The sequence below is a fragment of the Pseudomonas aphyarum genome, from assembly GCF_028657055.1.
GTDB lineage: Bacteria > Pseudomonadota > Gammaproteobacteria > Pseudomonadales > Pseudomonadaceae > Aquipseudomonas > Aquipseudomonas aphyarum.
Map to the genome: position 1 here is coordinate 230,687 of NZ_JAMDGS010000005.1, position 55,719 is coordinate 286,405.

General features: G+C 61.0%; 57 protein-coding genes and 1 pseudogene (1 of these 58 running past the window's edge). 25 read left to right on the forward strand and 33 right to left on the reverse strand.

The window, feature by feature from the left end; genetic code table 11:
- Together M5G18_RS07815 and M5G18_RS07820 are read right to left on the reverse strand one after the other, a co-directional pair.
- On the reverse strand, positions 1-27 hold the beginning of the coding sequence (locus M5G18_RS07815) for a ShlB/FhaC/HecB family hemolysin secretion/activation protein (protein WP_273897411.1). 1,680 nt of this gene lie to the left of the window's left edge; only the first 27 of its 1,707 coding nucleotides appear in the window; its start codon is at positions 25-27; its stop codon lies off the left edge, out of view.
- Positions 28-177: 150 nt separating this feature from the next.
- Positions 178-627 carry a winged helix-turn-helix transcriptional regulator gene (locus tag M5G18_RS07820; protein ID WP_273897412.1) on the reverse strand — a complete coding sequence of 150 codons (450 nt, stop codon included), beginning with the start codon at positions 625-627 and terminating at the stop codon, positions 178-180.
- A gap of 181 nt (positions 628-808) precedes the next feature.
- Here M5G18_RS07820 and M5G18_RS07825 point away from each other — a divergent pair, with 181 nt between their 5' ends.
- From M5G18_RS07825 to M5G18_RS07855, 7 genes are all read left to right on the forward strand, one after another.
- Positions 809-1,627 carry an alpha/beta fold hydrolase gene (locus M5G18_RS07825; protein WP_273897413.1) on the forward strand — a complete coding sequence of 273 codons (819 nt, stop codon included), beginning with the start codon at positions 809-811 and terminating at the stop codon, positions 1,625-1,627.
- Between the two features lie 258 nt (positions 1,628-1,885).
- On the forward strand, positions 1,886-3,193 hold the full coding sequence (locus tag M5G18_RS07830; RefSeq protein WP_273897414.1) for a flavin-containing monooxygenase: 1,308 nt from the start codon (positions 1,886-1,888) through the stop codon (positions 3,191-3,193).
- A 58-nt stretch (positions 3,194-3,251) separates the two neighbouring features.
- Complete coding sequence (locus M5G18_RS07835) at positions 3,252-3,668, forward strand: RidA family protein (RefSeq protein WP_007950460.1); 417 nt, start codon at positions 3,252-3,254, stop codon at positions 3,666-3,668.
- Positions 3,669-3,695: 27 nt separating this feature from the next.
- Positions 3,696-4,373, forward strand: a complete 678-nt coding sequence (locus tag M5G18_RS07840) for a DUF1028 domain-containing protein (RefSeq protein ID WP_039766940.1) — start codon at positions 3,696-3,698, stop codon at positions 4,371-4,373.
- Positions 4,370-5,518 (forward strand): acetylornithine deacetylase, encoded by a 1,149-nt coding sequence (gene argE / locus M5G18_RS07845; protein WP_273897415.1) that lies wholly within the window; start codon positions 4,370-4,372, stop codon positions 5,516-5,518. Before M5G18_RS07840 ends, argE begins: the two co-directional genes overlap by 4 nt.
- Positions 5,519-5,806: 288 nt before the next feature.
- Positions 5,807-7,222, forward strand: coding sequence for a purine-cytosine permease family protein (locus M5G18_RS07850; protein ID WP_007950463.1), 1,416 nt, complete (start codon positions 5,807-5,809; stop codon positions 7,220-7,222).
- 99 nt (positions 7,223-7,321) lie between these two features.
- Positions 7,322-7,945 (forward strand): glutathione S-transferase family protein, encoded by a 624-nt coding sequence (locus M5G18_RS07855; RefSeq protein ID WP_273897416.1) that lies wholly within the window; start codon positions 7,322-7,324, stop codon positions 7,943-7,945.
- A 6-nt stretch (positions 7,946-7,951) separates the two neighbouring features.
- On the opposite strand, the gene M5G18_RS07860 is transcribed toward M5G18_RS07855, so the two are convergent.
- A complete protein-coding gene (locus M5G18_RS07860) occupies positions 7,952-8,449 on the reverse strand; it encodes a winged helix-turn-helix transcriptional regulator (RefSeq protein ID WP_273897417.1) in 498 nt (165 codons plus the stop codon).
- Positions 8,450-8,548: 99 nt separating this feature from the next.
- Between M5G18_RS07860 and M5G18_RS07865 the strand changes: the two genes are divergently transcribed.
- The gene (locus tag M5G18_RS07865) at positions 8,549-9,187 is read left to right on the forward strand and encodes a cysteine hydrolase family protein (RefSeq protein WP_273897418.1); all 639 of its coding nucleotides are present in this window, start codon (positions 8,549-8,551) and stop codon (positions 9,185-9,187) included.
- A pseudogene (locus tag M5G18_RS07870) lies at positions 9,184-9,345 on the forward strand (aldehyde dehydrogenase (NADP(+))); the annotation flags it as partial. The gene M5G18_RS07865 and the pseudogene M5G18_RS07870, both read left to right, overlap by 4 nt.
- Before the next feature lie 93 nt (positions 9,346-9,438).
- Here M5G18_RS07870 and M5G18_RS07875 read toward each other — a convergent pair.
- The 4 genes from M5G18_RS07875 to ptrR all read right to left on the reverse strand — a co-directional run bounded on the left by M5G18_RS07875 (position 9,439) and on the right by ptrR (position 12,327).
- Positions 9,439-10,047: a nucleotidyltransferase domain-containing protein gene (locus tag M5G18_RS07875; RefSeq protein ID WP_273897420.1), complete on the reverse strand. Its 609-nt coding sequence runs from the start codon at positions 10,045-10,047 to the stop codon at positions 9,439-9,441.
- Positions 10,048-10,153: 106 nt separating this feature from the next.
- Entirely contained in the window at positions 10,154-10,582 is a 429-nt protein-coding gene (locus M5G18_RS07880; RefSeq protein ID WP_007950468.1) for a TOBE domain-containing protein, read from the reverse strand.
- 112 nt (positions 10,583-10,694) lie between these two features.
- On the reverse strand, positions 10,695-11,357 hold the full coding sequence (locus M5G18_RS07885) for a M24 family metallopeptidase (RefSeq protein WP_273897422.1): 663 nt from the start codon (positions 11,355-11,357) through the stop codon (positions 10,695-10,697).
- Between the two features lie 88 nt (positions 11,358-11,445).
- Positions 11,446-12,327, reverse strand: coding sequence for a putrescine utilization regulator PtrR (gene ptrR / locus M5G18_RS07890; RefSeq protein WP_273897604.1), 882 nt, complete (start codon positions 12,325-12,327; stop codon positions 11,446-11,448).
- Between the two features lie 103 nt (positions 12,328-12,430).
- Here ptrR and M5G18_RS07895 point away from each other — a divergent pair, with 103 nt between their 5' ends.
- A complete protein-coding gene (locus M5G18_RS07895; RefSeq protein ID WP_273897423.1) occupies positions 12,431-13,822 on the forward strand; it encodes an aldehyde dehydrogenase family protein in 1,392 nt (463 codons plus the stop codon).
- A 48-nt stretch (positions 13,823-13,870) separates the two neighbouring features.
- Here M5G18_RS07895 and M5G18_RS07900 read toward each other — a convergent pair whose 3' ends face one another.
- Entirely contained in the window at positions 13,871-15,403 is a 1,533-nt protein-coding gene (locus tag M5G18_RS07900) for an MFS transporter (protein WP_273897425.1), read from the reverse strand.
- 75 nt (positions 15,404-15,478) lie between these two features.
- Positions 15,479-16,309, reverse strand: a complete 831-nt coding sequence (locus tag M5G18_RS07905; protein ID WP_085602985.1) for an oxidoreductase — start codon at positions 16,307-16,309, stop codon at positions 15,479-15,481.
- Between the two features lie 130 nt (positions 16,310-16,439).
- On the opposite strand from M5G18_RS07905, the gene M5G18_RS07910 reads away from it, so the two are divergent.
- On the forward strand, positions 16,440-17,345 hold the full coding sequence (locus M5G18_RS07910; protein WP_273897426.1) for a LysR family transcriptional regulator: 906 nt from the start codon (positions 16,440-16,442) through the stop codon (positions 17,343-17,345).
- 6 nt (positions 17,346-17,351) lie between these two features.
- Here M5G18_RS07910 and M5G18_RS07915 read toward each other — a convergent pair whose 3' ends face one another.
- Both M5G18_RS07915 and ydiJ read right to left on the reverse strand, forming a co-directional pair.
- A complete protein-coding gene (locus tag M5G18_RS07915) occupies positions 17,352-18,521 on the reverse strand; it encodes an acetyltransferase domain-containing protein (protein ID WP_273897605.1) in 1,170 nt (389 codons plus the stop codon).
- 115 nt (positions 18,522-18,636) lie between these two features.
- A complete protein-coding gene (gene ydiJ / locus M5G18_RS07920; protein ID WP_273897606.1) occupies positions 18,637-21,666 on the reverse strand; it encodes a D-2-hydroxyglutarate dehydrogenase YdiJ in 3,030 nt (1,009 codons plus the stop codon).
- Positions 21,667-21,825: 159 nt separating this feature from the next.
- Between ydiJ and M5G18_RS07925 the strand changes: the two genes are divergently transcribed.
- Positions 21,826-22,710 (forward strand): LysR substrate-binding domain-containing protein, encoded by an 885-nt coding sequence (locus M5G18_RS07925; RefSeq protein ID WP_273897427.1) that lies wholly within the window; start codon positions 21,826-21,828, stop codon positions 22,708-22,710.
- A gap of 42 nt (positions 22,711-22,752) precedes the next feature.
- Here the strand turns inward: M5G18_RS07925 and M5G18_RS07930 are convergent, their stop codons facing one another.
- Both M5G18_RS07930 and M5G18_RS07935 read right to left on the reverse strand, forming a co-directional pair.
- Positions 22,753-24,027: a glucarate dehydratase family protein gene (locus M5G18_RS07930; protein WP_273897428.1), complete on the reverse strand. Its 1,275-nt coding sequence runs from the start codon at positions 24,025-24,027 to the stop codon at positions 22,753-22,755.
- A 24-nt stretch (positions 24,028-24,051) separates the two neighbouring features.
- Positions 24,052-25,419, reverse strand: coding sequence for an MFS transporter (locus tag M5G18_RS07935; protein WP_273897429.1), 1,368 nt, complete (start codon positions 25,417-25,419; stop codon positions 24,052-24,054).
- Positions 25,420-25,540: 121 nt separating this feature from the next.
- Between M5G18_RS07935 and M5G18_RS07940 the strand changes: the two genes are divergently transcribed.
- A complete protein-coding gene (locus M5G18_RS07940; protein ID WP_064379392.1) occupies positions 25,541-26,440 on the forward strand; it encodes a LysR family transcriptional regulator in 900 nt (299 codons plus the stop codon).
- A gap of 142 nt (positions 26,441-26,582) precedes the next feature.
- Here the strand turns inward: M5G18_RS07940 and M5G18_RS07945 are convergent, their stop codons facing one another.
- The 6 genes from M5G18_RS07945 to M5G18_RS07970 form a co-directional block, all read right to left on the reverse strand.
- Entirely contained in the window at positions 26,583-27,188 is a 606-nt protein-coding gene (locus M5G18_RS07945; protein WP_273897430.1) for a DUF6338 family protein, read from the reverse strand.
- Between the two features lie 121 nt (positions 27,189-27,309).
- On the reverse strand, positions 27,310-28,923 hold the full coding sequence (locus M5G18_RS07950; RefSeq protein ID WP_273897431.1) for a GMC family oxidoreductase: 1,614 nt from the start codon (positions 28,921-28,923) through the stop codon (positions 27,310-27,312).
- 60 nt (positions 28,924-28,983) lie between these two features.
- Positions 28,984-30,201 (reverse strand): mandelate racemase/muconate lactonizing enzyme family protein, encoded by a 1,218-nt coding sequence (locus tag M5G18_RS07955; protein WP_085602972.1) that lies wholly within the window; start codon positions 30,199-30,201, stop codon positions 28,984-28,986.
- A gap of 1 nt (position 30,202) precedes the next feature.
- Complete coding sequence (locus M5G18_RS07960) at positions 30,203-31,537, reverse strand: MFS transporter (RefSeq protein ID WP_273897432.1); 1,335 nt, start codon at positions 31,535-31,537, stop codon at positions 30,203-30,205.
- A gap of 82 nt (positions 31,538-31,619) precedes the next feature.
- Positions 31,620-33,044 (reverse strand): aldehyde dehydrogenase, encoded by a 1,425-nt coding sequence (gene aldA, locus M5G18_RS07965; protein WP_273897607.1) that lies wholly within the window; start codon positions 33,042-33,044, stop codon positions 31,620-31,622.
- A 107-nt stretch (positions 33,045-33,151) separates the two neighbouring features.
- Positions 33,152-34,084, reverse strand: a complete 933-nt coding sequence (locus M5G18_RS07970; protein WP_007950486.1) for a LysR substrate-binding domain-containing protein — start codon at positions 34,082-34,084, stop codon at positions 33,152-33,154.
- A gap of 185 nt (positions 34,085-34,269) precedes the next feature.
- On the opposite strand from M5G18_RS07970, the gene M5G18_RS07975 reads away from it, so the two are divergent.
- Both M5G18_RS07975 and M5G18_RS07980 read left to right on the forward strand, forming a co-directional pair.
- Entirely contained in the window at positions 34,270-35,448 is a 1,179-nt protein-coding gene (locus M5G18_RS07975) for a hypothetical protein (protein WP_273897433.1), read from the forward strand.
- 139 nt (positions 35,449-35,587) lie between these two features.
- Positions 35,588-36,463 (forward strand): LysR substrate-binding domain-containing protein, encoded by an 876-nt coding sequence (locus M5G18_RS07980; RefSeq protein ID WP_127798441.1) that lies wholly within the window; start codon positions 35,588-35,590, stop codon positions 36,461-36,463.
- Positions 36,464-36,691: 228 nt separating this feature from the next.
- Here the strand turns inward: M5G18_RS07980 and M5G18_RS07985 are convergent, their stop codons facing one another.
- The 5 genes from M5G18_RS07985 to M5G18_RS08005 form a co-directional block, all read right to left on the reverse strand.
- Complete coding sequence (locus tag M5G18_RS07985; RefSeq protein ID WP_273897435.1) at positions 36,692-38,056, reverse strand: MFS transporter; 1,365 nt, start codon at positions 38,054-38,056, stop codon at positions 36,692-36,694.
- Positions 38,057-38,145: 89 nt separating this feature from the next.
- Positions 38,146-39,579 (reverse strand): NAD-dependent succinate-semialdehyde dehydrogenase, encoded by a 1,434-nt coding sequence (locus M5G18_RS07990; RefSeq protein ID WP_273897436.1) that lies wholly within the window; start codon positions 39,577-39,579, stop codon positions 38,146-38,148.
- Positions 39,576-40,610, reverse strand: coding sequence for an aldo/keto reductase (locus M5G18_RS07995; protein WP_273897437.1), 1,035 nt, complete (start codon positions 40,608-40,610; stop codon positions 39,576-39,578). Before M5G18_RS07995 ends, M5G18_RS07990 begins: the two co-directional genes overlap by 4 nt.
- Before the next feature lie 10 nt (positions 40,611-40,620).
- On the reverse strand, positions 40,621-41,133 hold the full coding sequence (fae, locus tag M5G18_RS08000; RefSeq protein ID WP_007950493.1) for a formaldehyde-activating enzyme: 513 nt from the start codon (positions 41,131-41,133) through the stop codon (positions 40,621-40,623).
- Positions 41,134-41,424: 291 nt separating this feature from the next.
- Positions 41,425-42,630 carry an NAD(P)/FAD-dependent oxidoreductase gene (locus M5G18_RS08005; RefSeq protein ID WP_273897438.1) on the reverse strand — a complete coding sequence of 402 codons (1,206 nt, stop codon included), beginning with the start codon at positions 42,628-42,630 and terminating at the stop codon, positions 41,425-41,427.
- 337 nt (positions 42,631-42,967) lie between these two features.
- On the opposite strand from M5G18_RS08005, the gene M5G18_RS08010 reads away from it, so the two are divergent.
- Positions 42,968-43,516 carry an RrF2 family transcriptional regulator gene (locus M5G18_RS08010; RefSeq protein ID WP_007950499.1) on the forward strand — a complete coding sequence of 183 codons (549 nt, stop codon included), beginning with the start codon at positions 42,968-42,970 and terminating at the stop codon, positions 43,514-43,516.
- A 64-nt stretch (positions 43,517-43,580) separates the two neighbouring features.
- Here M5G18_RS08010 and M5G18_RS08015 read toward each other — a convergent pair whose 3' ends face one another.
- Positions 43,581-43,916 carry a hypothetical protein gene (locus tag M5G18_RS08015; protein WP_085602948.1) on the reverse strand — a complete coding sequence of 112 codons (336 nt, stop codon included), beginning with the start codon at positions 43,914-43,916 and terminating at the stop codon, positions 43,581-43,583.
- A 176-nt stretch (positions 43,917-44,092) separates the two neighbouring features.
- Between M5G18_RS08015 and M5G18_RS08020 the strand changes: the two genes are divergently transcribed.
- Positions 44,093-44,332 carry a hypothetical protein gene (locus M5G18_RS08020; RefSeq protein WP_007950501.1) on the forward strand — a complete coding sequence of 80 codons (240 nt, stop codon included), beginning with the start codon at positions 44,093-44,095 and terminating at the stop codon, positions 44,330-44,332.
- A 58-nt stretch (positions 44,333-44,390) separates the two neighbouring features.
- Here the strand turns inward: M5G18_RS08020 and M5G18_RS08025 are convergent, their stop codons facing one another.
- Positions 44,391-44,579 (reverse strand): DUF2188 domain-containing protein, encoded by a 189-nt coding sequence (locus tag M5G18_RS08025; protein ID WP_192561392.1) that lies wholly within the window; start codon positions 44,577-44,579, stop codon positions 44,391-44,393.
- Between the two features lie 197 nt (positions 44,580-44,776).
- On the opposite strand from M5G18_RS08025, the gene M5G18_RS08030 reads away from it, so the two are divergent.
- Positions 44,777-45,139, forward strand: coding sequence for an NUDIX hydrolase (locus M5G18_RS08030; protein WP_273897439.1), 363 nt, complete (start codon positions 44,777-44,779; stop codon positions 45,137-45,139).
- A 3-nt stretch (positions 45,140-45,142) separates the two neighbouring features.
- Here the strand turns inward: M5G18_RS08030 and M5G18_RS08035 are convergent, their stop codons facing one another.
- From M5G18_RS08035 to M5G18_RS08045, 3 genes are all read right to left on the reverse strand, one after another.
- Positions 45,143-45,385, reverse strand: a complete 243-nt coding sequence (locus M5G18_RS08035; RefSeq protein ID WP_007950507.1) for a DUF1652 domain-containing protein — start codon at positions 45,383-45,385, stop codon at positions 45,143-45,145.
- 122 nt (positions 45,386-45,507) lie between these two features.
- Positions 45,508-46,407, reverse strand: coding sequence for a polysaccharide deacetylase family protein (locus M5G18_RS08040; protein ID WP_273897440.1), 900 nt, complete (start codon positions 46,405-46,407; stop codon positions 45,508-45,510).
- A gap of 134 nt (positions 46,408-46,541) precedes the next feature.
- Positions 46,542-47,489: an ABC transporter substrate-binding protein gene (locus M5G18_RS08045; RefSeq protein ID WP_273897441.1), complete on the reverse strand. Its 948-nt coding sequence runs from the start codon at positions 47,487-47,489 to the stop codon at positions 46,542-46,544.
- Between the two features lie 293 nt (positions 47,490-47,782).
- Between M5G18_RS08045 and M5G18_RS08050 the strand changes: the two genes are divergently transcribed.
- From M5G18_RS08050 to M5G18_RS08065, 4 genes are all read left to right on the forward strand, one after another.
- A complete protein-coding gene (locus M5G18_RS08050) occupies positions 47,783-48,769 on the forward strand; it encodes an aliphatic sulfonate ABC transporter substrate-binding protein (RefSeq protein ID WP_273897442.1) in 987 nt (328 codons plus the stop codon).
- Between the two features lie 61 nt (positions 48,770-48,830).
- Complete coding sequence (locus tag M5G18_RS08055) at positions 48,831-49,670, forward strand: ABC transporter permease (RefSeq protein WP_011334671.1); 840 nt, start codon at positions 48,831-48,833, stop codon at positions 49,668-49,670.
- 53 nt (positions 49,671-49,723) lie between these two features.
- Positions 49,724-50,404, forward strand: a complete 681-nt coding sequence (locus M5G18_RS08060; protein ID WP_273897443.1) for an SOS response-associated peptidase — start codon at positions 49,724-49,726, stop codon at positions 50,402-50,404.
- 267 nt (positions 50,405-50,671) lie between these two features.
- A complete protein-coding gene (locus M5G18_RS08065; protein ID WP_192561400.1) occupies positions 50,672-50,944 on the forward strand; it encodes a hypothetical protein in 273 nt (90 codons plus the stop codon).
- A gap of 46 nt (positions 50,945-50,990) precedes the next feature.
- Here M5G18_RS08065 and M5G18_RS08070 read toward each other — a convergent pair whose 3' ends face one another.
- From M5G18_RS08070 to M5G18_RS08080, 3 genes are read right to left on the reverse strand one after another with little or no spacing between them, the layout of a single operon-like run.
- Positions 50,991-51,137 (reverse strand): hypothetical protein, encoded by a 147-nt coding sequence (locus tag M5G18_RS08070; RefSeq protein WP_007950514.1) that lies wholly within the window; start codon positions 51,135-51,137, stop codon positions 50,991-50,993.
- Between the two features lie 40 nt (positions 51,138-51,177).
- The gene (locus M5G18_RS08075; RefSeq protein WP_166742327.1) at positions 51,178-51,489 is read right to left on the reverse strand and encodes an AzlD domain-containing protein; all 312 of its coding nucleotides are present in this window, start codon (positions 51,487-51,489) and stop codon (positions 51,178-51,180) included.
- Positions 51,489-52,187, reverse strand: coding sequence for an AzlC family ABC transporter permease (locus M5G18_RS08080; protein WP_085648391.1), 699 nt, complete (start codon positions 52,185-52,187; stop codon positions 51,489-51,491). Before M5G18_RS08080 ends, M5G18_RS08075 begins: the two co-directional genes overlap by 1 nt.
- A gap of 155 nt (positions 52,188-52,342) precedes the next feature.
- On the opposite strand from M5G18_RS08080, the gene M5G18_RS08085 reads away from it, so the two are divergent.
- Entirely contained in the window at positions 52,343-52,729 is a 387-nt protein-coding gene (locus M5G18_RS08085; RefSeq protein ID WP_039766992.1) for a DUF2784 domain-containing protein, read from the forward strand.
- On the opposite strand, the gene M5G18_RS08090 is transcribed toward M5G18_RS08085, so the two are convergent.
- Positions 52,726-53,247, reverse strand: a complete 522-nt coding sequence (locus M5G18_RS08090; RefSeq protein WP_007950518.1) for a DUF3087 domain-containing protein — start codon at positions 53,245-53,247, stop codon at positions 52,726-52,728. The two genes, M5G18_RS08085 and M5G18_RS08090, sit on opposite strands and share 4 nt — an antisense overlap.
- A gap of 210 nt (positions 53,248-53,457) precedes the next feature.
- On the opposite strand from M5G18_RS08090, the gene ppnN reads away from it, so the two are divergent.
- Positions 53,458-54,831: a nucleotide 5'-monophosphate nucleosidase PpnN gene (ppnN, locus tag M5G18_RS08095; protein ID WP_007950520.1), complete on the forward strand. Its 1,374-nt coding sequence runs from the start codon at positions 53,458-53,460 to the stop codon at positions 54,829-54,831.
- Between the two features lie 61 nt (positions 54,832-54,892).
- Positions 54,893-55,630, forward strand: coding sequence for a response regulator (locus M5G18_RS08100; RefSeq protein WP_039766999.1), 738 nt, complete (start codon positions 54,893-54,895; stop codon positions 55,628-55,630).
- Positions 55,631-55,719: the final 89 nt, after the last annotated feature.

Below are 55,719 nucleotides of genomic sequence, written 5' to 3' on the forward strand. Positions count from 1 at the left end.
CCTCGCCACGAGGGCGGGTGAGGACATGTTCGATCCCTCGAGACGGAAACTGATATCAAAATAATGGCGCGATAGTAATGAGCCACTATTCTGACGTCAATTTTTGTCATTACTAAATATGTATTGCCGACCAGCGGCATCAGTAAAAGTCTTCCGGAATCGGTGAATCACATCACCTCAATGCTCAACCGCCAGTTTTGTCGCCACATCTTCCGGCGCCAGCACCCGGCCATCGACTGCCAGCAACTGAAGCTTCCTGATCGGCTGACGCTTCTGCGCATCCACCATCACCGACCCCGGCTCGCCAGGCTCGAACATGAACTCACCACCCCACTGCGACAACGCAACGATCACGGTTTGCAACGCCCGGCCCTTTTCAGTCAGCACGTATTCCTTATAAGCGCTGCCATCGGACGCCGGCACCAGGCACAAGATGTCGCGTTCCACCAGCCCTTTGAGCCGGGTGCTCAACATGTTCTTGGCGATCTCCAGGCTCTTCTCGAAATCGCTGAAACGACTAATGCCTTCCAGCGCATCGCGGATGATCAGCAACGACCACCAGTCACCGATCAGGTCGAGTGTCCGGGCGATCGGGCAGGCATTGCCCGCAAGGCTTTTGCGCTTCATTTCGGGTGTCTCCGGCAAAACGGCAGGTTCGATGCGGTTGCATCTTACAACTCATGCCGCCAAACCGTTAACGCGTGCGCCACGAAACTTAGCACCTGCGTACAAGTGGCCAATGCCCTTTGTCGCGATAGTGAAGGCTGCCATCACGGCATCCACGCAGGCCCACACCCAAGGAGTTTTCATGAGCACGTTCACGACCCAAGACGGCACCGAGATCTATTTCAAGGACTGGGGCAGCGGCAAGCCCGTGCTGTTCAGTCACGGCTGGCCGCTGGATGCCGACATGTGGGAATACCAGATGGAATACCTGAGCAGCCGCGGCTACCGCACCATTGCCTTCGACCGTCGTGGTTTCGGGCGCTCCGAGCAGCCGTGGACCGGCTACGACTACGACACCTTTGCCGACGACATCGCGCAACTGATCGAGCACCTGGATCTGCGTGACGTGACCCTGGTCGGCTTCTCCATGGGCGGCGGCGATGTCAGCCGCTACATTGCACGCCACGGCAGCGAGCGCGTTGCCGGGCTGGTGTTGCTGGGCGCGGTGACGCCGCTGTTCGGCAAGAAACCGGACTTTGCCGAAGGCGTCGACAAGTCGGTGTTCGACGGGATCAAGGCTGGTCTGCTGAAGGATCGCGCGCAGTTCATCGCTGACTTCAACGCCCCGTTCTACGGCACCAATCAGGGTCAGAAAGTCTCCGATGGCGTGCTGACGCAAACCCTGAACATCGCCCTGCTGGCCTCGCTCAAAGGCACTGTGGATTGCGTTACCGCGTTCTCGGAAACCGACTTCCGCCCGGACATGGCGAAAATCGACGTACCGACGTTGGTGATTCACGGCGATGGCGATCAGATCGTCCCGTTCGAGACCACCGGCAAGCAAGCGGCCGCGCAGATCAAGGGTGCCGAGCTGAAAGTCTACGCAGGCGCGCCCCACGGCTTCGCGGTCACCCATGCGCAGCAATTGAATGAAGATCTGCTGGCGTTTCTCGATCGCTGAGTTCTTGTGATCTGAACACACCTTGAAAAGGGCCGCCGACAACCCTGTCGGCGGTCCTTTTTTTGTTGTCCCGGATTCCGGTGCCAGGTCGAAGCCCCGTATTTACGGGGCTTTCAGGCCTCTGCATCACGTTTTTATCTTCACATGCCAGCTTAATAATATTTTACCGATAACCACCCCCTCCCTAGTCTGATCCCAAGCACAGAGAACAGGTCGACAGTGACCTGAATCCAACGGCCTCGTGAGAAGGGATCAGAGATGACCACTGAAATAATAAAAACAGACACGCTTGTTGTCGGCGCCGGTCAAGCGGGTGTGGCCATGAGTGAACACCTGAGCAAACTCGGTGTGCCGCACCTGGTGCTGGAGCGCAGCCGCATTGCCGAACGCTGGCGCACCGGGCGCTGGGACTCGCTGGTGGCCAACGGTCCGGCGTGGCACGACCGGTTTCCGGGGATGGAATTCGATGATGTCGATCCGGACGGTTTTGCCCACAAGGAACGTGTCGCCGATTACTTCGAAGCCTATGCGAAGAAATTCAACGCGCCGATCCGCACCGGCGTCGATGTGAAAAGCGTGGTGCGTAACGTCGGGCGCCCGGGCTTCACCGTCGAGACCTCCGAAGGCGTGATCGAAGCGGCCCGCGTCGTCGCTGCAACAGGTCCGTTCCAGCGTCCGGTGATCCCGGCGATTGCGCCGAAAGATGAGCGCCTGCTGCAGATTCACTCGGCTGATTATCGCAATCCGCAACAGTTGCCGGCCGGTGCGGTCCTCGTAGTCGGTGCCGGTTCGTCGGGCGTGCAGATCGCCGATGAATTGCAGCGCTCGGGCAAGCAGGTTTACCTTTCGGTCGGCGCCCATGACCGCCCTCCTCGCGCTTACCGCAACCGTGATTTCTGCTGGTGGCTGGGCGTGCTCGGCGAGTGGGATCAAGCCGCAATGAAACCCGGCCGCGAGCACGTGACCATCGCCGTCAGCGGCGCCCACGGTGGCCGCACCATCGATTTTCGTGGTCTGGCCCATCGCGGCATGACTTTGGTCGGCGTCACCGAATCGTTCAGCGACGGCGTGGTGACCTTCAAACAGGACCTGCGCGACAACCTCAAGCGTGGCGACGAGAACTACCTCGCGCTGCTGGATGCCGCCGACGCCTACATCGAACGCAACGGTCTGGATCTGCCACTGGAACCGGAAGCCCGCGAAACGTATCCGGATCCTGAATGCGTGAAAAACCCGCTGGCCGATCTCGATCTGGCCGCCGCCGGCATCACCTCGATCATCTGGGCCACCGGGTTTGCCGTGGACTATTCCTGGCTGAAAGTCGCCGCGCTCGACGACAACGGCAAACCGCAGCACCAGCGCGGCGTGTCCAGTGAATCGGGCGTGTATTTCCTCGGTCTGCCGTGGCAGTCGCGACGCGGCTCGTCGTTCATCTGGGGCGTGTGGCACGACGCCAAGCACGTGGCCGACCACATCGCCACCCAGCGCAAATACCTGGCCTATCGCGATGCCGAACAACGCGAAGCCGCGCTGCACAACAACGCTGTCGACACCGTCGACGCTTGATTTCCCTCTTCAATCCCGGCGCCCGTCGCGCCGGGTCCGACTTCGTCAGGAGCCTCACATGAGTCAGCCAACCCACACCCGCATTCGCATGTTCAACACCAAGGACACTTACCCGAACCAGACCCTGGACAACGACCTGTGCCAGGCGGTGCGCGCCGGCAACACCGTGTATGTCCGTGGTCAGGTCGGGACCAATTTCGACGGTGAACTGGTCGGCCTCGGCGACCCGCGCGCGCAGACCGAACAGGCGATGCGAAACGTCAAGCAACTGCTCGAAGAGGCCGGCAGCGACCTGAGCCATATCGTCAAGACCACCACTTACCTGATCGACCCGCGCTACCGCGAGCCGGTGTACCAGGAAGTCGGCAAATGGCTGAAGGGCGTGTTCCCGATCTCCACCGGGCTGGTGGTGTCGGCTTTGGGTCAGCCGCAGTGGCTGATGGAGATTGATGTGGTTGCGGTGATTCCCGAGTAATTCGACCTTAGCGAAAGGAGGCCACACATGACATTTTCCATCGCCGCCCGTTGCCCCGAAACCGGTCAGTTCGGCATCGCCATCAGTTCCTCCAGCATTGCCGTCGGCGCCCGCTGCCCGTGGCTGTTGCCGGGTGTCGGCGCGGTCTCGAGCCAGAACATCACCTTGCCGTCGCTCGGCCCGGAAGTGCTCGCCTTGATGGAGCAAGGCCTGGCGCCCGAGGCGGCGCTGGACAAGGTGCTGACCCGCAACGGCTACAGTCAGTACCGGCAGATCACGGCGATCAATCACCTCGGGCAGACCGCGCATTTCAGCGGCGCGCAGACTCTGGGCGTGCACAACGCCGTGTCGGGCGAGCAATGCGTGGCGGCCGGCAACATGCTCGCCGGGCGCTCGGTGATCGAGGCCATGGTCAGCGCGTTCGAAGAAGGCGAAGGCCAATTGGCCGATCGCCTGATCAAGGCCTTGCACGCCGCCCAGGCCTTGGGTGGTGAAGCAGGCCCGGTGCATTCGGCAGCCGTGGTCGTGGTCGGTGAACTGACCTGGCCTATCGTCAACCTGCGGGTGGACTGGGCCGATGAAGACCCGATCGGTCAATTGCAGAAACTCTGGGACGCCTATCGCCCGCAGCTTCAGGACTACATCGACCGCGCCCTCGATCCGGCCAAGGCGCCGGGCTACGGGGTTGCCGGAGACGACCGATGAGCGACAGCGTCGCGTTGCTCAAGACGCTGGTGGGGTTCGACACCACCAGCCGCGAGTCCAACCTGCAATTGATCGACTTCGTGCGTAGCTACCTCGAAAGCTTCGATGTGCCGTGCGAACTGATCTACAACGATGAGCGCAGCAAGGCCAATCTGTTCGCCACGATTGGCCCGGCCGATCGGCCGGGCATCGTGCTGTCGGGGCACACCGATGTGGTGCCCGTCGATGGCCAGCCATGGACGCTGCCGCCGTTCGAACTCAGCGAGCGCGACGGCAAGCTTTACGGTCGCGGCACGGCGGACATGAAGGGCTACATCGCCTGCGTGCTGGCGTTGGTGCCATCGTTGATCGAAGCACCGTTGCGCCTGCCGGTGCACATTGCCCTGTCCTACGACGAAGAGGTCGGCTGCCTCGGCGTGCGCTCGCTGCTCAAGGTACTGGAGCAACGTTCGGTCAAACCGCTGCTGTGCATCATCGGCGAGCCGACCGAACTTAAACCGGTGCTCGGGCACAAGGGCAAACTGGCCATGCGCTGCGATGTCCAGGGTCATGCCTGTCACTCGGCCTATGCGCCACTCGGGGTGAACGCCATCGAATGCGCCGCCGAGCTGATCGGCGAGCTGGGACGCATCGGCCGACAGCTCAAGGATGAACACCTCGATCCGCGTTTCGACCCGCCGTACTCCACGGTGCAAACCGGCGTGATCAACGGTGGCAAGGCGTTGAACATTGTCCCCGCCGATTGCCGTTTCGACTTCGAAATCCGCGCCCTGCCCTCGCAGGATCCGGCAGTTGTCGCCCAGCAACTCAAGGCCTACGCCGAACAGCAGATGCTGCCGCGCATGCGGGCAGTCAGCGAGCAGAGCGATATCCGTTTCAGCGAACTGTCGGCGTATCCGGGGCTGGCTACCGATGCCCGAAGCAAGGCTGCCGAGTTGATCGCCACGTTCTGTGGCTCGGACGATTTCGGCACTGTTGCGTTTGGGACCGAAGGCGGACTGTTCGATGCGGTAGGGATTCCCACGGTGGTGTGCGGTCCCGGCAGCATGGATCAGGGCCACAAGCCGGACGAGTTCGTCAGCGTCGATCAGCTCACGGCTTGCGATGAAATGCTGCATCGAATGTTGGCGTCTATTCGCCTTTGAAATACCGGTCTGGCTGCTGGATCAAGTCCGCAGCCGAGCCGCAATAACACCGACAGACAGCTGCTCCGATGGAGGTCAGCTGCTTTGTCGTTCATGGCGCTGAAACACCCGAGACAGAGCGTTTTCATCTGACCGGAGAGCCTCGTTTTTTTAACGCCTGAAGCAACAAAACTACTAATTTATCTCTCCCCTTTCCTTGCCCATGATCAACCCCAACAAGAAATGCGCCGTCCGTGCCGGCGCTCACTGAAGTACGTCCACGTACTCGTCCTTGCCTTGGAGTTCGTCATGGCCACCTCTGCAACAACGTCCGCACCGCTCATTGAAAAACACACGATCGGCTACGTGCCGCCCGAAGATCGCCACGGAAAGGTTCGGGATCTGTTCACCCTCTGGTTCGGCGGCAACATCGCGCCGTTGCCCATCGTCACCGGCGCCCTCGGCGTGCAGTTGTTTCACCTGAATCTGGTGTGGGGCATCGTCGCCATTCTGGTCGGCCATCTGGTCGGCGGTGTGTTGATGGCGCTGCACTCGGCGCAAGGCCCGCAGATGGGCATTCCGCAGATGATCCAGAGCCGCGCGCAGTTCGGTTCCCTCGGCGCGCTGCTGGTGGTGTTGATTGCCGGCGTGATGTACATCGGTTTCTTCGCCTCCAACATCGTGCTCGCCGGCAAGTCGCTGCATGGCGTGGTCGACAGCGTTCCGGTGCCGGTCGGCATCGTAATCGGCGCGCTGGGCTCGGGAATCATCGGGATTATCGGTTACCGCTTCATCCACGTGCTCAACCGCATCGGCACCTGGGTGCTGGGGATCGGTATCGTGGTCGGCTTCGGCTACATCCTCACCCACATCCAGACCGATGATTTCCTCACTCGCGGCAGCTTCAACATCTCGGGCTGGCTCGCCACCGTGTCGCTGGCGGCGCTGTGGCAGATTGCGTTTGCGCCTTACGTGTCGGACTACTCGCGTTACCTGCCGGCGAATGTGCCGGTGGCGGCGACCTTCTGGACGACCTATCTGGGATCGGCGCTGGGTTCGAGCCTGTCGTTCGTGTTCGGCGCCGTTGCCGTGCTGGCAACCCCGGTGGGCATGGACACCATGGACGCGGTGAAACTCGCCACCGGCGCCATCGGTCCGCTGATGCTGGTGCTGTTCCTGCTCAGCGTGATCAGCCACAACGCCCTCAACCTGTACGGCGCGGTGCTGTCGCTGATCACCCTGGTGCAGACCTTCGCCTACCGCTGGATTCCGACCGCTAAGAGCCGCGCGGTGATTTCGATCATCGTGCTGCTGGCCTGCTGTTTCGCTGCGGTCGGCGCGTCGGCAGACTTCATCGGCCACTTCGTCGACATGGTGCTGGTGCTGCTGGTGGTGTTGGTGCCGTGGACCGCGATCAACCTGATCGACTTCTACGCCATCCACAAAGGCCAGTACGACATCGGCTCGATCTTCCAGGTCGACGGCGGCATCTACGGCCGTTACAACCCGCAGGCCTTGCTGGCGTATGCGATCGGTATCGCGGTGCAGATTCCGTTCATGAACACGCCGCTGTACGTCGGCCCGGTGTCGGCGCACATCAACGGCGCGGACCTGTCGTGGGTGGTCGGCTTGCTGGTGACCTCGCCGCTGTATTTCTGGCTGGCGACCCGTGACAGTGCTTATCGTCGGCGGCTGACCTCCGGGAAACTGGCGGGCAGTCTCTGAGATTGACTCGATGCACCAACAAGGCCCGCCATGTGCGGGCCTTCTGCTTTGCGTTGTGCTATTTCTTTACGCCCGACGACAACCGGAGATGGAAATCCAATGCTGCGAATTCTGGGCAAAGCCTCATCGATCAATGTGCGCAAAGTGCTGTGGACCTGTGCTGAACTGAACCTGCCCTTCGAACGCGAAGACTGGGGCTCAGGTTTTCAGTCGACGTTGACGCCGGAGTTCCTCGCACTCAATCCCTGCGCGATGGTGCCGGTGATTCAGGACGATGACTTCACGCTGTGGGAGTCGAACTCGATCATTCGCTATCTGGCGTCGCGCTATGACGGCGAACAACTTTACCCGAGCGACGCGCGTGCCCGCGCACGGGTGGATCAATGGATCGACTGGCAGGCTTCGGAGCTGAACAAGTCCTGGTCGTACGCGTTCATGTCGCTGGTACGCAAGTCACCTGCGCATCAGGACAGCCTTGCTTTCGACGCCGGTTGCCGGGAGTGGGCACGGCACATGGAGATCCTCGACCGGCAGCTGCAAAAAACCGGCGCCTATGTCAGCGGCGAGCAGTTTTCCCTCGCCGACATCCCGATCGGCCTGTCGGTCAATCGCTGGTTCGAGACGCCGCTGGGACATCCGCACTTGCCGGCGGTGAGCGCTTATTACGAACGTTTGAGCCAGCGCCCCGCTTACCGATTGCACGGACGAAACGGCACGCCTTGATGCCGGTCACTTGTTTTTGAACGCTTCCCGCCGCGCCTGTCGTTCGGCGGCGTACGCCTCCTGCGGCTGGCTGATCAGATCCTCACGGCGCAACACCTCACCGCAGTGATCGCACAGCGGCCCGAGGCCGGCGCTGTGGTTGCAGTGCTTGTGGGTCATGTTCACCGCCAGCCCTTCCTCCGACGACTTGCACCAGGTCTCGCCCCAAGCGCGTAACGCGATCACCACCGGGTAAAACGCCTCGCCCTTCGCGGTGAGGTGGTACTCGTAGCGTTTCGGCCGCTCGTTGTACAAGCGGCGCTCGACCAGTCCGTCCACTTCCAGGCTTTTCAGACGGGCGGCGACCATCTGCGGCGTACCGCCGGTCTGGGCCAGGATCTCGTCGTAGCGATGGCTGCCCATGAACAATTCGCGCAAAACCAGCACCGTCCAGCGGTCGCCGACGATCGACTCGGCCCGGGAAATCGGGCACAGCGTGTCGGGAAGACTATCGTTTACAGCCATCAGGGCTTGCCTCTTTTACAGTTACTATGATTATCATATCAACATGATGCGGGAACAAGCCCTGAGCATCGATCACTCTCATTGCCGGAGTACATCGTCATGTCGAAACCTCTCTATCCGCTCGACAGAACCGCCTACCTGCTGGTCGATCCGTACAACGATTTTCTTTCGGACGGCGGCAAGATCTTTCCGCTGATCAAGCCGATGGCCGAGCAGAACGGTTTGCTCGACAACCTGCGCAAACTCGATCGCGCCGTGCGGGCCCTGCCGATTCCGGTCGTCATCGTACCGCATCACCGCTGGGTCAAAGGCGACTACGAGAACTGGGATCACCCAACCCCGACCCAACAAAAGATCATGCACATGCACCACTTCGCGCGCGGCGAATGGGGCGGTGAATGGCACCCGGATTTCGCGCCGAAGGACGGCGACATCGTGGTCCAGGAACACTGGGGCTCCAGCGGTTTCGCCAACACCGATCTGGATTTTCGCCTGAAACAGCAAGGCATCACTCACGTGATCATTGTCGGCCTGCTGGCCAACACCTGCATCGAAGCCACCGCGCGCTACGCATCGGAACTCGGCTATCACGTCACGCTGGTGCGCGATGCCACCGCCGCGTTCAAAGAGGAAATGATGCACGCCGCTCACGAACTCAACGGCCCGACGTTCGCCCATGTCATCACCACCACGGACGAACTGATCGCCAGCCTTCAGTCGCAAGGTGACGCGAAATGAATCTGACCGGCCACCTGCTGATCGGCGCCGCTGACGTGCCTGCCACCGAGGGCACGATGAAGGCGCTGAATCCGGCAACCAACTCGCTGATCGAACCGGAATTTGCCTTCGGCGGTGCCGAGCAGGTCGACGGCCCGGCGGCGTTGTTGCCGGAGGCTTTACGCGACGGGAATCGGCTACAGCTACCACGTCTTGTCGATGGCCAATAAACCCGTCCCGGCTCGACGCCATGCCGAACCGGGACGCAGGTTTCAGATTCTCGCCAGCCATTCATGCCCCGGGTGTACCTGGGCCAGATGCTCCATCAACCATCGCCGATCCACGGGCGAAAGCCTGGGCAAAGCGAGATTGAAATCGGCTTGATCCTTTTTCCTGAGGTGTTTGGCCTTGAACAACAGAATGGCTGCAGGCCTGAGATAAGGAATACCCGCCTCGTTGGTGCAGACCATTTCACTGCGTTCGCCAGTGATCGACGTATCGCGCTTATAAACCCACCTGTCTGGTGTACCCGGTTCAATCATCATGTCGACCCGCCAGGCTTGTGCCACGGTGTCAAAACACCAGATCTGAAAAATGTCGGCAGCCGGTTCGCGATTTGACTCCAGCAGCCCAAAGACGCCGCCCTTGACCGCATAGAAATCCAGAGACCCCAGCGTCTCGCGAAACATCGGAAAATCTTCACGCAGGATGGTGAATTCCAGATCCTCATGCATTCGGGTTTGCTGTCCCTGCCAGACATCAAGCGCCCATCCGCCGACGATGCACCAAGGACGCTCGATGTGTGCGAGTCGCTTGAATAAATCAGTGGGTGTCCAGGGGCTCCATGCCTCTTGATCCGGTAGGTGTTCCTGAGCCGTCATTCGCCGTTCTCCATGTCCCTGGCTTTATGCGGACATTGAAACAAAAAAAGTGCCGGACTCGCTTGAGCCCGGCACTTCTTTTTTAGCCTTTGATCCCGCGATTAGATCAGGCCGGCACACCCAGAATGATGTGCGAAGCCTTGATCACCGCCGTGGCGCTGACGCCAGCCGCCAGACCCAGTTCGTTCACCGCATCACGGGTCACGATCGAATAAACCTTCGAACCGCCGGCCAGCTCGATCACCACTTCGGCGTTGACCGCGCCATCGGTCACGCTCAGCACCTTGCCTTGCAGGCAGTTGCGGGCCGACAGGCGAATGTCGCTGGATTCGGTCATCAGCATCACCCAAGGCGCCTTGACCAAAGCAACGGCTTCTTTGCCCACCGCGATGCCCAGGCTCTTGAGGCTGGCCAGGGTCACGACCGCCACCAGCTTCTCGCCACCCGGCAGGGTCAGGACGACTTCCGCATTGACCGAGCCTTCCTGCACCTGGCTGACCTGACCTTTGAAAACGTTGCGGGCACTGACTTTCATGATGGACGTCCTTTTGTTGACTTTGGAGTTAGGAAACGGGCTGCATCATCGGAGCAAGCGCTATGTAGTTACAACTATAGCGCTGCACCTGAATCAACATTGACTCCTGACTCTAGATCAACAAGTCCTCATAGAAAGCACCGTACGGAAGCTCGGGGTGTTCGATCTGGATTTCCAGAATCCACACACCGGCATTCGGAGCCTGATCGAAGTCCCCCAGATTGCCGCCGCGATAGATCGCGTGAGGGAAATCGCTGACCCGGTGGCCCTTGATGTCCAGATTCAACTTCCAGCCCATCGCCTCGGCCTGATCGGTGGCGTAACGGTACAACTCAACACCCGTTACACCTTGGCGCCAGAAGGCTTCGACCTTGTCGAAGAGTTCTTTGGAGGCCGCCGCACAAGCGACCATTTGCGGATCGGAACCGGCAACGAACGTCGCCCCGGCATCGCCTTCGTGCCCTTCCCAGACCACGCCCATATCGATGAAGAAAATGTCGTTCTCGCCCAGAACGGGATCGCCGTCGGAACGCTCCTTGAAGGTCTTGAGAGTGTTGGCGCCAAAGCGGATCAGCAGCGGATGCCAGATCCGGTCCATGCCCAGTTCGACGAGAATCTCTTTGCCACGCGCATGTGCTTCCGACTCGCGCATCCCGGGTTTGATCACCTTGGCGATCTCGTCCACCGCCTTCCAGGTCAACTGCTGGGCGTGGCGCATGGTTTCCAGCACAAAACGCTCACCTACCGCTTCTTTTCCGCTCAGGGCTGTGGTCATCGCTGATTCCTTCTGGCTAATCGCTTGCGCTGTATAGTTTTTTATATTGCGAAACAGGACGCCTAAGATACAACCATGACACAAGGTGTCAATTCTCTTCTGCGCGCACCACACCGCGCTCTTCCAGCAAGCGCACAAACATGCTCAGACTGCGCGAAACCGTACCTCGCCGCCATACCAGCCACGTCGTCAGATAGCGGAAATCCGACGCCAGCGGCCAGACGCTCACCGTCGCGCAACCGGGCATGCTTTGCAGCATGCTGCGCGGCATCAAAGCCAGACCGGCGCCGGCACTGACGCAGGCGAGCATGCCGTGATAGGACTCCATTTCAAAAATTTTGCCCGGTACTGCGGCGTCGGTGCTGAACCATTTTTCGAAGTGATGGCGATAGGAGCAGTTCGAGCGGAACGCATAGATGTTCTCGCCGTTCACGTCCGCCGCGCGGTGGATCGCCCCGTGATGCAGCGGCGAGATGATGACCATTTCTTCTTCGAACGCCGGAATGCCCTCCAGCGCCGGGTGCAAGACCGGGCCGTCGACGAACGCAGCCGCCAGGCGCCCGGAAAGCACACCGTCGATCATCGTCCCGGACGGCCCGGTCGACAGGTCGAGATCGACCTTCGGGTGTTGCTGGTTATAGGTCGCCAGCAAACCGGGGATGCGCACCGCCGCCGTGCTTTCCAGCGAGCCCAGCGGGAACGCGCCTTGCGGTTCCTCGCCGGCCACCGTGGCGCGGGCTTCCTGCACCAGGTCAAGAATGCGTCGCGCGTATTCAAGAAAACTCCAGCCGGCCGGCGACAGGCGCAAGCGGCTTTTCTCGCGGATGAACAGGTCGACGCCCAGGTCTTCCTCCAACTGCTTGATGCGGGTCGTCAGGTTCGACGGCACGCGATGGATCTGCGCCGCCGCAGCGCTGATGCTGCCGTGCTCGGCAACGGCCTTGAAGATTTCCAATTGCACCAGATCCACAGTCATTCTCCAATCGTGAAAGAAACGCTCTTTATTATTCAGTTTCCAGAAACCAAACGCCACCCTACTCTGAGCGCATCCACTGACCTCGCAGGACGATGCCATGAGCCCGATTTCCAGCCAGACCCACGCCATCTCGATCAACCCCGCCACCGGCGAGCAGATCGGTCACTACGCCTTCGAATCCGCCGAAGCCCTCGACGCTGCGCTGACCCGCGCCGCATTCGGCTTCAACAAGTGGAAACGCAAACCGCTGCAGGATCGCTCCCGCGCCCTGACCGCGTTGGCCGGCGCGCTGCGTGACAGCAGCGAAGCCATGGCGACCATGATCACCCGGGAAATGGGCAAGCCAATCGCCCAGGCCCGTGGCGAAATCGAGAAATGCGCCAAGCTCTGCGAGTGGTACGCCGAACACGGCCCGGCCATGCTCAACGCCGAAGCGACGCTGGTCGAAGGCGGCAAGGCGCGCATCGAGTATCGTCCGCTCGGCCCGATCCTCGCCGTGATGCCGTGGAACTTCCCGATCTGGCAAGTGCTGCGCGGCGCCGTCCCGGCACTGATCGCCGGCAACACCTACGTGCTCAAGCATGCGCCGAACGTGATGGGCAGCGCCTACCTGCTGCGCGACGCCTTCACCCGCGCCGGTTTTGCCGATGGCGTGTTCGAAGTGATCAACGTCACCCCGGAAGGCGTGTCCACCGCCATTGCTGACCCGCGCATTGCCGCCGTCACCCTGACCGGCAGCGTCCGCGCCGGCATGGCCATCGGCGCACAGGCCGGTGCCGCGCTGAAGAAATGTGTGCTGGAACTGGGCGGTTCCGACCCGTTCATCGTGCTTAACGACGCCGATATCGACGAAGCCGTGCAAGCCGCAGTCATCGGTCGTTACCAGAATTCCGGCCAGGTCTGCGCCGCCGCCAAACGCCTGATCATCGAAGAAGGCGTGGTCGAAGAATTCACCCGCAAATTCGTCGAAGCCACTCGCCAGTTGAAGATGGGCGATCCGTTGTCCGCCGACAACTACATCGGTCCGATGGCCCGATTCGATCTGCGTGACGAACTGGATCAACAAGTGCGCGACACCCTGGAAGAAGGCGCCACCCTGCTGCTCGGTGGTGGCAAGACCCAAGGCCCGGGCAACTACTACGAGCCGACCGTGCTGGCCGATGTCACCGACCGCATGACTTCGTTCAAGCAGGAACTGTTCGGTCCGGTGGCCTCGATCATCACCGCCCGCGACTGCGCCCATGCCGTGGCCCTGGCCAACGACAGCGAGTTCGGCCTGACCGCCACGATCTACACCGCCAACGTCGCCCTGGCCCAGCAACTGACCAGCGAACTGGAAACCGGTGGCGTGTTCATCAACGGCTACTCCGCCAGCGACCCGCGCGTGACCTTCGGCGGCGTGAAGAAAAGCGGTTTCGGCCGCGAGCTGTCGCACTTCGGCGTGCGCGAGTTCTGCAATGCGCAGACGGTGTGGCTGGATCGCCGCTGATCCGCTGAAAAAAGCCCGGAAGCGTTTTGCGCTTCCGGGCTTCTTCATTTACGCCGCAGCCTGTTGTGGCTCCGATATCGTCCGATCCTTGCTCAACAGCCCCAGCACCACAGCCGCCGACGCCAGGGTGATGATCGTCAGGATGTGCAGCAGATACTGGAACGCCGAAGCGTAACCTTGAACCAGACGCTCATTGGCCAGGCCCGGAACCGTGTTGATCGCATGGGCCATGTCACCGGTGGTTACCCGGTGCGCGGTCTCCGCAATCAGCGCGGCGTCTGCACCGCTGGCCACTGCCTGCAGATCGGTATGTAACAGCGAGGCAAGAATCGCCGCGACACTGGCCAGTGCAATCCCTTCACCCGCCACCCGCACCGTGTTGAAAATCCCGGCCGCCATGCCGGCGCGCTCTTTCGGCACCACGCTGACCGACAGTCCGTCCATCAAACCCCACGGCAGACCCGCGCCGATTCCGATCAACACCATCGGCACCACCAGCGCAAATTTCGGCTCGCCGACGTTGTACAGGCTCAGCCAGTGCAGCCCCATGGCAGCTATCAGGAAACCCACGCCCGACAGGATGCCGGCCGAGACAAACCGGGTCATGGACGCCGCCAGCATCGGCACCACCAGCATCGGCGCCGACAGCGCCAGCAACAGCAGACCGGCATCGATCTCACTCAAGCCTTCGACGCCGATAAACCGCAGCGGCAGCATGACCACCAGCACGATGTAGCAATAGCAGGTGCCGATCGGCAGCATCTGCACGCCGACGAAGCGCGGAAAGCGGAACAGCGTCAGATCGAGCATTGGACGTTTGACGCGCATTTCGATGAAGACGAACAGCGCCAGCAACAATGCCGAAGCACCCAACAGACCGACCACTAACGGACTGCCCCAACCGCTTTCGGGCGCCTGGATCACACCGAACGTGAACAGCGCCAGCATCGAGCTGAACGTCACGGTGCCCGGCCAGTCGAGACCGCTGGCGTCGGAGTCGCGGGTTTCACGCATGCGCGGCAGGCCGAAGACCATCGCAATCACGCCAATCAGCGCGGTGAACACAAAGATCGCGCGCCAGTTGAACGCCTCGATCAGCGCCCCGGCCACCAGTGGTCCGAACGCGAGACCGATGCCAAACGTGGTGCCGAGCATGCTGTACGCACGAGTGCGCGCATGGCCTTCGAATTCCTGCGCCAACGCCGCCGAACCACTGGCCAGCGCCGCCGCACCGGCCACGCCCTGAATCGCCCGCAACACGTCCAGCCAGAACACCGAAGGCGCCAGGCTCTGGGCAATCGACGCTGCGGTGAACAGCAGCATGCCGCCGGTGAACAGGCGCTTGCGCCCGTAAACATCGGCCAACGCCCCCGCCGCCATCAGCAGACTGCCGAACGACAACATGAACGCATTGGTGATCCAGGTCAGCGCCACCGGGCTGCCGCCCAGGTCACGGCCAATGGCCGGCGTCGCCACCGCGCCACCGGTAAAACTTAACGGAAGGACCAGCGCCGACAGGCAAATGGCCGCGAGGATCAGCAGTTTGTCCTGCGCACCCAGGTGTTGGGAGACGGTTGTCATAATTTCATCCAATGAAAAGAAAATCAGGCTGCGATCAACAGAGCGCAGCCTGCGATGGCTTCGACGGGGGTTGGATCAGTCCTTGAAATCCGTGGACAGCGCCAGCTCATTCCACTCGGCCAACTCCTGCGCCACCAAGCGGTTCTTCGCTTCGATCCGCGCAATCGTGTCGCTGCCCAGCGCCAGCCGTTGCGGCGGGTTCGGCGCATTGACCAGCGCCAGCATCGCTTCGGCAAACTTCAGCGGATCACCCGGTTGTGCATGGTTGGCCGCTTCGGCAAACGTGCGCATCTTGCCGACGGTTTCGTCGTAGTCCGGCAGCACCAGTGCAGTCTTGATGAGCGATTGTTCGTCGAGGAAGTCGGTGCGGAAGAAGCCCGGTTCGACCACCGTGGCATGAATGCCCAGCGGCGCCAGTTCCTGATGCAGTGCTTCGCTGATGCCTTCCACCGCGAACTTGGTCGAGCCGTAGACACCCCAGCCCATGTACGCCTGATAACCGCCAATCGACGAGATATTGATGACCCGTCCGCTGCGCTGAGCGCGCATGTGCGGCAGCACGGCGCGGGTGACGTTGAGCAGGCCGAACACGTTGGTGGCGAACAGGCGCTCGGTTTCGCTGGCGCTGGTTTCTTCGACGGCGCCCAACACGCCGAAGCCGGCATTGTTGATCAGCACGTCGATGCGGCCGAAGCGCTTGATGCCTGCTGCCACCGCTTGGTGGGCTTCCTCTTCGCGGGTGACATCAAGGCGCACCGCCAGCAGGTTCGGGTGATCGCCGAGGCGGTCGGTGATGTCTTGCGGGTTGCGGGCGGTGGCAATCACCGCGTCACCGGCACGCAGGGCCTGTTCAGCGATAAGGGTGCCAAAACCACGGGAAGCTCCGGTAATCAGCCAGGTACGCATATCAACTCCTCCTGTCGGTGACCCGGGCGAGATTGCCGGGCCTTCTTGATGAGTTGAGTCGACTTTAAAGCCGTGTTACTGATGTGATAATCCCAACAAGTTTGCATGACTTTGTGAAAGGCGCTCACAAATGAAAAACCCGTCCACGGCGGATCTGTCGATCTTTCTCTGTATTGCCCAGCACCTGAATTTCAGCCGGGCGGCGGTGGATCTGGGCCTGACACCCTCGGCCCTGAGCCATTCATTGCGAGCACTGGAAAATCGCCTTGGCGTGAGACTGTTCAATCGCACCACCCGCAGTGTGGCCTTGACCGAGGCTGGCGAGCGGTTATATGCGCGGCTGAAACCGGCGTTTCGCGACATCGACGACGCCCTCGAAGACCTCAATCACTTTCGCGACAAGCCCTCGGGCAATCTGCGCATTACCTCTGGGCGCCAGGCATGTGAACTGGTGCTGCTGCCTATAGCCAGCGAGTTTCTGAAGATTTACCCGGATATTCGTCTGGAAGTGGTCGAGAGCGATGCGCTGCTGGATATCGTCGCCGGCGGTTTTGATGCCGGGGTGCGATTCGGCAATCGGCTGGAGGCGGATATGGTGTCGCTGCCAATTGGCCCGAATCTGCGTTCGGTGGTGGTCGCTTCACCGGCGTTTCTCGAACGGCACGCCACGCCGCAAAAGCCGGAGGATCTGCATGCCCTTCCCTGCATCCGACATCGGTTCCCAAGCGGTTCGATGTACCGCTGGGAATTCGAACGGGGTGGTATAGAACAGGAAATCGAGGTCAACGGTCCGCTGACCCTGGGCGATGTCAGCCTGATGATCGGCCCGGCGTTGCAGGGCTTGGGACTGGCGTATGTGTTCGAGGACATGGCCCGCGAGCACATGGCGAGCGGGCGGCTGGTGCAGGTGCTGGCGGACTGGTGTCCGTACTATCCCGGCCTGCACCTGTATTACCCGAGCCGACGCCACGTACCGGCGCCGCTCAAGGCGTTTATCGATTTCACCCGCAATGCCCACGAAGGCAAATCGGGCTGAGCCGTTCTACAGATACTTCAGCCAGGCAATGTCGCGGCGCCGGGCCTTCAATCCCGAGAACCAGCGCACGGCCGGGAACAGCGCGACCGCCAGCACCACCGCCGCCAGCCACACCGCCGTCACCGACGAGAAACCGAAATACGTGCCCTGATTAAGACCGAACAGCGCCACGCCGATCAGGTACAACACCTTCAGCGCATACAGGTGCAGCAGGTAGAAAAACATCGGCGCCGAACCGAACACGGTCAGCCAGCGAATCCAGCGTCGATCCTGCACACGCTCGAACACCAGCAACAGCAGCAGCCCGACACTCACCGTCAACATGATGAACAACAGCGACGGCGGGTATTTGGTGATGTTGAAAAAGCTCATCAGGGTTTGCAGACCGCTGTCCCCGAATGCCCAGGGTTTCTCGCCGTAACCGTTGACCAACCGCAGTGCCACGAATCCCAGCAGCCCGGCGACGCCACCGATCAACAAGCGGCGCTGGCGCACGCCTGCATCGGCTGCGCGCGCGAACCACGGCCCCAGCGCGTAACCCAGCCCGATCACGCCGATCCACGGCAACAACGGATACGAGGTACGCAAACGCAAGGTCTCGCCGGCCTCGATCCAGCCGCGGTCATGCAGGATTGCCCATGGCACGTGCAGCACGGACTCGGTTCCGAAATGCAGTCCGTCGAGCAGATTGTGCCCGGCGATGATCGTGAGGCTCAGCGTGAGCAACAGCCAGCGTGGCAGCCAGACCAGCAGCGACAGCGCGATCATGCTCAGGCCGATCGCCCAGATCACTTGCAGATAGATCACGGTCGGCGGCAGCTGGAACGTCCAGGCGAAATTCACCAGGGTGAATTCGAGAGCCACCAGGAACAAACCGCGCTTGAACAGGAAGGCACTGACGTCAGCCTTGCCGTCGTACTTCTCGCCGAACAGCCACGCCGACAACCCGGTCAGCAGCACGAACACCGGCGCGCACAAATGCGCCAGGGTACGGCTGAAGAACAGCGCCGGTTCCGTGCTGGCGATGTCCATCGGGTCGCTGACCTGTCGATGCAGCAGAAAGGTTTCGCGCACGTGGTCCAGCAACATGAACAGAATCACCAGGCCACGCAGCGCATCAATGGACAGCAACCGGCCAGTCGCCGAGGGGGCAGAACGGGGAACCGCAATCGTCATGGAGGTATCGCAATCGAAAGGTTGATCGATGCGACCGCCCGAAAGCGGTCGCATAATTTTCGTTACCTTATAACATGAAAAACCGATCCAATCGCTAGCGGTTCTCAAACAGCGATCACGCCGTACGCAGGATTTCCAGCACGACCTGCAACGGATGACGCAGCTGTCGATCGGCCTGGCGCTTGACCTGACTGCGGCAGGAATACCCGGTAGCCAGTGCTTCGCCCTTCTCCACCGGCGCCTCGATCTGCTTCGCCCAGGATTGCTCGTAGATCACCGCCGACGTCTCGCGATTGCGCGCTTCGTGTCCGTAAGTGCCGGACATGCCGCAGCAACCGGTGGCCTGGGTCGCCAGCTTCAGGCCGACACGCTCGAACACCTGCTCCCATTGCCGGGTCGCGGCCGGGGCGTTGGTTTTTTCGGTGCAGTGCGCCAGCAGGCGGAAGGTGTCGTCACGACGCTGAGAGACTTGCTCCGGCATGACCTTGAGCAGCCACTCCTGCACCAGCGCCACCTCCGGGCATTTCTCCATCCCCGGCACTTTCAGATATTCCTGGCGATAAACCAGAGTCATGGCCGGGTCGAGCCCCACCAACGGCACGCCGATCTCGGCCAGCGCGCGCAATTGCCCGGCATTGCGCAACGCCGCGCGATTGAACGCCGACAGGAAACCCTGCACATGCAGCGGCTTGCCGTTGGCGCTGAACGGCGCCAGATAAACCTGATAACCGAGGCGCGAAATCAGCTCGATCAGATCCGCCAGCAGCGGCGCCTCGAAATACCGGGTGAACGCATCCTGCACCAGCACCACGCTGCGTTCGCGTTGCGCCTGTGTCAGCGCCGACAACACCTCGACCGACGCAGGCTGAACCTGCCAGCGGCGCATCGCCGCATGAAAATCGAAACGACTGAGCAACGGCACATCGACCATGCCACCAAAACGCTCGATCAAGCCTCGGCTGAACGAGGCGCCCATCAAGCCGTTGTAGAGCAACGGAATCCGCGCCATGTACGGAATCGTGTACTCCAGCGAAGCAATCAGATAATCCCGCGCCGGCCGCAGATAACGGGTGTGGTACAGCTCGAGAAACCGCGATCGGAAGTCCGGCACGTTCACTTTCACCGGGCACTGCCCCGCGCAGGACTTGCACGCCAGACACCCGGCCATGGCGTCGTAAACCTCGTGGGAGAAGTCTTGTTCCTGCGCACGGCTGTTGCGCCAGCGCTGCAACAACGTACTGAAAAACGGCGGACGGCGGCTGGCATCGGCCAACACATCAACCCCTGCTTCACCTTGCAAACGCAGCCACTCGCGAATCAGCGAGGCGCGGCCCTTGGGCGATTGCGCGCGCTGGCGGGTGGCTTTCCACGACGGGCACATGGCGTCGTCGGGATCGAAGTTGTAGCAGGCGCCGTTGCCGTTGCAGTGCATCGCCGCGCCGTAGTCCTGCCAGACTTTCTCGTCAATCTGCCGATCGAGCTCGCCGCGCAGGGTCACTTCGTCGATCTTCAGCAATGCAGCGCCGGGAATATTCGGCGTGGCGATCTTGCCCGGGTTGAACTGGTTGAACGGATCGAACGCCGCCTTCAAGGCTTGCAGCGCCGGATACAGTTCACCGAAGAAGGCCGGCGCATACTCCGAGCGCAGGCCCTTGCCGTGCTCGCCCCACAGCAGGCCGCCGTAACGCTGGGTCAGGGCGGCGACACCGTCCGACACCGGGCGCACCAGCGCGGCTTGTTGCGGGTCCTTCATGTCGAGAATCGGCCGCACGTGCAGCACGCCGGCATCGACGTGGCCGAACATGCCGTATTGCAGCTTATGGCTGTCGAGCAGGTCGCGCAGTTCGGCGATGTACTCGGCCAAGTGCTGCGGCGGCACAGCGGTGTCTTCGACAAACGGCTGCGGCCGCGCTTCACCAGCGACGTTGCCGAGCAGACCTACCGCGCGTTTGCGCATACCGTAGACGCGATTCACCGCCGCATGCCCGACGGCCAGCGTGTGGCCGAGGCGCTCGACCGTGGCGTCGGTGCCCAAATGCTGGACGAAAGCCTCGACCCGGCCTTGCAGCTCCTCGGGATCGTCACCGCAGAACTCAACCAGGTTGATCCCCAGCGTCGGCCGCTCGGCGCTTTCCGGGAAATACTCGGCGACGCCGTGCCAGACGATGTCCTGCATCGCCAGCAACAGCACTTTGGAGTCGACGGTTTCGATCGACAGCGGCTTGAGCGCCATCAGCGCGCGGGCATCGCGCAAGGCATCCATGAAGCCGGCGTAGCGAATGTTCACCAGCATCGTGTGCTTGGGAATCGGCAACACGTTGAGTTTGGCCTCGACCACAAACCCCAGCGAACCTTCAGCGCCGCACAGCACGCTGTTGAGGTTGAAACGTTTGTCGGCTTCGCGCAGGTGCGCCAGGTCGTAGCCGGTCAGGCAGCGGTTGAGGTCGGGGAAGGTTTCCCGGATCAGCTCGCCCTGCTCATCGATGATCTGCCGCGCGCAGCGATACACCTCGCCGGCCCGGCCCTCACGGGCGCACTCCGCTTCCAGCTCGCTTTCTTCCAGTGGGCGGCCGTGCAAGCGCTCGCCATCGCGCAGGACCATGTGCAGCTCCAGCACGTGGTCGCGGGTCTTGCCGTAGGTGCAACTGCCCTGGCCGCTGGCGTCGGTGTTGATCATGCCGCCGACGGTGGCGCGGTTCGAGGTCGACAGTTCCGGGGCGAAAAACAGGCCAGCGGATTTCAGAGCGGCGTTCAGTTGATCCTTCACCACCCCGGCCTGCACCCGCACCCAACGCTGTTCAACGTTGATTTCGAGGATGCGGTTCATGTGCCGCGACAAGTCGACGACGATGCCGTCGGTCAACGACTGGCCATTGGTGCCGGTACCGCCGCCGCGAGGCGTGATCACGACTTTCTGGTAAGCCGGTTCGGCGATCAGGCGTGCCAGCAGCGCCACGTCGTCGGCGTCACGCGGGAACACCGCCGCTTGCGGCAAGCGCTGATAGATCGAGTTGTCAGTGGCCAGCACTACGCGGCTGGCGTAGTCGGCACTGATTTCGCCGCGAAAACCGCCGGTTTCAAGGGCTTTGAGAAACTTTTGGTAATCGGTGTTCAACGCAGTGGAAGGCGACAGCTGGGCAATCATCGGGAGGGCAATCTCGGTCAAAAACGGGCCGTGTGGCGGTGAACAGTTGTGCGCAATGAATGATTGCGTCACGCTCCCGCCATCTCATAGGCCTTATGTTCATTGCAGAGCGACGCCGGGACAACCGTAAAATCGACCTGCAATCCATGACTAAAACGAATGAATCCGCGAACCCTCACTCCCTCGATGTCGTTGCTGCTGGCGTTTGAAGCCGCCGCACGCCATGAAAGCTACACCCGCGCCGCCCACGAACTGTCGCTGACCCAGAGCGCCGTCAGCCGGCAGGTGCAGATTCTGGAAAAGATGCTCGGCATGCGCCTTTTCAGCCGCGAAGGCCGGCGGGTGATCCTTACCGACGTCGGGCGCATGTACCAGCGTGAACTGTCCGAAGCCCTCGGGCAGATCCGCAGTGCGACGTTGCAGGCCATGGCGTTTGGCTCGGGGATTCACAGTTTGCGCCTGGCGACACTGCCAACCTTCGGCTCGAAATGGCTGCTGCCACGCTTGAAGGATTTCTACACGGCGCACCCGGGCATGACCGTTCATCTTCACTCACGGATCGAAACCATCGACTTCGACGTCAGCGAAATCGACGCGGCAATTTGCGTCGGCGGCGGCGACTGGCCGGGGCTGACCGCCCACCGCCTGCACACCGAAGAACTGGTGGTGATTGCCAGCACGCAGCTGTCCGATGTCGAACGTCTGGCGGCCGACAAGGACATCGCCGGGCAGCTGCTGCTCAACGTCAGCAGCAACGCTCAGGCCTGGTCCGAGTGGTTCAGCCATCACGCCCTGCCCCATCGCAGCATGCGCATCGGCCCGAGTTTCGAGATGACCTCGCACTTGATCCAGGCTGTGCGCGCCAACATCGGCATCGGGCTGGTGCCGAGAATTCTGGTGGAGGATGAGCTGCACAACGGCGAGCTGCTGCAACTGGGCGAACCGATCAGCAGCCGGCGCAGCTATTACCTGGTGTACCCGGCGCGCAATGAGTCGCTGGCGTCGCTGAAGGCGTTTCGCGACTGGTTGATGCGTACGCTCTGAAACAATAGAGGGCGCCGTTTGGCGCCCTCTGGTTTTGCTCGATCAGAATCGCGGCTTCAGCGCTTTCCAGTCAGGCTTGTAGCGCTGCATCTGCCGCACATCATCGCGCTGACGAATGCCGCAGGTCAGGTACTGATCATGCAGCTTGCCCAGTTGATCGTGATCCAGTTCCAGCCCGAGGCCCGGTGCGCGAGTGATCTTCACGCAGCCATCGACGATCGGCAGTTTGCCGCCCTTGATCACTTCTTCATCCGGTTCCTGCCACGGGTAATGGGTGTCGCAGGCGTAGTCCAGATTCGGCACGGCAGCTGCCACGTGCGCCATCGCCATCAGGCTGATGCCCAGGTGTGAATTGGAGTGCATCGACACGCCGAGGCCGAAGGTGTCACACATTTTCGCCAGGGTCTGGGTGTCGCGCAGGCCGCCCCAGTAATGGTGATCGGCGAGGACAATCTGCACGCTGTTCAACGCGACGCTGCGGCGGAACTCGTCGAAATCGGTGACCACCATGTTGGTCGCCAACGGCAACCCGGTGCGTTTGTGCAGTTCGGCCATGCCGTCGAGGCCCGGGGTCGGATCTTCGTAATACTGCAGATCATCACCCAGCAATTCGGCCATGCGGATCGAGGTTTCCAGCGACCAGTTGCCGTTGGGATCGATGCGCAGCGGATAACCGGGAAAGGCCTTTTTCAGCGCCTTGATGCACGCCACTTCGTGCTCCGGCGGCAGCGTGCCGGCCTTGAGCTTGATGCTCTTGAAGCCGTAAGCCTCGATCATTCGCGCGGCCTGGGCGACGATCTGCTGTTCGTTCAGCGCTTCGCCCCAGTTGTCCGGTCTGTACGGCGAATCGACGTGCTGGGCGTACTTGAAAAACAGGTAGGCGCTGAACGGCACTTCATCACGCACCGCCCCGCCCAGCAGATCCACCAACGGCACATTCAAATAGCGGGCCTGCAAGTCGAGAAACGCCACTTCGAATGCCGAATACGCATTGCTTACCGCTTTACTGGCGTGGGAACCGGGCGCAAGTTCGGCACCCGCCAGACTGGCCGGTTTGTTGGCAGCGACCGTCGCCTGAACGATCCGACGCAACTGATTGAGGTTGAACGGATCAAGGCCGATCAACTGCGACTGCAACTGTTGCTGGATCGCCAGCGCCGGGGCATCGCCATAGCTTTCGCCGAGGCCGATGTAGCCGTTGTCGCTCTCGATCTCGATGATCGAGCGCAGGGCGAACGGTTCGTGGATGCCACTGGCGTTGAGCAGCGGCGGATCACGGAAGGCAATCGGAGTGACGGTTACGCGAGTGATTTTCAAAATGACGCTCCTGTTGAGTCGGAATCAGTGGCTCGCCACCGGGTTGGCCGTCGGCGCAACGGCGGTTTCAGGTTCAGGCTTTGCCGGGGTGTTGCCTTTGGCGCCGGGCGCCATGCGGGCGAAGAAGATCACTACTGCCGCTACCAGCGAAGTCGCGGCCAGGCCATACAGGCCGCCCTCGATAGAGCCGGTGGTCTGTTCCAGAAAACCGAACGCGGTCGGTGCAACGAAGCCGCCGAGGTTGCCGATGGAGTTGATCAGCGCGATCACCGCCGCTGCGATGCGCGCATCCAGATAGCTTTGCGGAATCGGCCAGAACAGTGCCGAAGCCGCCTTGAAACCGATGGCCGCAAAACAGATGGCGACGAAGGCGAAAATCGGCCCGCCAGTGGTGGACATGAACATGCCGAATGCGGCGATCACCAGGGTCAGCGCGACCCAGGCCTGCTGGAACTTCCACTTGCCGGCCAGCGCCGCAAAGCCGTACATCGCGACGATGGAAATGATCCACGGCACCGAGTTGAGCAGCCCGACCTGGAAGTCGCCGAGGTTGCCCATTTTCTTGATCATGCTCGGCAACCAGAAGGTGGCGCCGTAGATCGTCAGGGCGATAGAGAAGTAGATGAAGCAGAACAGCGCGATCTGCCGGTCCGCCAACAGTTTGAACATCGATGGTCTGGCGACGTGAGTTGCTTCCCGGGCACGCTGTTCCTCGGCGATCGCGGCCACCAGTGCCTCGCGCTCCTCCTCGCTCAGCCACTTGGCCTGGCGCGGATGGGATTGCAGCCAGAACCAGACAAACCCGCACAGCACTACCGACGCGGCGCCTTCGATCAGGAACATCCACTGCCAGCCGTGCATACCCAGACCGCTGATGTGCAACAGCGCGCCGGACACCGGGCCGGAAATCACCGAAGCAATCGCCGAACCGCTGAGAAACACCGCCATGGTCTTGCCGCGCTCCGAGGCTGGCAGCCATTGGGTGAAGTAATAAATGATCCCCGGAAAGAACCCGGCCTCGGCAGCGCCCAGGATGAAGCGCAACACGTAGAAACTGGTTTCGCCTTTGACGAACGCCATGGCCATCGCTGCGGCGCCCCAAGTGAACATGATCCGCGTCAGCCAGGCGCGGGCGCCATAGCGTTGCAGAAGCATGTTGGACGGCACTTCAAACAAGGCGTAACCGATAAAAAACAGACCGGCACCCAGACCATAGGCGGCAGCACCGATACCCAGATCGGTTTCCAGATGACTGCGCACGAAGCCGATGTTGACCCGGTCGATGTAGTTGACGATGAACATCACCACGAACAACGGCAGCACATGGCGCTTGACCTTGGCGGCGGCGCGGGCGAGTACCGTGATGTCCGGCGGACTCTGGAGGGTATTCAAGGGGCGACTCCCGATCTTTGTTTTTGTTGGGAAGGCCTGTTCAGGCGTAGAGCGATCATGGACGGGGCAATTGATCCCGTCTAATCTAACTTGGCATTCGATTGATACCTGGATTAGATCAATGTTCGAGCTGACCCAACTGCGCTGCTTTACCACTGTCGCCACCGAACTCAACTTTCGTCGCGCTGCCGAGCGGTTGAACATGACCCAGCCGCCACTGAGCCGGCAGATCCAGTTGCTGGAACATCACCTGGGCGTCGAACTGTTTACCCGCAGCACACGCAGCGTGGCACTCACCGCTGCCGGCCGGGCGTTTTTCATCGAGGCACAAAACCTGCTCGAACGCGCTCAACAGGCTGCCGTCACCGCCCGACGTTTTGCCGAGGGTGATATCGGTTCGGTGAACATCAGTTTTGTCGGCAGCGCGGTGTATGAGTTCTTGCCCAAGGTCATCGCCGAGGCGCGCCTCAAGCAGCCGCAGGTGAAGATCGACCTGACCGAAATGAACACCTATCAGCAACACGAAGCCCTGCGCGCCCGACGCATCGACCTGGGTATCGTCCGCGCGCCGTTGCTGGAACCGGGCTACGCCACCGAATGCCTGGTGCGCGAGCCGTTTGTGCTGGCGGTGCCGAGTGGCCATCGACTGGCTGAGGCTGACGACGTTTCAGTGAAGGATCTGGATGGGCAGCCGTTCCTGATGTATTCCCACGCGGCCTATCCGCCGTTCAACGAATTGCTGACCGGCATGCTGCGCTCGGCCCGGGTCGCTCCGGATTACGTTCAGTGGCTGGGTTCTTCGTTGACGATTCTGGCGCTGGTCAATGCGGGCATGGGGCTGGCACTGGTGCCGCGCTGCGCGACCAGTGTGGTGTTCAGGAATGTGGTGTTTCGCGAGATCGATCTGGGCGAAGGGGTGCAGAGCGAACTGCATCTGATCTGGCGGGAGAACAACGACAACCCGGCGTTTGCGATGTTGCTGGAGGGCATTCGCCGGGCGGTGAAGGATGGATGGGGCTAGGAATGGGTATGCGGGTATGGAGGGTACTTCAGCGGTGGTGGTGCCTTGGGGCCCGTGATCAATGGTTTCTCCAACAGCTTCCCGTCGGGCCCTACGAAAAGTCGCTCCAGATGTTGTGGCATTGGTTGCGGTGCTCTGGCGGTCATGATGAATCCTCTGATGCCGGGCTGAATTCAACCCATTTAACCTTCGCGGAATCTATCAGCAAAAATTCGGCGCCAATAGGATCCAATTTGCCATCTTCGTTGAGCCAGCGTGGAAACCTCATCAAAAACTGCCCGGTGTTCGACTCCGGCGGCCACTCGACTGGCCAGCCTAGAACGCGCCTTTCATCCTCCAGATGAAGGGTGATGAATCGATCATATTGAGCGAAAGCGCAGAACCATTCACTGGGATAGGAAGATTGTTTCGTTACGTTTCTACTGCGCAACCACCTATGCAATTTGCCATTGGTTGCCAGACAACAAGCCATCAACCCCAGCAGCAACGAAGCAGAAAATGCCCAGCAAGCCTCCGCCTTCGCATCCCACTTCCCTACAGAAAACCCCTTCTCCCCCACCCACACACAAACCGCCCCAATTCCCGGCACCATCCCGTGAATCACAAACGTGAAAATCAGCGCCTGCACAATCTGCCCGAACGTATCCGGCCGCTTGAACGCCGTCAGGGTGTAGAAAATCCAGGCCGAGACAAACCCCGGGATCAGGTACTGCAACAGCGGAATCACTTCTTTCACCAGATCATCCATGACCGGTCGCTCCTTGAATCAAAAACAATCCTCCAGAAACAGCAATGCCGGCCCGTAATGGGCCGGCATTCAAAGCCTAGTGCACGCGGGAAAATCGCCCGCGATCAACTGTCACCGCGCATTACGCATCCTGCAGAATCAGATCCGCGCCCTTCTCCGCCACCATCAGCACCGCCGCATGGGTGTTGCCCGATGTCACGTTGGGGAAGATCGACGCATCTACGATCCGCAACCCGTCGAGGCCATGCACCTTGAGGCGCTTGTCGACCACAGAAGATTGCTCGTCTGCCCCCATCGCGCAGGAGCCGCACAGGTGATAGATCGAACCGCAGTTGTCACGGAAGTACTGCAGCATCTGCTCGTCGGTTTCCACTGCCGGCCCCGGCAAGACTTCATCGACCGTGATGCCCTTCAATGAAGGCGCGCCCATGATCTTGCGCATCAGGCGACTGCCCTGGATCACCTCGTCGATGTCCTTTTGCGTGCTCAGATAGTTCGGGTCGATCAGCGCCGCATCACGGGGATTCTTCGAAGCAATCTCGATGTGCCCGCGACTGGTCGGGCGGCACGGGTTGAAGCACAGCAGGAAGCCTGAGTACGGTTCGGGCTTGAGGCTGGCCTTGTTGTTTTTCGGAATCTGATAAGACAGCGGGTTGAAATACAACTGCAGGTTCGGATGGCTCTGCTCCGCGTTGCCACGGAAGAATCCGCCGGCCTGGTTGACGCTCATCGCCAGCGCGCCTTTGCGGGTCAGCAGGTATTTCACGCCGAGTTTGAACTGGCCGAACAGCGAGCTCAGCTCATCGTTCAGGGTCGGGATATTGGCCTTGTAGTAGTAGCTGACACACAGGTGATCCTGCAGGTTCTGCCCCACCGCCGGCAGATGTTTCACCACTGGAATCTGATGCTTGGCCAGCAAGGCACGATCCGCCACGCCGGACAGTTGCAGGATCTTCGGCGTGTCGACCGCACCGGCGCACAGGATCACTTCCTTGCGCGCCGTGAACGTTCGCGCCACACCATGTTGGGTGATGGAAATGCCGGTCGCACGCTGCTGGCTTTCATCGAACAGGACACGGTCGACCAACGCGTAATGCTCGACCGTCAGGTTCGGCCGGCTTAGCGCCGGGTGCAGATGGGCGAAGCTGCTGGAGCTGCGCTGACCGTTGCGGGTGTTGACGTCGTAGATGCCCGCGCCTTCGAATTTCGGCCCGTTGAAATCGTCGCTGCGCGGGTAGCCGAGTTCATCGCAGCCCTTGAGGAACACGTCGCAGATCGGGTGCGTCTGGCCGGCCATCGGGGTGATGCTGATCGGGCCGCTGCCGCCGTGGTATTCGCTGTCGCCCAGCGGATGGTTTTCCAGTTTGCGGAAGTACGGCAGCACATCCTTGAAGCCCCAACCGTCGTTGCCGTTGGCCGCCCAGTCGTTGAAGTCATGGGCCTGACCACGCACGTAGATCATCGCGTTGATCGAGCCCGAACCGCCCTGGACCTTGCCGCGCGGGGCGTAGATTTCGCGATTGCCCAACTGTTTCTGCGGCTGGCTGTAGTACATCCAGTTGAAGGTCGGGTTGTAATACATTTTGGCGAAGCCGACCGGGATCTTGAACCACAGGGAACTGTCCTTGCCGCCCGCTTCCAGCAGCAGCACCGTGTATTGGCCCGAGGCCGAAAGCCGGTTGGCCAGCACGCAGCCAGCGGCGCCTGCGCCAGCGATGATGTAGTCGTATGTCATGCACGGTTACCGCGTAAGTCTTTTTATCGAACCCGCCCGTTGCCGGGCGGGGAAATCCCGTCAGCCCTTGGCCGGCGATGTGTCTTTGACGTCGGCCGGGGTCGGGGCCATTTGCAGGTGCAGACGCTCACCGGTGTACGGCGAATGTTTGCGCACCACGTCCATGTTCAGCTCCACGCCCAGGCCCGGCTCGGTAGACGGAATGATGTAGCCGTCCTCCCACTGCAACGGTTTTTTCAGGACTTCGGCGTGGAAGCCGCCCCAGGTCTCGATGCTTTCCTGAATCAGGAAGTTCGGCGTACAGGCCGCAAGCTGGAAACTCGCCGCCGCACCGATCGGCCCGTTGTACAGGTGCGGGGCGATTTGCGCGTAATAGGCCTCGGCCATGCTGGCGATCTTCTTGCCTTCGAGCAGGCCGCCGCAACGCGCCACGTTCATCTGCAGAATCGACGCGCCGCCGGCCTGCAACAGCTTGAAGAACTCGTACTTGGTGGTCAGGCGTTCGCCAGTGGCAATCGGAATGCTGGTCTTGGCCGCGACTTGCGCCATGGCCTCTTCCTGGCCCGGCGGCACCGGTTCTTCGAACCACAGCGGATCGTACTTCTCCAGGCGCTTGGCCAGACGAATCGCCGAGGACGGCACCATTTGCCCGTGGGTGCCGAACAGCAGATCGCACTTGTTGCCCACCGCTTCGCGGATCTTGCGGCAGAAGGTTTCGCAGCGTTCCAGCACTTCCAGCGAGATCTGGTGCCCGGAGTACGCGGTGTATGGCCCGGCCGGGTCGAACTTCACGGCGGTGAAGCCCTTGTTCATGTTTTCAACGGCACATTCAGCCGCCAGATCCGGGTCGTCGTAGTCGTACTCGCCCCGGCTGTTGACCGGGTACAGGTAGGTGTAGGAACGCAGGCGTTCGTGAACCTTGCCGCCGAGCAATTCATAGACGGGTTTGTTCGCCGCCTTGCCGATGATGTCCCAGCAGGCCATTTCCAGACCGCTGACAACACCCATCATGGTCAGGTCGGGACGCTGGGTGAAACCGCTCGAATAGGCCTGACGGAAGAAGCGTTCGATGTGGTGCGGGTCCTGATTCAACAGGTAGCGCTCGAACACGTCTTCGATGATCGGCAGCATGGCTTTGGGGCCGAAGGTCGCAGCGTAGATTTCGCCGACACCTTCGATGCCGCAGTCAGTCTTGAGCTTGACGAACAGCCAGTACATGCCACCGATGTGCGGTGGCGGTACGGCGACGATATGGGTTTCAAGGGCGACGATTTTCATCTCAGGCACCTGTCTTGTTCAAAGAGGTCTTGTTCAAAGATTTGCGATTGATCCGGGCACGCAGGGTCACGGCAGCCAGGGTGCCGATCAGACCGATAGCGGCGATGTAGCCGAAATAGAGCTTGTAGCCGAGGGCACCGGGGAAATGCTCAGTGAGGTAGCCGTTGATCAACGGGATAAAAGCATCCGGCATGTAACCGACCACCGAGACGATGCCGATGGCCAATCCGGTGATGCGCAGCGGAATGTTGCAGCTGTCGAGAATCGCCCAGTACAGACCGCGAATTGCGTAGGTCATCAGGCCGATGAAAATCACTGTCGCGATCAGCAGCCCCATGCTGTTGAGCGCCGGGAAAACGATCAGGCCGACAATCGCCAGACTTGCCAGCAACAGCGCGACGATCAGCACCGAGATGTTCGAAAACTTGTCTCCCAGCCAGCCACCGCCGATGCCGCCGATCGGGCGCATCCACAGTTTGATGGTGGTGATGGTGCCGGCCATCACGGCGGTCAGGCCGCTGCCTTGCAGGTAGTCCGAAAAACTGTAGGTGGCCCAGAAGATGTGATAACCGCAGAACACGATCGCAGTGACCAGCCACAGTTCAGGGATCTTCACCAACGTTGCCAGATCCGTGAACAGGTTGAACTTGCCCTTCTCCACCGGCGGTGTGTCTTCCATCGACTTCGGGTCCTTGATCAGCACCAGCACACAGCCGATGGCGATACAGGTGAAGGCGTAAAGGTAAACCACGTGCTTGAAACCTTCAGCGGTGGACTCGCCACGGGTTTCGGTGGCGTAGGCAAACAGCCCCAGCGCGACCGTCGCCAGCAACGCTTCAACCAGTCCGCGACCGCCATCAAGAATGCCAAAGAACCGGCCCTGCTCGGTGTGATGGGCAATCATCTTCACGCGCTTGAGCACCGAAGCCCAGAACGTCAGGCCGGTGGTCAGCCCCCAGCAACCGAAGATGATCATCAGCCCGGTCATCGACGGCGCGGTCGAGTACCACAGGCCCAGCACGCCGGTGGCCACCAGCGAGAAAAAGATCAGGAAACGCGGCGCGATACGGTCGGCCAGCCAGCCGCTCGGCAAGTAGCTGAGCAGGAAAATCGTCCCAAGCATCGAGTACAGATAACCCAGCTCGCTGTGGTTGATCTGGAACACCTCGAGCATGGTGGTCTGGTAGACCTGACGCAGGTACAGAATCGGATAGATCGCACCGGCAGCAAGCACCAGCAACATCAGTTGGAAATAGCGACTTCCCTTGTCGCTCTGGCTTTTCGAAGCCGAGTTGGAACCCTGAACAGCGGCAGCAGAGGATGCATGCTTGGACATTGAAGTGACCTCGGGCGACCCGTGCTCCGGGCGCCCCTGATAATTGTTTTTATAGGTGTAGCGTGAGGCGTGACGCGGTGGATCAGTACTTCATGACCACGAGTCGGGTCTGGGTGAATTCGAGCATGCCGTGCTTGCCGTCATCGCCGCCCAGGCCCGAGCGTTTCCAGCCGGCGTGATAGCCCTGATACGGATCGGCCGGGGTGCGATTGACGTACAACTCGCCCGCTTCGATCGCGTTGGCGACTTTCTGCGCGGTGCGGTAGTTCTCGGTGTACAGCACCGACGACAGGCCGAACTGGTGGTCGTTGGCCATGGCCAGCGCTTCGTCGATGTCGCGGTACTTGAGCACCGGCAACACCGGGCCGAAGATTTCTTCCTGGACGATTTCCATGTCCTGACGGCAGCCGCTGAGCAGGGTTGGCGGGTAGAAATGCCCCGGGCCTTCAGGCAGCACGCCGCCGCTTTCGAGTACGGCGCCGTCGGCAATCGCGCGCTCGACCATGGCGTGAATGTTCTTCTGCGAACTGGCGTTGACCAGCGGCCCCATCAGGCTGGAATCCGTGGCACGGTCGCCGAACTTCACGGCAGCGATTTTCGCTTTGAGCAGGGCGAGGAAACGGTCGTAGACGCTTTCCTGCACATAGACCCGCTCCACCGCCGTGCACAACTGGCCGCAGTGAGTGGTTTTGGAGGCAATGATTGCGCTCGCGGCGGCTTCAAGATCGGCATCGGCTTCAATGATTGCCGGGGTCTTGCCGCCCAGTTCCAGCGACGGCTTGGCGATGTTGGTCTTGCAGTAGTCGAGGACGATTCGCCCGGCGTTGACGCTGCCGGTCAGGGTGATCAGGCCCACGGCTTTATGCGTGCAAACGGCTGCGGCGGTGGCGTGATCCATCGTCAGAATGTTGATCACTCCGGCCGGCATGCCCGACTGCTCCACGGCTTTGGCGATTTCGAACGCCGAAGTCGGGGTGTTGTTGCTCGGACGCACCACCACGGTGTTGCCGGCAATCAGCGCCGGAGCGATTTTGCGCAGCAGGGTGTAGACCGGGTAGTTGAACGGAATCAGGCACGCAACGACACCAATCGGCTCGCGGTGCAGGAACAGGTTTTCGTCGGGGCTGTCACTGGGAATGATCTCGCCTTCGATACGGCGCGCCCATTCGGCGTGGTAACGGGTGATCTGCGCGGCATAACGGGCTTCGTTGCTGGCGTCGCTATGGCTTTTGCCGGACTCGGCGGCCAGTGCGGCGCCGATGGCTTCGGCGCGATCTTCAAGGGCCGCCGCAAACGCTCGCAGGTGTTCGGCGCGTTCGATGCTGGTGAGTTTGCCCCAGGTCTTTTGCGCCTTGGCGGCGGCGTCGACTGCCGCCGTGGCCTCTTCGGCAGTAGCCGCTGACACCTGGCCGATCAACGCTTCGGTGGCCGGGTTGTAGACCGCGATCAGCGCCGCGCTGGCCGGCTCGATGAAGTGGCCGTTAACAAAATTTCGCTCGACTCGCATGTGCATCGCCCATCGTTTGTTTTTATCGATGCCGCCAGTCTTGTCATCGACAGCGGGTTCAACAAACGATTTATCCGGCGATCAAACATTCGAAAAAGGCACGTTACTCAGAAAATCGCCTTCGAAGGCTCAAGCTGGCGCTGCGCCAGCCAGATCTCTTCCTGCAACCACTGACTGAACGCCTGCAATTGCGGCATCTGCGTCTGTTCCGGGCGGGTCACCAGCCAGTAGGACTGGTGCCCTTCCACATGAACGTTATGCACCTGGGTCAACTGCCCGCTGGCCAGCTCCGAGGCGACCATGTGCCAGTCGGCAATGGTGATCCCCAGACCATCGACCGCCGCCTGAATCGCCAGGTCCAGCAGGTCGAATTCATAGCCGCCCTGAGTATCGACACCACTGATCCGCGCCGCGTCGAGCCAGTGTTTCCAGGTCAGGTAACGCTGGTCCTCGCGGGCCAGCACGTGCAGCAGGGTCAGGCGATTGAGGTCGATGCCCTGCTCGCCGCCCTCCCGCGCATAAAGGGTCGGTGCGCACACCGCGATGTGCCGCTCCTGAATCAACAGTGAACTGTCGAGCCCGTCCCACTCGCCGTCGCCAAAACGGATCGCGCAATCGAGGGTGCTGGTTTCCGCGAGGCTGTCCTGCAAGCGGGTGGTGATGCTCAGTTCCAGTTCAGGATGCTGCTCGCGCAGGCGCCCCAGACGCGGCATCAACCAGCGGCTGGTGAAGGTGGGCGGCGCGTTGATGTGCAGGCGGTTGGCGTGGGTTTTCTGCTGGATACTGCGCACCGTCAGCTCGATCTTGTCGAACGACTGATGCAGTGCCCGCAGCAGAATCTTGCCGGCACCGGTCAGTTCGAGATGGTGATGGCGACGCTCCAGCAGGCTCTCGCCGAGCTGCTCTTCCAGTTGCCGCACCTGACGGCTGACCGCGCTCTGGGTGACATTGAGCAACTCGGCGGCGCGGGTGAAGCTACCGGTGCTGCCGGCCACTTCGAATGCTTTGAGTGCATTCAGGCCGGGCATTTTGCGTTTCATACAAGGCACTCGAAAACCACTGACAAGGCGCAAAGCATCCCACGACATTGGCGAATTGTCCTACAGGATTTTCCGAGTAACATGCATTCGATGCAGGTTTCCCCACCGTTTTTATCGTTTGTTCAACAAACCGCAGATGGCAAAACTGCGCGGCATCTCTAATAAAAACAATCGAGAGCCGCTCCATGCCCTTCCCTGCATCTTTGCGCCTGCGCACCACCTCCATCGCTCTGTTCTGCAGCATTGCCGCCCCGGCCATGGCGGTCCAGGTCACCGACAATCTCGACCTTGGCGGCGCCATTCGTGCCCGTTGGGACGTGGACCCGGATCGCGACATTCAGAAGTTCGGTCTCGACACGGTGTTCCTCAGCGCCAAGTACAACTCCGACACCTGGATCGGCGAGGCGCAATACCGCTTCTACGGTCGCTCCTACCCGTACCAGTACACCAAAGACTACGGCGATATCCGTTTCGCCAAGTTCGCGTGGGTTGGCTACAAGTTCAACCCGAACCAGCAAGTACAGGTCGGCCTCAACACCGTGCCGTTCGGCTTGCAGCCGTACTTCGGCAGCACTTTCTACGAAACCCTGGGCAACGTCATCGGCCTGGAAGACGTGCAACAGGTCGGCGCCAAGTACATCCAGCAAAGCGGCGACTGGAACGTTCAGGCCGGTTACTACCTGCGTCCGGCGTGGCAAGGCAAAGGCACCAGCAAGGGCGTGACCTACTCCAGCGTCGTGTCCGGGGCCGACAGTTACGTGGCCGACGGCAGTGACAACCAGGAACGCAACACCGTTGTGCTGCGAGTGGCCAGGTCGCTGGATCTGGGGCCTTGGAAATCCGAAGTCGGGATCTCCGGCCTGACCTCGAGCCTCGAGAACAAGGACACGAACAATGACGGCCGACGTAACGCCGTGGCCGTGCATTACCTGGGCAAGAACGGCCCGTGGGGCGTGCAGTTGCAGGCGGCGCGGCAGCAGATGTCGCCACGCAACGCCGGCACCGATGAACTGGTGACCCTCGGCGGCTACGACGGCACTTACAACGTGGCCAGTCGCGGCAATCTGTACGTGGCCGACTTGAGTTATGACGTCGGCGGCAAATACCTGTTCGATCAGGTCAGCGGGATCAAGCTGTACGCCAACTACAGCGCCTTCGACAAGTCTGCCAGCGGGTTCAAGACGTCCGAGCGGATGATCCTTGGTACCTCGTTTTCCGTTAGTAAATTGTGGGTTGCGACCGAATGGCTGTTCGGCAAAAACGATCCCTACATCGGTGGCAGCAGCTACACCCAGAGCCTTGGCGCGGGCGGACTGGATCAGTGGGAGAACCAGTTATATGTGAACGTCGGGTATTACTTCTGACGCTCGAAAAAATCGCAGCCAGGGCTGCGATTTTTTTTGCCTGCTCGTTGCGAATTCACCTTGCATCCGCATCATCCCGATAGTCAGATAGCCCTCATCTCAAAACAACAAAAACCGCCCGATCCGGAGTCCCGCCTCCATGCGTCAACTGCCCTCGCTCAACACCCTGCGCGTGTTCGAAGAAGTCGCCCGTCATCGCAGTTTCAGCCAGGCCGCCATCGGGCTGAACGTCACCCAGGGCGCGGTCAGTCGCCAGATCAAACAGCTTGAAGACTACCTCGGCGTTGCGCTGTTCGTGCGCACGCCTCAAGGGCTGTCGCTGACCGAAGCCGGCAGCAATCTTTCCCCGCATCTGGCCGAAGCCTTCGATCACATCGAACGCTCCCTGCAAGCGGTGCGCGTGCCCAATCTGCGCCAGCGTTTGAAAGTGCTCGCACCGCCGACCTGGGCCACCCGCTGGCTGTCGCCACACCTGCGTGCGTTCTGCCAGCGCTACCCGGACATCAACCTCAGCGTGACCAACCAGATCGGCCACGACAGCCTCACGGAAGTCGATTGCCACATCCGCTTCGGCCTCGCGGCGGCGCCCCATTGCGTCAGTCAGTTGCTGGTGATGGAACGGCACATCGCAGTGGCCAGCCCGGAACTGTTCAACGGCGATCAGCCACCGGATCTGCGGCAGTTTCCGCTGCTGCACATCCTGCACGACGGGAAGCGTTTGAAGGTCTGGGAAAACTGGCTGGCGGCCATGGGCCGGGATGACATCGATGCCGGGCAAGGGCTGGAATTCAGCACCCTGGATCAGGTGATCCATACCGCGCTGGCCGGCGGCGGTCTGGCGGTGATCGACCGGCAGATGATCGAAAAGGAGCTGGCCAATGGCAGCCTGCTGCCGATCACCCCGATTGAGGTGATCGGCCCTTATGGGTATTGGCTGGATGTGGCGAATGACAAGCAGGGGTTGTCGAAGGTGAGGCTGTTTACCGAGTGGCTCGGCATTGTGAGCAACCCCTGAAAAGCCCCTCACCCTAGCCCTCTCCCCGAGGGAGAGGGGACCGACCGAGTTGTCTGGCGCCCAACATCGACCTGAACAACCGAGTCGATTATGGATTCACCGCAAGTCTTTCACGTCGGCGTAACTCTCCAATATCCCCGGATCGGTCCCCTCTCCCTCTGGGAGAGGGTTAGGGTGAGGGGTGGTTTTCAGGCACAACGCATTACCCCCTCCCCAGCACCGAACAAATCAGATCGGCGAAGCCACCTTGACGACAGAACCCACCGCCCCCTCCACCGGACTCTGCGCCTTGCACGCCTGACTCAACGTCAACGACTTGGTCTCCGGCGCCCAAGCCCACGACAGCAACGCGCCAATCCCAAGAATCGCCGCAAGAATCCCCATCGTCGGGCTCAAGCCAATCCCCGCCACACTCACCGGCAACAGGAACGTACTGACCGCCGAACCCAGTCGACTCACCGCCGTCGCCAGACCAATCCCGCTGGCCCGCACCTCCGTCGGGAAACTCTCCGCCGGGAACACGCCCACCAGATTGCTCACCGCCGACAGCACCAGCGTGAACACACCGAACACCAGCACCATCAGCCACGCCGCGCTGCCCGGCAACACCGCCAGCAGAAACAACGCCACCGCCAGAATGATGAACGAGTTGATCAGGAACCCGCGCCGGGTGAATTTGATCGTGCACCAGATGCCGATCAACGCGCCGAAGATCAGCAGCATGTTGAGCATCAGCTCGGTGCCGAAGCCTTCGGCCAGTCCCATTTTCTGCAGGATCGACGGCAGAAAGGTGTAGATGGCGAAGTACGGCATGACGATGCAGACGAAGAACAGGCAGTTGAACGCCGTGCGCTTGCGGTATTCGCGGCTGAACAGCACCGCGTAGCCCGAGCGGGTTTCCGTGGAGCGCGTTTCATCCAGCTCGACGTTGTCGCCCAGATGCTTTTTGACGATGGCACGGGCTTCGGCCACCCGGCCCTGATTGACCAGCCAGCGCGGTGATTCCGGCGTGCCGATTCGCGCGATCAGAATCAACGCAGCCGGGATCGCCGACGACGCCAGCATCCAGCGCCAGGCATCGTCACCGAGGCTGAGCATGGCGGTGCCGACAAAGGTCGCCGCGACGTAGCCGAAGGTCCAGATCACGCTGAATGAACCCAGCAACACACCGCGATGTTTCTTCGGCGCGAACTCGGCGAGCATTGCGTGGCCGACGCTGAAATCCCCGCCCAGGCCGATGCCGATCAGCACCCGGCAGAGGAACAGGCTCATGGCGGTTTCGACGTAGAACTGCATCACCGAAGCGATCGTGATCAGCACGAAACTGACCAGGAAGATTTTCTGCCGGCCGACCTTGTCCGAGATCCAGCCGAAAAACAGACTGCCGAGAAACAGACCGATCAGCGCCGACGCGCCGATCAGCCCCTGCCAGAACGCATCGAGCTGCATCTGCGGGCTGAGCAAGGTGAACGCGATGCCGATCAGGCCAAGGATATAGCCATCGGTGAAGTGCGCGCCGAAGGTCAGGCCAGCGATCTTGATGTGGAAGCGCCCGATGGGCAGGTCATCGATCTTTACGGGTTGAGCGGACATGTTCGTCTCCAATTGTTGTTATTGACGGAGAAACGGAAAGCTCTGGGAGGAACCCTGCAGAAGCCAGCTCCCGCAGGGTTCGGGGAGGTCTAGAGACCGCCCATCAACAGGTATTTGATCTCCAGATAGTCATCCAGACCGTACTTCGAACCTTCACGCCCAAGGCCCGATTCCTTGATGCCACCGAACGGCGCCACCTCCGTGGAGATGATCCCTTCGTTGATGCCGACCATCCCGGCTTCCAGCCCTTCGGCCATGCGCCAGACCCGGCCGATGTCGCGGCTGTAGAAGTACGCCGACAGGCCGAACGGCGTGTCGTTGGCTCGCGCCAACACTTCGGCTTCGTCCTTGAAACGGAAGCACGCGGCCACCGGGCCGAAGGTTTCGTCCTGGGCGATCAGCATGTCGCCGTTGGCTTCGGTGAGGATGGTCGGTTCGTAGAACGTGCCGCCCAGCGCATGACGACGGCCGCCGCACAACAGCGTGGCGCCCTTCTCCAGCGCATCGCTGACGTGGGCTTCAACCTTGGCCAGCGCAGCGGCGTTGATCAGCGGACCTTGCTCGGTCTCACCCTCCAGCGCACTGCCCACGCGCATCGCCGCCACGGCTTCGGCGAGTTTGCCGGTGAAGGCTTCGTAGACGCCGTCCTGAATAAAGAAGCGGTTGACGCACACGCAGGTCTGCCCGGTGTTGCGGAATTTCGAGGCCATCGCGCCTTTCACGGCCGCGTCGATGTCAGCGTCGTCGAAGACAATGAACGGCGCGTTGCCGCCCAACTCCAGCGAGACCTTTTTCAGGGTGTCGGCTGCCTGGCGCATCAGCAGTTTGCCGGTGCGGGTCGAGCCGGTGAATGACAGCTTGCGCACCACGCTGGAGGCTTGCAGCGCGCCGCCGATGGCCACCGCATCGCCGGAGACGATGTTGAACACGCCGGCCGGAATCCCGGCCTGCTCGGCCAGCACCGCCAGGGCAAATGCCGACAGCGGGGTTTCTTCCGAGGGTTTCAGGATCATCGTGCAACCCGCCGCCAGCGCCGGGCCGACCTTGCGGGTGACCATCGCCAGCGGGAAGTTCCAAGGGGTGATCGCCGCAACCACGCCGATCGCTTCCTTGGTCACGATGATCCGCGCATCGGCCTTGTGGCTCGGGATCACATCGCCGTAGGCACGCTTGGCTTCCTCACCGAACCACTCGAGAAAACTGGCGGCATAGACCACTTCGCCCTTGGCTTCGGCCAGCGGTTTGCCTTGTTCGCGGCTGAGCAAGGTCGCCAGTTCCTGCTGGTTGGCGAGCATCAGATCGCTCCAGCGTTTCAGGCGCTGACTGCGCTCCTTGGCGGTGAGTTTGCGCCACGCCGGCAAGGCACGGTTGGCGGCTTCGATGGCGAGGTTGGTTTCGTCGGCGCCAGCCTTTTGCACGTCGGCGATCAACTCACCGTTGGCAGGGTTGCGCACCGGATAAGTGGCGCCGCCCTGGCCCCACTGACCGTCGATAAAGTTGCCGTGACGAATAAAACCGCTCATGCCACCGCCCCCTGCAACGTGAAGCGTTCCTGCCCTGGACGGGCCGTGCGCAGGATGCGTTTGCCGGCGGTGTAGTCGTTAATCACGTCGCACGGGGTGTAGTTGCGCTGCAGTTCGTGCAGCTCTTCGGCATCCAGTTTGGTTTCCAATGCCGCCAGTGCGCTGTCGAACTGCGCGGTGGTGTCGGCGCCGACCAGCATGCAATCCACGCCCGGGTGATTGGCGACCCAGGCCTGGGCGATCTGCGCGTTCGACACGCCACGGGCACGGGCCACGCGCTGCACCGAATGAGCGATTTCGAACGAGGCTTCGTCGCTGTACATCTGCTGGGTGAAAAAGTCGGTCTGGTTGCGGGTCGATTGCACGTCACCGGTCAGCAGGCCACGGGCCAGCGGGCTGAACACCGAGACGCCGATACCCTGATCGCGACAGAACGGAATCATCTCGCGCTCTTCTTCGCGGTAGGCGCAGTTCAGTTGCAGCTGCATGTTGATCGGTTTGACCCAACCGTTGCGCTCGCAGGCCATGAGGATTTTCGCCAGTTGGCCGGTGAGCATGGTCGAGACGCCGATGTAACGCGCCTTGCCCGAACGCACGATGTCGTTCAGTGCGCCCATGGTTTCTTCGACCGGGGTGTTCACATCGAAGTAATGCAGCATGAACACGTCGACGTAATCCATGTCCAGACGCTTCAGCGACGCATCGATGCTGTCCATGATGTGCTTGCGCGAATGACCGCTGGCGTTGATGCCATTGCGAGTGCCGTAGCCGACCTTGGTGGTGATCACCAGGTCTTCGCGACGGGCCAGACGCTTGACGATGCGCCCTACTACTTCTTCGCCGACACCGGCGGAATAGAAGTCCGCCAGGTCGATGAAATTCACGCCGTTGTTCAGGGCGTGAGCGACGATCGGCTCGCTTTGTTTTTCATTGAAGATCCACGGTTTCCAGTCCGGGGTACCCATGTTCATGGTGCCCAGGCACAGGCGGGAAACTTGCAGGCCGGAGTTGCCCAAACGGATGTATTGCATGGCGCGGACCTCAGGCTTTTGGCGTGTAGAAAGGGTTGCTGATGTGGTTGACCACATCCTTGAGCTGCGCGGTTTCCGGCTTGCCGGTCAGGGCGGCGCGGATCGCGGTGCGGCAGGCGTTGTAGTTGTTCAGGTAGACCGCATCGAGGTCATCGCACGCCGGGTTGACCCAGTTGGCGGTGACGATCGCCCACTCGTCTTCGGCTTCCGGCGGCAGCGTGCCGTCGAGCAGTGCTTCGAGCACTGCCTTGGCGATACCGGCCTGGGAAGCGCCCCACGTCGCATTGCCGTGCAGATCGCTGCTGATCGCAGCTTTGTTCACATACAGGGTCATCGGCTTGACCGGAATGTTCGGCTGAGCGATCACCATGAACGGGCAATGGCCCTGGCTCGGCGACGCCAGGCTGTTGGCAAACGCCTGCCCCGCCGGGCCATTGCGCGGGCCGATCAGGATATTGATGTGCGCGGCGTTCACGCCCGGGCCTTCGAAACCTTCACCGATGTACAGGTCGAGTTCTTTCATCAGTCATTACTCTTTGCAATGCAGAGGGATTTTTTGGGGTGATCGACAGCTCACGCGGGCCGGATGGTCAACGGGATCAATAACGGACGTGGGGAGACGCGAAGGGAGAATCGGGACATGGCTGCAAACGCTCTCTGGTTGTTATTGATGAGCTGTGTTTGCGATTTTTTAACACCGGGGATCGGGCCGGCCGTAACCATTAAAAATCATGGGGCAATGACTTTTAGTCATAGCCTTTTGTGATGGCGAAAAAAATCCCGCTCGAAGGCGGGATTTTTCGGATTGCGCGGATTACGCGACGACGGGGATCATCGGATCCGCAGCCGCCAGCGCGATGGCGCGGTCAGCGGCCGGCGGGTAGATCCACTGGGTGTTGATCTGGGTCTTGAGCGACTTGCCCTCCTCCTTGACCAGTTTCACCTGACGATCCCAACCCTCGGTGTACACCGCGCCCCAGGCGCCGAGGTCGAGGCAGGTCACGTATTTCGGCTGGCTGTACGGCTTCGGATCTACACCCAGAATCTGCGCCGCAACGTTGTTGCCGGCGTGACGACCGAGGGAAATCGCGTGCTGGCAGGTCATCAGGGCGAAGTTGCCGATATCGTCGGTGGCCGCATAAGCCACGTCGCCGGTGGCGAAGATGTCGTCCTGGCCGATGACTTTCAGGTTGGCATCAACGTGCAGACGGCCCTGACGATCACGCTCGGCAGGAATCTGCTCGGTCAGGGAGCTGGCGCGTACACCGGTGGTCCAGACCACGGTTTTTGCCTCGATGCGCTGGCCGTCCGACAGGGTCACGCCGTTTTCATCGACCGACAGCACCGACACACCCAGTCGCCATTCAACACCCAGTTCTTCGCTCGCTTCGGCAATCGACACGCTGATCGCTTCGCCCATGGAAGCGCCGACTTTCTGCGCACGGTCAACGATGATCACTTGAACCTTGGCATCAGCGCCCAGCACGGCCCGCAGACGCGCCGGCATTTCAGTAGCGGTTTCGATGCCGGTGAAACCACCGCCGGCGACGACCACGGTGTTGCGCGCCTCGCTTTCAGGCTGACCGATCAGCGATTCCAGGTGGTTTTCCAGGCGGATGGCGGCTTCGATCTGATCGACGTCAAACGCGTATTGCGCCACGCCCGGGGTGTCCGGCAGGGCCAGGCCGCTGCCGGAGGCCAGCACCAGTTTGTCGTAGTTGAACACCTGCTGCGCACCGGCTGCGTCGGTGTAGCCAACGGTTTTCGCCTGTACGTCGATGGTGTTTGCCGCGCCCTTGATGAAGTTGACGCCGACCGCATCGAACAGATCGCCCAGCGGCGCTGCCAGTGTATGGGCATTCGGCTCGTAGAAACGCGGACGAACGCGCAGCTCGGCTTGCGGCGCCAACACGGTTACGTCGATGTTGTCCCGATTGTGAATGTCGACCAGACGCGTGGCGCTCAACGCCGTCCACATGCCACCGAAACCTGCGCCGATTACCAGAATGTGCTGTTTCATTGTTCTCTCCAGGCACGAAGCCAAGTCACTGAATGAGGTTGAAGGATTCACATCATCGGGAGCGGACACGCTTTAACTTTTCAGCAGCGAGGAAGGCTGCTCACCGGATAACGGCGACTGTATTGGTCGCCTTTAAATCCGACAAGTCAGATTTTGTGATGATTAGCATCGAAAACTTCGATAGCTCAACCCGAACATAGTCACCCTCCACAACTCCTTGATTTAGCTGAAACCCAAGAAAATCGGCATCCTCATAGCCAAACACCCAAGGCGTTCCCGATTTGTTTGCCACGAACAACCCTGATAACATCGGCGACAAATACAGTCGGAGATAGTTATGTCGCTTTACAGTGCGGGGGTCGAGTACGGCATTCACTGCCTGGCCTTTCTGGTGGGCAGCGGCGGTGACAGTCGTGAAGCCAGCGTGCGTGACCTGGCAGAGCTGCAAGGGGTGCCGCTGGATTACCTGGCAAAGATCTTCACCAAACTGGCCAAAGGCAAACTGGTGGAATCCACTGGCGGCGTGCGCGGCGGCTTCACCCTGGCGCGCCCGGCAGACGAAATCACCCTGCTCGACATCGTCAATGCCATCGATGGCCCCAAGAACATTTTCGAATGCCGGGACATTCGCGGACGCTGCGCGTTGTTCGACGGCTCGCCGCCGGACTGGGCGCTGGACGGCACCTGCTCGATTCACGCCGCGATGATGACCGCGCAAAAGCGCATGGAAGAAGCCCTCGCCCAGCAGACCATCCTCGACATCGCCAGAAAGGTCGGGCGCAAGGCGCCGGCGGGCTTCAACAGCCAGGTGGAAGACTGGATGCAGGATCGCCGGGAAAAGAAGACCGGCGGCGCCGGCATTCCGCTCACCGACATCTCGGACTGAGCCCGATCAGCAGGCAAAAAAAAGCAGAAACCGATCACCGGTTTCTGCTTTTTTTATTTCGACCTTACAGGCAGTCGCGCACCGCTTTGCGCAACGACCCGGACTTCGCCCACGGCGGCCCCTGATACAGGGAAACGCGGCTGCCGTCCTTGTACTTGACCACATCGAGAATCTCGTCGGCGGTGACGATGCTCGGCGCGGTGATCCGGTAGCCATTGGAAATCGCCGTCTGGGACGTCTTGGCAACGTCCTGCTGCCACAGAGGCAATACACACGCGGCGTAGTCCTTGGGAGTCTTGCCGCTGATCTTGCTGACATTCGGCTCGCCCGGCACCAGTGACGCAGGCAGAGAACAACCGGCCAATGCCGCCATCAGCATCCCCCCGATCAACATCCGCATGGTGATTCCTTCATCTGAAAAAACGCGAATGTACCCTGTAACTGTTCGGACATCCATCGTAGCGCTCTGCCTGTATTCCCCGAAAACCGGGCCATTCAGCTCATCGACAGAAGACCTTGCCCCACACCGGAAAAATGCGGCTACTCTGTTTTACCGAGAATGTTCCGGAGGTGATCATGCGGCTCAATGAATACGAACACGAACTTCAGCGTGACCTGCAAAGCGTGGCATCGGACCTGAGATGGTCGGCGGTGGACCTCAAGCGCATCGCCGAGCAACTGCGTCAGTCGGGCAACGAGGCGGACGCCCAGGCGGTGCTGCGATCCTGCGAGGTGCTGCAAAGCGATGAAGAACGCCTGCAACTGTATGCCCGGGAAGTGAAAGCCCGCGCCATCAGCCGAACCAAAGTCCACTGAACCTCACCCTGCCCACAGCAAAAAGCCCCGGACAACCGGGGCTTTTTCTTCACAGGCTTCAGCCTGACTTGCGACCGCGTGCGCGGCTTTTGTACCCCGGCAGCGCGGCGGCGTACGCCAGCGCTTCCTCGCGACTGGCAAACGATGCGAGCCGGTCACCCTGCGTGCAGACCCGCCACGGGCCGTTGTTCACGCTGAGTACGTCGTAGCCATTCATGTGCATTTTGTTCAGCATCGCCATGCTCATAGGCACCTCCTGTCTGCTGACGAACTTTTCCACCTTACACCCGCAACGCGCTGCCGTGCCGACCGGACGTCGCACCGCAGCGGCGTCAAGTCTCCGGCACTTTTGCCCCTGCCCTGCAATCAGAAGCTCTAAACCGGCATCGGCCCATATATTGCTAATTCATGACAGATTTATGACAACCGGCAATCGGGTAACACATGAAAGTACGAGCAACCGTCATCTGCGAGCAGGATCGACACATTCTCCTGGTGCGCAAACCCAGGTGCCGCTGGACGCTTCCGGGTGGCACCGTCGAACCGGGAGAAACCCGCGCGCAAGCCGCCGCCCGCGAACTCAAGGAAGAAACCGGGCTGGACAGCGATGACATGCTTTATCTGATGGATTTGCAGACCGGCAGCACCCGCCACCACGTCTACGAGGCGTCGGTGCTGAACATTGATCAGGTTCGCCCGCTGAATGAGATCGTCGATTGCCTCTGGCACCCGCTGGATGCGGTGCAGAATCTGAACGTCAGTGACGCCACGCTGAGCATCGTCCGCGCCTTTCAGCGACGTCTTTGACCGTCAGCCGGCGAAGGCCCGGCGACCAGCGCTCATTTCTGTGCGCAGTTCACCGATGAAATTGGAGATGTCACGAATGGTGACCAGATGCTCCGGGGAAACCCCGTTGAGCAACAGGTTGACCCGCCCGCTGTCGGGTTCGTAAACCTTGATCTGCAAGAGTCCCTGCGCCGTTTCGGTGCAATCGCAATACAGCGGCGAAAAGCCGGATTCGACGATGCGGCAAATGTCGGTAATGGCAATCATGGGGGCACGCCTCACAGGCGCAGGCTCGGGCGACCCGATGAGCATAGATGAGCTTTTGCCCCCTTGCTCACGCCGACACCCGCAAAATTTGCCAACCGCTTCACATCTTCAAATCGCCGCACTCAGTGGGCGTCGTGATCCCAGATCCAGTTCCAGATCCCCGGCAGGTTCACCGGTTTCGACGACTCGCCCACCGTGCGCGCCAGCGCGGCTTTTTCCAGTGTCGCGCGATCGTCATAGAACGGTTTGTCCGCCAGTCGCACGCCGGTGGCGGCGGCGCTGTCGAGCAGAATCTGCAAGTACTCGCGGGTGTGACGGGCGGTGTAGCGGTTGAGGTCGTGGAAGGTCACCACCACCGGAATCACCCCGTCCACGGTTGGGAGTTCGCCGAGGGCAATCCGTTCCCGGACTTCCGACAGCTGACGCAGCATGTTTGCCCGCCGCCGGGGGCTGGCATTGAAGCCCCAGATCTTGCCGTCGTTGGCGCTCAGGTCGGTCAGCAATACCTGCATGTGGTGCTGCTGATAGGCGGCGAAGGTGCGTTTGTCGTAGTTCCAGAACGGCGGACGCAATAACGTCGGCGGCGCGCCGGTAATTGCCGCGATGTCCGCCGAGCCGTTGGTCAACGTGGTTTCGAGCTCATCCGGGTCGAGCAATCGATGATTGGTGTGCCAATGGGTGGCGGTGTGAAAGCCCAGAATGTGCCCTTCGGCGTGCTCGCGGCGCATGACCCGCCGGCCGATCTGACTATTGCCAGCTCGCGGCGCGCGGGTCTGGACGAAAAACACCGCTTTGATCCCCGGCTGCAGCGGGTTGTCCTTGAGGCTGTCGAGCACGGTGTCGGTCGGGTTGAAAAGACTGGAAGCGCTGGGGCCGTCATCGAAGGTCAACAGAAAGCGCACAGGCGCCTGCTCTTTGAGCCGGGCTTCGGTCTGCGCGGTCATTTCGATGGGAGCGGCGATGCACCCGGCCAGCCCGACGGCCAACGCCATCGCGCAGAAAAGCTTGAACCACTGTGTCATGTTTTGCCTTGAGCCCGACCGTTGCGGTCATGTTGTCGATTGGCAAAACTCCTTCGCCGCTGCTGCCTCCCTGCGACCCATTGAGATGGGCCGAGGTTGGATAAAGATACACAGGGTTTGGTTCCGGTGCTCGCTCAGCGTGCCAGTGCCTGTTGAAACGAGCTGTCGATGATCCCCGCCGTGGCCAGCGGAGCCGGCAGCGCCTTGACCTTGAACAGGAAGTCGGCGGTGCTTTGCAGATCGGCGGCGGCCTGTTGATCGACCGGGCCGACCGTCATGTGCGCCTGGCGCAACCAGTGCCGCGAAACCTGCTGATCGAGGTTGGCTTTCTTCGCCCACAGGTCGGCGTATTCGTCGGTGTGGCTGTCGACCCAGGCCCGGGCCTGCTTCAGGCGCCCGAGGAAATCGGCGATCGCTTCGCGCTTGCTGTCGATGGACGGCGCCGACGCCGCAATCGCGCTCAAGCCCGGCATCAGGTTTTTCGCCGTGAGAATCGGCCGCGCACCGGAGAACACGATCTGCTGGGAAATGTACGGTTCCCAGACCGGGAACGCATCGATGCTGCCTTGCGGTAGCGCCGCCGCTGCATCGATCGGCATCAGCTTGACGAAGTCGACGTAGTTCTCCGGCAAACCGCCCTGCTCCAGCGCCCGCAAGGTCAACTGCTGACTCCAGGCACCCGGCCAGTAGGCGACTTTTTTGCCCTTCAGGCCCTCGATGGTTTTCACCGGAGAATCCTTGGGCACCAACAGGGCGATGGTGTCCGGGTTCTGTCGCGACACACCGATCAGCTTCACCGGCGCCTGTTTGGCGGCCAGAAACAGAAACCCCGAATCCCCCAGGAAACCCAGATCCAGCGAGCCGGTCTGCAACGCCTCGGCCAATGGCGCGGCGGCCTGGAAGTGTTTCCAGTCGACCGTGTAAGGCGCGTCCTTCAACACGCCGGACGCTTCTATGGACGCGCGGATGTTGTAGTAATTCTGGTCGCCGACGTGCAGGACCAAAGGTTCGGCAGCGTAGGTCAATGGCGTGGCAAACAGTGCGCTGGTCAACGCGGCGCGTAGGAAACGTGAGAGCTTCATGGCGAGTCCTGCAGAAGGGATTTTTATAGACCATAACGCTCTTACAAATCAGATTTGAAATTCGATTAGCGCATAAGCTCAGCACCTTCCCGCTGCACTGTTGGCCAAGCAACAGTGGCTCGGCACAGTGTTTTCCCTGCAACACTTCCAACCTGAAAAACCGGCGTCAAACCCCGTAAATACGGGACAAGGCGCACATGGCACAGAGCCTGCAATATTCCATTCATGCAGGAAGCATTCGATAAAAATATCTTTTTGGACATAGGAATCTGTTGCCTTGCCGGAGCGTGCCCATGAAATCCCTCTTACCGTTTTCCCGCGTCAAAACGCTGCTCGCGGCCTGCGCAGTAGCCCTGAGCCTGCAACCGCTCGCCCACGCTGCCGAAGCGCCGCCGGCCGAAGTGCATCTGGATTACGCCTATTATTCGCCGGTCAGCCTGGCGCTCAAACACCTGGGCTACCTGGAAAAAGCCCTGCCCCAGAGCAAAGTCAGCTGGGTGCTGAGCCAGGGCAGCAACCGCTCGCTGGAATACCTCAACAGCGGCGGCGTGGATTTCGCCTCGTCGGCCAGCCTCGCTGCCGTGCTCAGCCGGGCCAATGGCAGCCCGATCAAATCGGTCTACGTCTATAGCCGCGCCGAGTGGACCGCGCTGGTGGTGCGCAAGGACTCGCCGATCCAGTCCGTCGCCGACCTCAAGGGCAAGAAAATCGCCGCCACCAAAGGCACCGACCCGTACCTGTTCACCCTGCGCACCCTGCAACAGGCCGGGCTGAAAAAGGACGATGTGGAACTGGTGCACCTGCAACACCCGGACGGTCGCACCGCGCTGGAGAAAGGCGATGTCGACGCCTGGGCCGGCCTCGATCCGCACATGGCCGCCAGCCAGGTGCAGGCCGGTTCGCGCCTGCTGTACCGCAATCGCGACTTCAACAGCTACGGCGTGGTCAGCGTCACCGAGCAATACGCCAGGCAGCACCCGCAAACCATCGACACCGTGATCAAGGCCTATGAACTGGCCCGCGAGTGGTCGGTGAAAAACCCCGACGAGCTGGCCAAGTTGCTCGCCAGCGAATCCGGTCTGCCGCTGGACGTGGCCAAGCTGCAACTGTCGCGCACCGACCTGAGCAGCCCGCAACTGACCGCCAGGGACGTGCTGGCCTCGAAAGCCGCAGCACCGATTCTGGTCTCCGAAGAACTGGTGCGCCGTGGCGTGAATGTCGATCAGGTGATCGACCAGTTGATCGACACCGGTTTCCAGCAAGTCGCTGCCGCCCAGTAACCGATCAGGCTCACAACAAGTCCGCGCCCGTCGCGGATTTGTCGTGAGCGGAGAACCGTCCATGAGCAACGACTTGCCCGCCCGCCTCGCCTTGTCGGCACCACGCCGAAAACTCCCACTGTTGAATCCGCTCTGGCGTCGGCGCCTTAAAGGGCTGGCCCTGCCATTGCTGATCGTGATCGCCCTGGAATTTATCGTACGCATCGGCTGGCTACCGTCCTACCAGATGCCCGCACCGAGCGAGATCGCCCTGACCCTCACCGATCTGGCCGAAGGCGCCTTGTGGAAGCACATCGGCGCCAGCCTGATTCGCGTGCTGCTGGGGTTTGCCATCGGCGCGAGTCTGGCGCTGGTGTTTGCCGCATGGGTCGGCCTCAGCCGCGAAGCCGAAGCCTATCTGGAACCGACCTTCGCCGCGCTTCGTTCGATTCCCAGCCTGGCCTGGGTGCCACTGTTGCTGCTGTGGCTGGGGATCGACGAGACCTCGAAAATCGTCCTGATCGCCATCGGCGCGTTCTTCCCGGTGTACGTCAACGTGGTCGCGGCGATTCGCAACATCGACCGCAAACTGGTGGAAGTCGGACACATCTACGGCTTCAGCCCGCTGCAACTGGTGCGAAGGATTCTGTTGCCCGCCGCCCTGCCCGGTCTGTTTACCGGATTGCGCAGCGGCATGAGCCTGTCGTGGATGTTTCTGGTGGCGGCCGAACTGATCGCGGCGACCAAAGGGCTGGGTTACCTGCTCAGTGACGGTCGCGAAACTTCGCGGCCGGACATCGTGCTGGCCGCGATCATCGTCCTGGCGCTGCTGGGCAAACTCAGCGACGGCCTGCTGGCCATATTGGAACGCCGCTGGCTGGTCTGGCGCGACGCGTTCACCGGTCAGGGCAGCAAGGATTGAAGCGTGCAACTAAGCTCAAACCTTCAGGCAGCTGTTCGCCGGAGGGTCGGCCGATGTGCGGAAGACTGTCGCAATACCGGGGCATCCACGATTTCGTCGCGGTGCTGAGCATTCCCGATGCGCTGATCAATCACGTCGGCGACGCACCGCTGGCGCATTACAATGCCGCGCCCACCACGTCGCTGGCCATCCTCCATCAGCACCAACAACGGCTGTACGCCGACAATCTGCGCTGGGGCTGGCGTCCGCACTGGGCCAAGGATCGCGTCGCACCGATCAACGCGCGGGTGGAAAAAGTCGCCCACGGGCCGTTCTTTCGAGCGATCTGGCGTCATCGGCTGATCGTGCCGGTCGACAACTGGTTCGAATGGGTCGATGCACCCGACAAAAGCCGACAGCCCTGGCTGATTCGTCGCACCGATCATCAACCGGTTTTCTGCGCCGCCATCGGCCAGTTTCCGACACCCGGCGAACCTCCACGGGAAGACGACGGCTTAGTCATCATCACCGCCAACAGCGAAGGCGGCTTGCTCGATGTGCATGACCGACGCCCGATCGTGCTGTGCGCCGATCGGGTGCAGGAATGGCTCGATCCCGCCACGCCCACCGAACGCGCCGAGCAGATGTTGCTGTTCGAAGCCGAACCCAGCGAAGCGTTCCAATGGCACAAAGTCGGCAAAGCGGTGGGCAACTCCCGAAATCAGGGTGCGGAATTGATTGAGGCGGTGACGTAAATAAATGCCGGCGTGGTGCGTTATCAAGAGCAGGAATCCACGAATTGAATCCTGCGTGTTACACGCGGTGTTTCATTCGCGAAACAGGGAGCTGAAACAGTCGTTTGAGTGAACTAACCGCCTGTCTGACATTTCAATCGTCATACATACTTTTAGAAACACTACGGATAGCATGCGCGCCGCATTTCCTATTGGCATACCAGTTGACCAAAGAGTCAGCAAAACCAGGAATACCCCACAAACTAACAAGCCTTGCAGAGAACTAAGTTGCGCGACGATTTTGCAATCAAACAGGTCACAGGCCTGGAGTGTATTCATCTGTCCACGACAGAACGCTTTCAACTCGACTGTTTTATCGGCCACTACATAAAGACTCGAAACCTGCGTGACGTACCCGATATCGACCGCATCCTGCGCGCCACCCTCGAAAGCTACCCGTGCCACCCGCCGGTGATGGTCAACGAGCTGAATGCCTGGATCGACAAGACCTTGGGTTATCGGGCCTCCCACCCCGATTTCACGCAGCTGGACGATCTTTGATGAAACGAAAAAGCCCCGCAATCGCGGGGCTTTTTCGTTGTGGCGTTCAGGGTTTCAGCGGGCGTTCCTGATCACGGTCGGACAACTCGCGGCTGTCATCATGTTTCCAGGTCTGTTCCTTGTGTTTCTCCCGCTCGATCTCTTCTTCACTCGGTTCGTCATCTTCTTCGGGACGTTTCTGCTCGGTTGCCATGTTCACCTCGCTAATGGAATTCATCCATTAAGCGTAGAACTTAAAGCCACCAGCGCAATAGAAAGAAGAACGCCATGCTCAATAGCATGCTAAGCAACGTATTACGCGTATAGATCACCAGGCCGATTGCCACTAGTGAACTCAGCAGATAAGGGTTATCCCACTGCAGATTCAGTTGTTTGTCCGGCATGAACACAATCGGCCCGCAAATCGCGGTCAGCATGCCCGGCACGGCAAAACCGAGAAATTGCCGCGCATTGCTGCTCAAGCGCACCGGCAAACGCGGTTCGAGAAACACGTAACGGTTGAGGAACACCAGAATCCCCATGCCGATAATCACTGCCCAGACCATCATGTGCGCTCCCGATACAGCTTGTTGCAGATAAACCCGGCGGTCATGCCTGCCAGGCCCGACAGCACCAGCGCCGAACCCCATTGCCAGTAACTGAACAACACCGAGCAGAACAGCGACACCGCCACGCAGACCACGGTCGGCACATTGCGCACCACCGGGGTGATCAGGGCGATGAAGGTCGCGGCAATCGAGAAGTCCAGCCCCAGATGCTCAAGCCCCGGAATGCTGCTGCCGAGCACGATGCCGGCCAGGGTGAAGAGGTTCCAGGCGATGTAGAACGTCAGGCCGACGCCCAAGGCGTACCAGCGGTTGAACTGCTGGCGGTCGTGCTGACTGGTCAGAGCGAACAGTTCATCAGTGAGCAAAAAGCCCAGACCGATACGCCAGCGACCCGGCAACGGCGAAATCACCTGGCGCATGCTCATGCCGTAGAGCAAATGTTGCGAGGTCAGCAGCAAGGTCGTCAGCAGAATCGAGAAAATCCCCGCGCCGCCCTTGAGCATGCCGATCGCCACCAATTGCGCAGCGCCGGCGAACACGATGCTCGACAGGCCCTGCCCTTGCAGCGGCGTGAGGTTGGCTTCGATCGCCATGGAGCCGGCCAGCAGTCCCCACGGCGCGGTCGCCAGGGATAACGGCATGATCGCCGCGGCTCCGCGAAGAAAAGCACTGCGCGGCATTAATGAGTCAGACATAACACTCTTCAACCGTGAGACAAGACCCCGGACTCTGCCAGCAAACGCCCATGGGTGGCTTGAACAATCTTGCGCAGTTGGCGCAAATCCTTCCTTCCGTCAGTCGTTTACCGGCGTAACATGGCAACCATTCACACACGCGTCAGGGAGACGACATGCTGTATCGGATAGCCGCCGACGGGCTGGTGCTGTTTCATTTGCTGTTCATTCTGTTCGTGCTGTTCGGCGGGCTGCTGGTGCTCAAGTGGCCGCGGCTGATGTGGCTGCATTTGCCGGCGGCGGCTTGGGGCGTGGCGGTCGAGGTGTTGCACCTGACCTGTCCGCTGACCTATTGGGAAAACCTGATGCGCCATGCCGCCGGGCAAACCGAATACGCGGGTGGCTTCATCGAACATTACGTCTGGCCGATCATCTACCCGGCGGGGTTGACGCCGCAGATTCAACTGGTGCTGGGCAGCGTGGTGCTGGTGGTCAACCTGCTGGTCTACGGGCGCCTGATTCGCCGCTGGAAACTGCGGCGCGCCGCGCGCATTCCGTTCTAGCGCGCTTTCAAGGTTTCCAGCCAGGCCGGATCGAGGCGCGTCTGATCGGTGTCCAGACCGAGCGCCTCCATCCGCGCCTTGTGCGCTTCGACTTCCCGGTGCAATTGCGCATGATCGCTGGAGTTGCCGTCCAGTTCATGCATCTGGGTCAGGCCGAGGTGATAGAAACGCAGCACCTTCATCGCCACCGGATCACCCTTCTCCACCGCCGCCGTCACCTGATGCATGACGTTGGTGACGCTCATCAGGCTGCGCTTGAGCCGCCAGCCATACACCGCCGGGGCCATCCAGGTCTGGTTCCAGAACCGCCCGCGCAGCAACGCCGCCGTCAGCAGAAATGCGCCAAACACCCCGCCGACATTGAACCGCAGATTATCCCCGCCCGGCTCGCCGAACAGCGCCACCGCCGCCGTCGAAAACGCCATCGCCAGCACCAGAAACAGCACCGCAATGATCAGCGTGCTGCGCCGGGTCTGCTGGCGATAAGTGATGGCATCGATCGGTTGAATCTCGAACATCGCGACAGGCTTCCATGGCTTGAGTTAAAAAGAGGCTGCGCATTATCGCCTCTGAGGCGGATTTAGCTATGCTGGAGCGCCTTTTCATCTTTTCAACGTCCAACGGGGACATGGCGATACCACGCAGATCGTGCCATCTTCATTCATGGATACACACTATTCGGATGCCATTGGCCATGCCGGCAATGACATCGTTTTAAGGATCACTGCATGACCCAACGACACGTAATCAATGCCTCGGTCAGCCCAAAGGGCAGCCTCGAAACCCTTTCCCAACGTGAAGTTCAGCAACTGAGCCAGGCCGGAACCGGCAGCACCTACACCCTCTTTCGCCAGTGCGCCCTGGCAATCCTCAATACTGGCGCCCATGTCGACAACGCAAAAACCATTCTTGAAGCCTACAAGGACTTCGAGATCCGCATCCACCAGCAGGATCGCGGCGTGCGCCTGGAACTGCTGAACGCCCCGGCCGACGCCTTCGTCGACGGCGAAATGATCGCCAGCACCCGGGAAATGCTGTTCAGCGCCCTGCGCGACATCGTCTACACCGAAAACGAACTCGACGCCCTGAGCATCGACCTCAGCACCTCCCAGGGCATCAGCGACTACGTCTTCCACCTGCTGCGCAACGCGCGCACCCTGCGCCCGGGCGTCGAGCCGAAAATCGTCGTGTGCTGGGGCGGCCACTCGATCAACACCGAAGAATACAAATACACCAAGAAAGTCGGTCACGAACTGGGCCTGCGCAGCCTCGACATTTGCACCGGCTGCGGTCCCGGCGTGATGAAAGGCCCGATGAAAGGCGCGACCATCGCCCACGCCAAGCAGCGCATTCATGGCGGCCGCTACCTCGGTCTGACCGAGCCGGGCATCATCGCCGCCGAAGCGCCGAACCCGATCGTCAATGAGCTGGTGATCCTGCCGGACATCGAAAAACGTCTGGAAGCCTTTGTCCGCGTCGGCCACGGCATCATCATCTTCCCGGGCGGCGCCGGCACCGCCGAAGAGTTCCTGTACCTGCTGGGCATCCTGATGCACCCGGATAACGCCGGCCTGCCGTTCCCGGTGATTTTGACCGGGCCGAAACACGCCGCGCCGTATCTGGAACAACTCGACGCCTTCGTCACCGCCACCCTCGGCGAAGCGGCGAAAAAGCACTACGAAATCATCATCGACGACCCGGCCGAAGTGGCGCGGCAGATGACCGCGGGCCTCAAGGCCGTGAAGCAGTTCCGCCGCGAACGCGCCGACGCGTTCCACTTCAACTGGCTGCTGAAGATCGACGAGGGCTTCCAGCGCCCGTTCGATCCGACCCACGAAAACATGGCCAACCTCAAGCTGCACCGCGATCAGCCGCCCCATGAACTGGCGGCCAACCTGCGCCGCGCGTTCTCCGGGATCGTGGCCGGCAACGTCAAGGACAAGGGCATCCGCCTGATCGAGGAACACGGGCCATACCAGATCCGTGGCGACGCCGCGATCATGCAGCCCCTCGATCTGCTGCTCAAAGCCTTCGTCGCCCAGCACCGGATGAAACTGCCGGGCGGCGCGGCGTATGTACCGTGCTATCGCGTGGTGTCCTGACCCGAAGAGACAGGTGCCCGAAGCGCAACGCTTCGGGCACTGCTTATAAAAAGAGTGAACCATGGATCACATCAACCACATCCTGATCGTCGACGATGACCGCGAGATCCGCGAGCTGGTCGGCAATTACCTGACCAAGAACGGCCTGCGCAGCACCGTGGTCGCCGATGGCCGGCAGATGCGCAGTTTTCTGGAAGCCAACACGGTCGACCTGATCGTGCTCGACATCATGCTCCCCGGCGATGACGGGCTGGTGCTGTGCCGCGAGTTGCGCGCCGGCAAACACAAGGCGATCCCGATCCTGATGCTCACCGCCCGCGACGACCAGACCGACCGCATCCTCGGCCTGGAAATGGGCGCCGACGATTACCTGACCAAACCCTTCGCCGCCCGCGAGCTGCTGGCGCGGATCAACGCCGTGCTGCGCCGCACGCGAATGCTGCCGCCCAATCTGCTGATCACCGAAACCGGACGCCTGCTCGCGTTCGGCCGCTGGCGCCTGGACACCACCGCCCGCCATCTGCTCGATGAAGACGACACCATGGTCGCCCTCAGCGGCGCCGAGTATCGCCTGCTGCGGGTGTTTCTCGATCATCCGCAACGGGTGCTCAGCCGCGATCAATTGCTGAATTTGACCCAGGGTCGCGACGCCGACCTGTTCGACCGCTCCATCGATTTGCTGGTCAGCCGCCTGCGCCAGCGTCTGCTGGACGACTCCCGCGAGCCGACTTACATCAAAACCGTGCGCAACGAGGGTTATGTTTTCTCCTTCGCTGTGGAGATGCTCGCCGAATCCTGACGGATTTGTATCGCTCTGTATAAATTCGCCGCGCAGATACGTAACCCGTGTTTTCGGGCCGCAACACCACATATCAGCGATACACCCTC

Excerpts from the sequence above, each read along its gene's own strand:
- M5G18_RS07820 (WP_273897412.1), bottom strand. The coding sequence starts at position 627 with ATGAAGCGCAAAAGCCTTGCGGGCAATGCCTGCCCGATCGCCCGGACA.
- M5G18_RS07825 (WP_273897413.1), top strand. The coding sequence starts at position 809 with ATGAGCACGTTCACGACCCAAGACGGCACCGAGATCTATTTCAAGGAC.
- M5G18_RS07830 (WP_273897414.1), top strand. The coding sequence starts at position 1,886 with ATGACCACTGAAATAATAAAAACAGACACGCTTGTTGTCGGCGCCGGT.
- M5G18_RS07835 (WP_007950460.1), top strand. The coding sequence starts at position 3,252 with ATGAGTCAGCCAACCCACACCCGCATTCGCATGTTCAACACCAAGGAC.
- M5G18_RS07840 (WP_039766940.1), top strand. The coding sequence starts at position 3,696 with ATGACATTTTCCATCGCCGCCCGTTGCCCCGAAACCGGTCAGTTCGGC.
- argE (WP_273897415.1), top strand. The coding sequence starts at position 4,370 with ATGAGCGACAGCGTCGCGTTGCTCAAGACGCTGGTGGGGTTCGACACC.
- M5G18_RS07850 (WP_007950463.1), top strand. The coding sequence starts at position 5,807 with ATGGCCACCTCTGCAACAACGTCCGCACCGCTCATTGAAAAACACACG.
- M5G18_RS07855 (WP_273897416.1), top strand. The coding sequence starts at position 7,322 with ATGCTGCGAATTCTGGGCAAAGCCTCATCGATCAATGTGCGCAAAGTG.
- M5G18_RS07860 (WP_273897417.1), bottom strand. The coding sequence starts at position 8,449 with ATGGCTGTAAACGATAGTCTTCCCGACACGCTGTGCCCGATTTCCCGG.
- M5G18_RS07865 (WP_273897418.1), top strand. The coding sequence starts at position 8,549 with ATGTCGAAACCTCTCTATCCGCTCGACAGAACCGCCTACCTGCTGGTC.
- M5G18_RS07875 (WP_273897420.1), bottom strand. The coding sequence starts at position 10,047 with ATGACGGCTCAGGAACACCTACCGGATCAAGAGGCATGGAGCCCCTGG.
- M5G18_RS07880 (WP_007950468.1), bottom strand. The coding sequence starts at position 10,582 with ATGAAAGTCAGTGCCCGCAACGTTTTCAAAGGTCAGGTCAGCCAGGTG.
- M5G18_RS07885 (WP_273897422.1), bottom strand. The coding sequence starts at position 11,357 with ATGACCACAGCCCTGAGCGGAAAAGAAGCGGTAGGTGAGCGTTTTGTG.
- M5G18_RS07895 (WP_273897423.1), top strand. The coding sequence starts at position 12,431 with ATGAGCCCGATTTCCAGCCAGACCCACGCCATCTCGATCAACCCCGCC.
- M5G18_RS07900 (WP_273897425.1), bottom strand. The coding sequence starts at position 15,403 with ATGACAACCGTCTCCCAACACCTGGGTGCGCAGGACAAACTGCTGATC.
- M5G18_RS07905 (WP_085602985.1), bottom strand. The coding sequence starts at position 16,309 with ATGCGTACCTGGCTGATTACCGGAGCTTCCCGTGGTTTTGGCACCCTT.
- M5G18_RS07910 (WP_273897426.1), top strand. The coding sequence starts at position 16,440 with ATGAAAAACCCGTCCACGGCGGATCTGTCGATCTTTCTCTGTATTGCC.
- M5G18_RS07915 (WP_273897605.1), bottom strand. The coding sequence starts at position 18,521 with ATGACGATTGCGGTTCCCCGTTCTGCCCCCTCGGCGACTGGCCGGTTG.
- ydiJ (WP_273897606.1), bottom strand. The coding sequence starts at position 21,666 with ATGATTGCCCAGCTGTCGCCTTCCACTGCGTTGAACACCGATTACCAA.
- M5G18_RS07925 (WP_273897427.1), top strand. The coding sequence starts at position 21,826 with ATGAATCCGCGAACCCTCACTCCCTCGATGTCGTTGCTGCTGGCGTTT.
- M5G18_RS07940 (WP_064379392.1), top strand. The coding sequence starts at position 25,541 with ATGTTCGAGCTGACCCAACTGCGCTGCTTTACCACTGTCGCCACCGAA.
- M5G18_RS07945 (WP_273897430.1), bottom strand. The coding sequence starts at position 27,188 with ATGGATGATCTGGTGAAAGAAGTGATTCCGCTGTTGCAGTACCTGATC.
- M5G18_RS07950 (WP_273897431.1), bottom strand. The coding sequence starts at position 28,923 with ATGACATACGACTACATCATCGCTGGCGCAGGCGCCGCTGGCTGCGTG.
- M5G18_RS07955 (WP_085602972.1), bottom strand. The coding sequence starts at position 30,201 with ATGAAAATCGTCGCCCTTGAAACCCATATCGTCGCCGTACCGCCACCG.
- M5G18_RS07960 (WP_273897432.1), bottom strand. The coding sequence starts at position 31,537 with ATGTCCAAGCATGCATCCTCTGCTGCCGCTGTTCAGGGTTCCAACTCG.
- aldA (WP_273897607.1), bottom strand. The coding sequence starts at position 33,044 with ATGCGAGTCGAGCGAAATTTTGTTAACGGCCACTTCATCGAGCCGGCC.
- M5G18_RS07970 (WP_007950486.1), bottom strand. The coding sequence starts at position 34,084 with ATGAAACGCAAAATGCCCGGCCTGAATGCACTCAAAGCATTCGAAGTG.
- M5G18_RS07975 (WP_273897433.1), top strand. The coding sequence starts at position 34,270 with ATGCCCTTCCCTGCATCTTTGCGCCTGCGCACCACCTCCATCGCTCTG.
- M5G18_RS07980 (WP_127798441.1), top strand. The coding sequence starts at position 35,588 with ATGCGTCAACTGCCCTCGCTCAACACCCTGCGCGTGTTCGAAGAAGTC.
- M5G18_RS07985 (WP_273897435.1), bottom strand. The coding sequence starts at position 38,056 with ATGTCCGCTCAACCCGTAAAGATCGATGACCTGCCCATCGGGCGCTTC.
- M5G18_RS07990 (WP_273897436.1), bottom strand. The coding sequence starts at position 39,579 with ATGAGCGGTTTTATTCGTCACGGCAACTTTATCGACGGTCAGTGGGGC.
- M5G18_RS07995 (WP_273897437.1), bottom strand. The coding sequence starts at position 40,610 with ATGCAATACATCCGTTTGGGCAACTCCGGCCTGCAAGTTTCCCGCCTG.
- fae (WP_007950493.1), bottom strand. The coding sequence starts at position 41,133 with ATGAAAGAACTCGACCTGTACATCGGTGAAGGTTTCGAAGGCCCGGGC.
- M5G18_RS08005 (WP_273897438.1), bottom strand. The coding sequence starts at position 42,630 with ATGAAACAGCACATTCTGGTAATCGGCGCAGGTTTCGGTGGCATGTGG.
- M5G18_RS08010 (WP_007950499.1), top strand. The coding sequence starts at position 42,968 with ATGTCGCTTTACAGTGCGGGGGTCGAGTACGGCATTCACTGCCTGGCC.
- M5G18_RS08015 (WP_085602948.1), bottom strand. The coding sequence starts at position 43,916 with ATGCGGATGTTGATCGGGGGGATGCTGATGGCGGCATTGGCCGGTTGT.
- M5G18_RS08020 (WP_007950501.1), top strand. The coding sequence starts at position 44,093 with ATGCGGCTCAATGAATACGAACACGAACTTCAGCGTGACCTGCAAAGC.
- M5G18_RS08025 (WP_192561392.1), bottom strand. The coding sequence starts at position 44,579 with ATGAGCATGGCGATGCTGAACAAAATGCACATGAATGGCTACGACGTA.
- M5G18_RS08030 (WP_273897439.1), top strand. The coding sequence starts at position 44,777 with ATGAAAGTACGAGCAACCGTCATCTGCGAGCAGGATCGACACATTCTC.
- M5G18_RS08035 (WP_007950507.1), bottom strand. The coding sequence starts at position 45,385 with ATGATTGCCATTACCGACATTTGCCGCATCGTCGAATCCGGCTTTTCG.
- M5G18_RS08040 (WP_273897440.1), bottom strand. The coding sequence starts at position 46,407 with ATGACACAGTGGTTCAAGCTTTTCTGCGCGATGGCGTTGGCCGTCGGG.
- M5G18_RS08045 (WP_273897441.1), bottom strand. The coding sequence starts at position 47,489 with ATGAAGCTCTCACGTTTCCTACGCGCCGCGTTGACCAGCGCACTGTTT.
- M5G18_RS08050 (WP_273897442.1), top strand. The coding sequence starts at position 47,783 with ATGAAATCCCTCTTACCGTTTTCCCGCGTCAAAACGCTGCTCGCGGCC.
- M5G18_RS08055 (WP_011334671.1), top strand. The coding sequence starts at position 48,831 with ATGAGCAACGACTTGCCCGCCCGCCTCGCCTTGTCGGCACCACGCCGA.
- M5G18_RS08060 (WP_273897443.1), top strand. The coding sequence starts at position 49,724 with ATGTGCGGAAGACTGTCGCAATACCGGGGCATCCACGATTTCGTCGCG.
- M5G18_RS08070 (WP_007950514.1), bottom strand. The coding sequence starts at position 51,137 with ATGGCAACCGAGCAGAAACGTCCCGAAGAAGATGACGAACCGAGTGAA.
- M5G18_RS08075 (WP_166742327.1), bottom strand. The coding sequence starts at position 51,489 with ATGGTCTGGGCAGTGATTATCGGCATGGGGATTCTGGTGTTCCTCAAC.
- M5G18_RS08080 (WP_085648391.1), bottom strand. The coding sequence starts at position 52,187 with ATGTCTGACTCATTAATGCCGCGCAGTGCTTTTCTTCGCGGAGCCGCG.
- M5G18_RS08085 (WP_039766992.1), top strand. The coding sequence starts at position 52,343 with ATGCTGTATCGGATAGCCGCCGACGGGCTGGTGCTGTTTCATTTGCTG.
- M5G18_RS08090 (WP_007950518.1), bottom strand. The coding sequence starts at position 53,247 with ATGTTCGAGATTCAACCGATCGATGCCATCACTTATCGCCAGCAGACC.
- ppnN (WP_007950520.1), top strand. The coding sequence starts at position 53,458 with ATGACCCAACGACACGTAATCAATGCCTCGGTCAGCCCAAAGGGCAGC.
- M5G18_RS08100 (WP_039766999.1), top strand. The coding sequence starts at position 54,893 with ATGGATCACATCAACCACATCCTGATCGTCGACGATGACCGCGAGATC.